Source organism: Symbiobacterium sp. (genome assembly GCF_040797425.1).
Classification (GTDB): Bacteria; Bacillota; Sulfobacillia; order Symbiobacteriales; family Symbiobacteriaceae; genus Symbiobacterium.
This window is the reverse complement of record NZ_JBFNEH010000027.1, coordinates 1-51,160: the sequence shown is the minus strand read 5'-3', so window position 1 is coordinate 51,160 and position 51,160 is coordinate 1. Positions and strand designations below refer to the sequence as shown.

Below are 51,160 nucleotides of genomic sequence, written 5' to 3'. Positions count from 1 at the left end.
GCACGGCTGCCAGCGGCCGGGCCCCCCGGGTGCCAGCCAGGGCGAACAGGAGTGACGGACTTGGAAGCAGGTGCTTCTTGCACGGCTGCCAGCGGCCGGGCCCCCCGGGTGCCAGCCAGGGCGAACAGGAGTGAGGGACTGGCAGGCAGGTGCTTCTTGCACGGCTGCCAGTGGCCGGGCCCCCCGGGCGCCAACCAGGGCGAACAGGAGTGAGGGACTGGCAGGCAGGTGCTTCGTGCACGCTGCTAGTGACCGGAACCCCCCGGGCGCCAGCCAGGGCGAACAGGAATGAGGGATTGCGAGGCAGGTGCTTACTCCCGGCTGGGGTGGTCGTCGTGCCCTCCGGAGCACCATCCAGGGCGAACACGATTGAGGGACTGGGAGGCAAGTGCTTCGCGCACGGCTGCAACGGTCGCCGAGCCGCCCGGAGCGCCGGCCAGGGAGAACAGGAATGCGGGACTGGGAAGCAGGTCTGACGGTGGCAGGACCCACTGCGCACCGGGAAGCGAACGCCAGCCTGGGCGAACAAACGACGAGATGGGGCGGGAAAGCCATGCACGCGGAGGCCCTCACCATCCGTTCCCCAGCCACGACCGAGGCCACCAGCGAAAGCGAACAGGCCCTTGGTGCGGGGAGGAGGAACTACGGCCGGCGTGCGCGATATCCCATCGCCAACGGGTGTTCCTTGCACGGGAGAGGGTCCCACCGGTCCCTACGTACAGCCTCAGTGGCAACGGGCACTGTGTGTGGGGTGGTCGGGTGGCCGCTTGCGTTCGCACTGGGCGCCGGCAGACCAGGTCTTGCGGTCGGACGGGCGGGGTTGCCGGCGAAACATCACGCCCCTGCGCCGGGGAAGGGCGCAGGGGCGTACGCATAGACCCAGTCTGATTGGGCTAGGGGCCCGTATGTCGTGGTCTGTTGGCCAGTCTTGAGCCTTACGGCACCCGGATCCGGAGGGCGCTGAACTCTCCCGCGAGCTGATAGCGTCCCAGCGCCGCGGGGACGAGCCACGTCTGCCCCGCGGCGAGCCGCTCGCTTGCCCCCGCCGACCAGGTGATGGTACCAGTGCCTTCCAGGATCATCAGCACCTCGAACGTGCCGGGGTCGGTCTCCTGGATCCACTCGCCGCTGCACCGCCCGTGGGCGGTGATGAAGTACGGTGAAGAGACGAGGGTCTCCCACCGGGTTTGTGCGTCCGACCCGAGGCGGGACGGCGCGGGTGGCGGGTTGTAGCTGGCGCAGGCGAGGGCCTGGTCCACGTGCAGTTCCCTGGGCCGACCGTCGAGGCCCAGGCGGTCATAGTCGTACAGCCGGTAGGTGGTGTCCGAGGACTGCTGGATTTCGGCCACAAGCAGCCCCGCACCCAGGGCGTGGACGGTGCCTGCGGGCACGTAGTACACGTCGCCCGGATGTACGGTGACCGAGCGCATCGCCTCCATCGTGCGGCCTTCCCGGATGGCCGCGGCGAGTTCCCCGCGCCCGACTCCCTCGGCCAGGCCGTGGACGATGCGCGCACCGGGTTCGGCGTCCAGCACCACCCACATCTCGCTCTTGCCCAGTTCACCGGGGGGCAGCCCGGGGAAGTCGTCGTTCGGATGTACCTGGATCGACAGGTCGTCCTGCGCGTCCAGCAGCTTGAACAGCAGTGGAAACTCGCCCGTCCGGGGATTCACGCCACGGGTTCCCAGCAGCGCCTCGTCGGACCACTTCGCTCCCGTTCCGCCCGAGCCGAGCCCTCCTTCGGCGAAGCGCCTGCGGAGGCTGTGGATGGTCTCGCCGCGCAGAGGACCGTTGGCGATGGGTGTGCGGCCCTGCGGGTGATCGCTCAATACCCAGGCTTCGCCCACGGGGCCCGGAGGCAGGTCCGGAAACCACCGGGTCAGGCGGCGTCCGCCCCAGACCCGCTCCTTGAACACAGGGGAGAATCGCAGTGGGTATAGCAACGACAGCTCATCCCTTCCGCATGGACTACCCCTATTTTACGATCCATCTCCCCACCAGTCCTGCCCGTTGATGGGATGGGCTGCCGGTGAGGGGAAGAGGGGCGTGAGAGGGATGGTCCGTGCGAGAGGCACGCGTGGTGGGGGTGGGGCCCTGCGGGAGAAGGTTCAGCGTCGGACGGGCGGCCCGTGCTGGGGGGCGCCGGGGGGTGGGGCACGTTCAGCGGAGACGGCGGACCCGGAAGTTATCCCGAAGCAGCGGGAAGTTCTGTGGGAACGGGTTCCCGAGCACCCAGTAGGAGACGCCGCGCAGGCCGTACTCCTTCACGGTGTCGAACTTGGCCTGCAGGCTCCGTGGGTCTTCGAACCAGACGATGTGCTCGCGGCCTTGGGCATCCCAGTATCGATAAAACGGCGACTGGGCGTCCTGGTCGAACTGGATCGCCACGCCCATGTCGATCGCCCGGTTGGTGGCGGCGACCGGGGAGAAGGTTTCGGCCCGCGTGACGCCCCGCTGGTAGGGGAGACGCCAGTCCCGGCCGTAGGTGGGAATGCCCATCAGGATCTTGTTGCGGGGGATGGCGCTCACGGCGTAGTCCAGTACCTGGCGCACCTGTCGCAGCGGCGCGATGGCCATGGGCGGACCGGTGACGTACCCCCACTCGTAGGTCATGATCACGACGAAGTCGCAGACCTCGCCGTGCACCGGGTAGTCGTGGGCCTCGTAGAGCAGCCCCGCCTGGTTGGCCGAGATCTTGGGGGCGATCGCGGTGGAGAGGCTGAAGCCCTCCGCGTGCAGCCGCGGCTGCAGCCGGCGCAGGAAGTTGTTGTACGCCTCCCGGTCGCTGGGGTAGACGTACTCGAAGTCGACGTTGAGGCCGGCGTAGCCCTGCACCCGGAGGATGATCACCAGCTCGTCGATGGCGCGCTGCACGGCCGCAGGGTTGTTGAGAAACGCCGACGCAAGGTCCGAACTGAAGGTCGATCCCCGAAAGTTGGTGAGGGTGAGCAGCGTGGCGGCTCCGCCCTGGTGAGCCGTGTCGATGAACCTCTGCGCGTTCGGGGGTACCACGTCGCCGTCCTCCGTGACGGCCGCGCTGAACATGCTGATGTACGTTACGTAAGGCGCCGCCTCGGCGGTGTACGACACGTTGCCGGTGGCCAGGTTGGCCTGGTAAGCGTTCGCCTCAATCACCGGCCGATCTCCCCTCGGGATGACCAGGGTCTGGCCGGGGTAGATCAGGTTCACGTTGGTGATCAGGTTCTCGCGGGCGATGGCCTCGACAGTCGTTCCGTACTGCTGTGCGATTCGCCACAAGGTCTCCCCCGGCCGCACCACGTGCCGGCGCTCCACCGGGATGAACAGGGCCAGACCGGGGACCAGCCGGTTGGGGTCACGCAGCCCGTTCAGGGTGGCGATTTGCTCAACGGTGACGCCGTACCGGCGAGCGATCTGCCAGAGCGTCTCACCGGGTCTTACGACGGCGATTTCCATGTGCCTCACTCCCTCGGGTCCATCCTATGCCCCGGGGGAAGGAGGGGGTGCCGCAGGGCCACCAGGACGGCTCCGGCAGGAAGTAGGCGGCGCACATAGGAGATGGGCGCGGTTTGGACGATGAAACCGAGCACCCGGAGGCCCTGATGGATGTTGCCGGATGTCTGGCGGGGAGGTTCCTCCAGTGTGTGTCCCATGATAAAATGCACGCGGGAGGTTCGTACACCTATGAACGCATTACTGAACGTGAATCCAATTCTGCTCGGTTTTCTGGCCAGTCTGGTTGCGGGTGTGGCGACGGTCCTCGGGGCGATTCCGGCCCTTGTGGCCCGCAAGGTATCGTCCCGTGTCTACGACGGTTTGCTGGGCATGGCCGCCGGCGTCATGCTGGCCGCCACTGTGTTCAGTCTGATCATCCCGGCCGTCGACAAGGCCGGCGGCGGCCTGCGCGGCGCGCTGGTGGCCGGCGCCGGACTCTTCCTCGGCGGGCTGTTCCTCGACCTGGTGGACCGCTACTCGCCCCACCAGCACTTCATCAAGGGTCCTGAAGGCGGCGCGGCTACCTCGTCGCTGCAGCGCATCTGGCTCTTTATCATCGCCATCACCATCCACAACTTCCCCGAGGGCCTGGCCGTGGGCGTCGGCGTGGGCAGCGGCGACCTGGGCAGCGGCCTGAGCCTGGCCACCGGTATCGGCCTGCAGAACATCCCCGAGGGCATGGCCGTGGCGCTGGCCCTCCTGGCCGAGCGCTACAAGTCGGGCCAGATCTTCCTGATCACGCTCCTCACCGGCCTGGTGGAGCCCGTGGGCGGGCTGCTGGGCGTGGCCGCGGTCACGCTGGCCAACCCGGTCCTGCCGTGGGCCCTGGCCTTCGCCGCGGGTGCGATGCTCTTCGTGATCAGCGACGAGATCATTCCCGAGACGCACGAGCGGGGCAACGAGCGTACGGCCACGTACATGATCCTGCTGGGCTTCGTGATCATGATGCTGCTGGACACTACCCTCGGTTAGCGCCCAGTCGCAGTCGGATCCTCCACCAGCGCCCGCGCCCGCTCAAAGATGGCGCTCCACATCGCCGGGGTCAACACCCCGGTGTTTGTGTTTTGCCGGCTCGGATGGTAGCTGCACAGCAGCACGGGCAGGCCCGGCGTGTGGTACTCGGCGCCGTGGGCGAAGGTGGGCCGCCCCAGGTCGTATCCCTGGGCGCGCCGGAGGCGTACGTAGGCGTCGAAGGCGATCCGGCCCAGCACCAGCACCACCTGCACCTGGGGAAGCAGCCTCAGTTCCGCCTCCAGGTACGGCAGGCAGGCGGCCACCTCGGCGGCGGTGGGCCTGTTCTCGGGCGGGGCACAGCGGACGACGTTGGCGATGTAGGCGCCCGTCAGCTGCAAGCCGTCGTCGCGGCTCACTGAATGGGGCTGATTGGCGAACCCGGACTCGAAGAGGGCGCCGTACAGCCAGCGGCCGGAGTCGTCGCCCGTGAACATGCGCCCCGTGCGGTTGGCGCCGTGGGCCCCGGGCGCGAGCCCCAGGATGAAGAGGCGGGCGTCGGGGTCGCCGAAGCCGGGGACGGGGCGGGCCCAGTACGCCTGGTCGCGATAGCGGCGGACGCGCGTGCACCCCACCTCGGCGCAGTAGGCGCGGAGGCGGGGGCACCGTTCGCATGTGATGATCTCGTTGGCCAGTTGCTCGAGTGGCTTCATGTCAGGGGGGTTCGGCGCAGAGCGGGCAACTCCCTGCACGCGGCTGTGCCGGCGGGCCCCCGGCGTTGCCGCTACGCCGTGTGTACACCCGCCGGTTCCCGGCTGAGCCGGTGGCGCCGGACGACCTTCCGATAGGCGGCCAGCTCCGCCGCACGCCGCTCCTCGCTCCAGCCCAGCAGGTCGCCCATCACCCGGGCAGCCTCGACGGCGGCGGCCTCTCCCTGGTCGTCGCTGAACAGGAGCAGGGCCGACCGGCGGTCCATGAAGTCGGACAGCGTCAGCGCCATCTCCTGCTCCACCGCGAGGCGCACCTCGCCCCGCAGGGCCGGCGTTTCCGGGGACAGGGGTTCGAGCCAGGCGGGGTCCTCCGCGCCGTACTGCAGCAGGGTCGCCATGCCCTTGCCGTAGAGCCAGGCGATCCGGTCGGTGGCCCGCGCCGGGACCCCGGCCGCATCGTAGCGCGCAAACATCTGATCGCGGAAGTCGGAGAACCGGACGCCGTTGAGGTCAGCCCCGGGCAGCGGCACCGAGGCGGTCTGCCGGCTGTCGGCAAGGCTCCGGCCGAGCTCGCGGGCCACGTGCGCCATCACACGGTTGGCCATCTGTCGGTAGGTCGTCAGCTTGCCTCCGGCGATGGTGATGAGCCCCGGCCGGATGCGCCAGACCTCGTCGTGGCGGGAGGTGTCGCGGGGCGCCTTCCCCTCCTGGGCGATGAGCGGGCGCACGCCGGCCCAGGTGGAGATCACGTCGCCGGCCGTGAGACCCGCCTCGGGGAAGCACTCCTGGACGAGGTGCAGCAGGTGCTGGACGGCGGCCGGGTCCGAGTCCGGCGCGTCGAGGCTGCCCGCGTACTGCACGTCCGTGGTGCCCACGTAGACGTAGTCCCAGCGGGGGATGGCAAAGCCCATCGTGCCGTCAGGCAGCCGCAGGGTGACGGCCCCTGCCAGCGGGAGGCGCCGGGCGGGGAAGAGGAGGTGGATGCCCTTGCTGAGCAGCAGGTGCTTGGGCGCCTGCAGGGAGCCGGCGGAGAGCGTCTGCTCGGCCCACGGGCCAGTGGCGTTTACCACCACCCGGGCCGAGGCGGCGAGGGTCTCGCCCGAGAGGGCGTCTGTGAGCGTGACGCCCGTCACCCGTTCGCGGTCGAACCGGAAGCCGGTGACGCGCACATGGTTCGCCACGGCCGCGCCGAACTCGGCGGCCGAGCGGGCGTTCTCCATCGTCAGGCGGGCGTCGTCGGTGATGTACTCGCCGTAGATGATGCCCCCCGTGAGGGGGTCCCGCAGCCCGGGCGCCCACTCCCGGACCGCGGCCGCATCGAGCATGCGGTGCTGTTCCGCGGGCGTCACCCCGGCCAGGCGATCGTACAGGATGAGGCCGGCCCGGTAGAACGCCGTGCTGTCGCCCCGGAACAGGGGGAAGATGAAGGGCAGCGGGTGCACCAAGTGGGGGGCGATGCGCCGGAGCACGGCCCGCTCACGGGCCGATTCCCGCACCAGCCTGACCTCGCCGTACTGGAGGTAGCGCAGTCCGCCGTGCACGAGTTTGGAGGAGCGGCTGGAGGTGCCGTGGCCGAAGTCGTCCTTCTCCACCAGGGCCACGCGGAGGCCGCGCAGGGCGGCGTCGCGGGCGATTCCCGCACCGGTGATGCCGCCGCCGATGACCAGCAGGTCGAACGTCTCCTCGGCCAGGCGCTGCAGGGCCACCGTGCGGCCCGCGGCGCTGAAGGGATACACGGTCATGCCACATCCCTCCTCGGGGGCGCAGGAAGCCGTCAGGAAACAGGAGTGATGGAAGTGCGCGTCGCGTCTATTCGAGCGGCAGCAGCGTCCCGGGGTTCATCACGCCCTCGGGGTCCAGCGCCCGCTTCAGCCGCTGGAGCAGCGGGTACGCGCTGCCCAGCTCCTCCGGCACCCAGCGGGCCCGCAGCTTGCCGATGCCGTGGTGGTGGCAGATCGTTCCGCCGCATTCCCGGGTGATGGCCATCACCCGCTCCCAGACCGACCAGTACACCCGCTCCACCTCGGCGGGGTCCCGCGGCGGCTGGGCGCCGAAGATGAAGTAGAGGTTGGTGCCCTGGATGTAGCTGTGGGAGGAGTGGCCCATGATGATGATCAGTTCGGGGACCTCTGCCTTCAGCCGGGTGGTTACCTTTTCGTAGATGTCGGCGATGCGGGTCCAGGGGGCGGCCACCTCGATGGTGTCGACGATGACGCCCATGTTGATGTACTGATCGAACTCGTGCACGTCGTTGCGCCGCTCCAGCCAGAGCTCCACCGGCCGCTCCCCCATGGGGCGGCCGCCGCCGGCGCGCACGATCGCGTCGATGGCGGTACCCTCCACGGCGGGGTAGCCGGCAGGGCCCTCGGAAAGCAGGATCAGCAGGGCTTCCTCGCCCGGCATCGTGTCCTGCAGCAGCCGGGCGGCCTCGATGAAGTCGATGAGGCGGACTACGGCGGGCTTCCAGCCGGCCTGCATGAACCGCTGGATGATCGCCAGGCCGGCCCGCATCGAGGGGACGGCATACGCCTGCATCCAGCGCTCCGCCGGCTTCGGGAAGAGCTTCAGCGTGACCTCGGTGATCACGCCGAAGGCGCCCTCGGAGCCGATCCAGAGCTGCCTGAGGTCGGGGCCGACGGCCCGGCGGGGCACGTACTGGATGCGCACCACCTCGCCGGAGGGCAGCACGGCCTCGAGCCCCGCCACCATGTCCTCGATGTTGCCGTACTTGGTGGAGAACTGCCCGGCGCTGAAGGTGGCGACCAGCCCGCCCACCTGGGCCACGTCGATCGACTGGGGGTAGTGGCCGGTGATGAAGCCCCGCTCGTTCACCCAGGCCTCGAGGTCGCCCAGCAGGACCCCGGGCTGAACCGTGACGGTCATGTTCTCGGCATCCAGCGCGAGGATCTGGTTCATCGCGCCGACGTCGAGCACGACCGCGTCGGCCGGGGGGATTGCCCCGCCGGTCACCCCGGAGCCGCCGCCGAAGGGAACAACCGGGATGCGCCGCTCGCTCAGGTACGCCAGGGCCCGCGACACCTCCGCCGTGGACCGGGGGCGGAGCACCAGGCGCGGCAGGACGGGCGCGGCACCCACCACCCGCTGGACCAGGCGCAGCGGCCAGGTGTCGACGGTGCGTTTGACGAGCTCGTCCGGGTCCGTGAAGACGCGCCCTTCACCCAGCAGGTGGGTGAGTTCACGGGCGAGGATCTGCGGATCAGCCATCGTCACGCCACTTCCTCTCTTCGTTCTGCAACGACAGGTCCCGGTGGCCGGTGTGGGCGACACGGACGGTTGCGAAGGGTGGGGGAGAAAGCGTACAGGAAGCTGTACGATTGGGCACAAGTCCACCTCTACGGTACGAGCGCGTCCCGGCGCATGATCCCAATTTCGCTGGCAGGTTTCGCCCCCTGGCGGAGGAGTTCCTCCTTTGGTATGCAACCGTGTATGACTGGATTCAGCGCGAACCGTGTCCGGTCGCGGTCTGTTACAATAAGGGCGTTGACTCGGGCGCGGTGCCTCGATAGACCAGGGTTCCCCGGCAGACAGGGGGCGCTCCGTGGAGGAGGAGGTGAGCCGGTGCTTCACCGGTACGGTTCGGTGGCGGAAGAGCTGGCCCGGCGACTGGCGGCCCACCGGGTGGGCGACCGCCTTGCGTCGGTCGGGGAGCTGGCCGCCGAGTTCGGCACGGGCCGCGGCACCGTGCAGGCGGCCCTGAAGCTCCTCACCGACGAGGGGGCTGTGGAGCTGGAGCGCCGGGGCAGCCTGGGGTCGTTCATCACGAAGCTCGACTATGCCCGGCTGATGGCGCGCGCCGGCCTGGCCACCGTCATCGGTGTGATGCCGGTGGCCTACTCCCTCCATTTCATCGGCCTCGCCACGGGCCTCACCCGCGCTTTCGCCCAGGCGGAGATCCCCCTGGTGCTGGCGCAGGTGCGGGGAGGGCGGAGCCGCATCCAGCTTCTGCGCACGGGCCGGTGCGACTTCGCCGTGGCCTCCCGCATGGCCTGGGAGGCGGAGTCCGGGGCGGGCGACCTGCAGCTGGTCTTCTCCTTCGGCCCGGGCAGCAGCGTGGGCGAGCACGTGTTGCTGGTGCGGGAAGGGTTCGACGGCATCGCCGACGGCATGCGCGTCGGCGTCGACCCCACCTCCCACGACCACATGCGGCTGACCCTGGAGGAGTGCCAGGGCAGAGCCGTGGAGATGGTGGAGATCTCCTACGCCCAGTCGCTGTCGCTGCTCCTGCGGGGTGCGATCGACGCCACGGTGTGGGACGGCGGGGCGCCGCTGGTCCCGCCCGGCCTGAAGATCCTGCCGCTCAGGCGCCGCAGCGGGCCCACGGGAGGTGACACGGAGGCGGTTCTGCTCACCCGGGGCAGCGACCAGGCCCTGGCCGCGCTGCTGCGGGCCCGCATCCGGCCCGAGGCCGTGGTGGAGGTGCAGCGGCGCGTGCTGTCCGGCGAGGAGTTGCCGGCCTTCTAGTGGTGCTCCGACGTGATGCCCGGCTCCGGCGGCAGCATGAGGCGGGGCTCTTCGGCAGGCGGCGTGGCCTGCATCGCCAGCTGAGGCTGGGCGGCCGCCAGGCGCCGGCGGTTGTTCTCCTGCTCGATGAGCTGTTCCAGCAGGGTAATGTGCAACGCCGTGTAGGCCTTCTGGCTCTGGTGGACGTAGAAGCTGAGCAGAACCAGCGAGGCGAAGAGCAGCCAGAAGAGGAAGATCTGCCAGATGGGGACCTGGCTGAGCAGTTCCTGCAGCCGGGAGCTCACGATGAGGCCGAAAAAGGGGATGGCGGAGAGCGCGAGGGGAATCATCCCGATGCCGTTCTCCTCTTTTCTTGCCCAGGCGAGCATGAGGTAGCGCTCCTCCTGGGTCAGCCCGGCGTAGTACGATGCGATCTCGCGCACGTGGTCGAGCCGCTTGACGGGCCCGGGCGGCGGGTCGGGATACTCCCGGCGCAGGGCCCGGTAGAATCGGTCCACGTCGCCGCGCAGCATCAGCTCACCCCCGCACGCTAGTATGCCCGCCGCACCGCCGCCCGCGGTTCGGTGCACAGAAGGGTCCGACCGCGGAGCTGGACCAAAGAAGTGTCGGCCCCACCGAACTTCTCATAGGATGGGCGCGTCTTCTACACGGACGCTGCACTTGGCAACAGTCAAGGTGTGAACAAGGGAGGTTGAACGTGTGCGAGTGATACGGCGGACGCTGCTCGGGGTGCTCCTCGTGGCCCTGGTGGCCGACCTGGCCCTGACGACCTGGTTCCGCGTCGGGGAGCACGAGTCTGCCCTCGTGCTCACGATGGGACGGGCCACCCGGCAGGTGGAGAAGGGCGTCCACACCAAGCTCCCCTGGCCGCTGGAGAAGGCCATCGTGGTGCCGACGAAGCAGACGCAGGAACTGCAGTTCGGCTTCCGCGAGGAGAACGGAAGGGTCCAGCTGATAGAGGACGAGGCGCTGATGATCACCGGCGACGAGAACCTGATCTGGGCGGACCTGCTGGTGGAGTGGCGCGTGCGGGACATCGAGAAGTACCTGTTTGCGACGGATGACCCCGAGCGCCTGCTCCGGAACGCGACGGCGGCCTCGCTCCGCTCCGTGATGGGCACCACCGGCCTGGACGTGGCCATCACCACCGGAAAGTTTGAAATTCAGGAAGAGGTCGAGCGGCAGCTGGTCGACCTGATGGAGACGTACGGCACCGGCATCCAGATCATCGACGTGAAGCTGCAGGACGTGGAGCCGCCGGAGCAGGTGGCGGCCGAGTTCAAGGCGGTGACCGACGCCCGGGAGGCCCAGCAGACCAAGATCAACGAGGCGGGCAAGTACGAGGCGGAGCGCATCCCGGCGGCCCGCGCCGAGGCCCAGCAGCTGCTGGAGCAGGCCGAGGCCAACAAGCAGGCCCGCATCAACCAGGCGCTTGCCGAAGTGGCCCAGTACAAGGCGATCTACGACGCGTACAAGGCGAACCCGACCGTGACCCGCCAGCGGCTGGTGCTGGAGACGCTGGAGGCCATCCTGCCCGGCGCCGACATCGTGATCGTGGACTCGTCTGAGGGCACGATCAAGTACCTGCCCATCGTGCGGGGAGGAGGTGACGGCCAGTGAACCCCAACCGCGAGCCCATCGAACTGAGGCTGAACGTCCAGCCCGGTGACGTGAAGCGACTCCTGATCTGGATCGCGGCGATCGCCCTGGTCTTCGGCGCGCTGAGCCAGATCATCTTCGTGCGGGAGGACGAGTACCTGGTCGTCCGCTCCTGGACCGGCGTGGTGCAGCGCATCCAGACCGAGGCGGGGCCCACGTTCAAGATCCCGCTGCTCCAGTCGGTGCAGACGCTGCCCAAGCAGCGCATGATCTATGACAGCAACCCGGCCGACGTGCTGACGGCCGATCAGAAACCCATCATCGTGGACTACTACACCGTGTGGCAGATCACGGATCCGCTGAAGTTTGTCCAGAACACCCAGACCACGAGCCGGGCCGAACAGCGTATCGACGCCGCCGTCTACTCCACGGTGCGCGGCGTGCTCGGCCGGCTGAAGTTCGGCGAGATCATCTCGGAGGGCGAGTCCGCCCGGGGCGACCTGAACGCGCAGGTCACCGCAATGGTCAACGACCTGGTGGCCGACTACGGCATCACGGTGCACGACGTGCGCCTGAAGCGCACCGACCTGCCGGAGCAGAACCTGGAGTCGGTGTTCAACCGCATGAAGTCGGAGCGGTCGAAGATCGCCCAGGACTACCTCTCGCAGGGCGACGAGCAGGCGGCCAACATCCGGGCACGTACGGATAAGGAGGCGACCCTCATCATCTCCGAGGCCCGCCGCCGGGCCGCCGAAATCGAGGCGGAGGGCGAGGCGGAGGCCGCCCGCATCTACAACGAGGCCTACGGCGCCGACCCGGAGTTCTACGCCTTCTACCGCACCCTCGAGTCGTACAAGACGACGCTGAACGGCAAGCCGACCATCGTCATCCCCATCGACTCGCCGTACGCGAAGCTGCTGATGGGGGAGTAACCCCCCGTTCACAGGCAAGACCTGGCGTCCCCACGGGGATCGCCAGGTCTTCTGCTACTCTGCCAGCACTTTTTCCATATGAACGTGCGGGATGCCGGCATCCAGGAACACCTCCGGGGAGGTGGTCCGGTACCCCAGCTTCCGGTAGAACGCCTCGGCGTGGGTCTGGGCGCCGAGGACGAAGCGGGTAAACCCCATGGCCCGCCCGATCTCCTCCAGCGCCTCCACCACCGCCCGCCCGTAGCCCTGGCCCCGGACCTCTGCCAGCACGGCGATGCGCTGCAGCTTGCCCGTCCGGTGGCCGTAGGGGATGAGGCGGCCCGTGGCCACGGGACGCCCGTCGGGGTCGAGGGCGAGCACGTGGGCGGCGGACTCGTCCAGGCCGTCCATCTCCTCCTCGGGCGGGACCTTCTGCTCCTCGATGAAGACCTTGCGCCGGATGGCCAAGGCGGCCTCCAGCTGCTTGGGGGTGGTGACTCGCATCGTGCGATGGGCCATGCGCGGATCCCTCCACTCGTCCTTGAGCGGGCCGCCCGGGCCGGGGCCCGGGCGACCGGCGCTACTCGGCGTCCACCTCGGGCGACTCGTTCTTCGTCTCCCCGCACCGCTCAGACCGGCCGGCTTCCTGTCCCGACCGGGAGCCGAAGAGCTGCTGCCAGGTCTCCATGGTGGCCAGCACCTCCCGGGGCTTGGAGCCCTGGTGGGGCCCCACCAGCCCCATCGCCTCCAGCTCGTCGATGATGCGGGCCGCCTTCGTGTAGTTGCACCGGAGGCGGCGCTGCAGCAGCGATACGGAGGCCTGTCCGTGCTCGATGATGATGCGGGCCGCCTCCGGCAGGGCCTCGTCCACCGCGGTGGGGGCCGGGGAGTCACCGGAGCCGTTCTTGTTGCCCTTCCGGTTTCCGTTCCCGTTCTCGACGGGCACCTCCACCGCCGTGTACTCGGGGCGCCCCTGCTGCTTCACGAACCGGACCAGCTCTTCCACGGACGTCTCGCTGATGTACGCGCCCTGGGCCCGCAGGGGCTTGGACAGGCCGGACGGGTGGTAGAGCATGTCCCCCCGCCCGAGCAGCCGCTCGGCGCCCGCGGCGTCGAGGATCACGCGGGAGTCCACCTGGGACGAGACCGCAAAGGCGATGCGGGACGGGATGTTCGCCTTGATCAGGCCGGTGATCACGTCGACCCGCGGCGACTGGGTGGCGATGACCAGGTGGATGCCGCAGGCGCGGGCCATCTGGGCCAGGCGGCAGATGGCGTCTTCCACGTCCGCCGGGGCGGCCATCATCAGGTCGGCCAGCTCGTCGATGAAGATGACGATGTAGGGCAGGGGCTTCGGAGCCTGGGCGGGGTCGGCCGCGGCCTGTTCGGCCACCTGCCGGTTGTACTGCTCGATGTTGCGCACGCCCGCGGCGGCGAAAAGCTCGTAGCGGGCCTCCATCTCGTGTACGGCGCCCTTGAGGTACCCGGCCGCCTTGCGGACGTCGGTGACGACCGGTGCGATCAGGTGCGGGATGCCGTCGTAGATCGAGAGTTCCACCATCTTCGGGTCGATCATCAGCATCTTGACCTCGTCGGGCCGGGCCTTGAAGAGCAGCGAGCAGATGATGGTGTTCATGCACACCGACTTGCCCGACCCGGTGGCGCCGGCGATCAGGAGGTGGGGCATGCGGGCCAGGTCGCCGACCACCGGGTGGCCGGAGTTGTCCTTGCCGAAGGCGACGGTGAGCTTCGACGGGCTCTGCCGGAACTCGGGCGACTCCAGCACCTCCCTGAGCGGCACGGCCAGCCGCTCCTTATTGGGCACCTCGATGCCCACCGCCGACTTCCCGGGGATGGGTGCCTCCACCCGCACGTCGACGGCCGCCAGCGCCAGAGCGATGTCGTCTGCCAGGGCGGTGAACTTGTTCACCCGCACGCCCGGCGCGGGCTGCAGCTCATAGCGCGTCACCGCAGGGCCGAAGGAGAAGTCCACCACCTTGGCCTCCACGCCGAAGCTGGCGAGGGTCCGCTCCAGCAGCAGTGCGCGCTCCAGGACCTCGTCTTCCGAGAGTCCCCGCTCACTGGCGGGCAGGGGCAGGAGGTCGATCGGGGGCAGGACGTAGTCACGGGACGGCGCCGCACCGGTGGGTTGCGCCGGGGCCGCCGGCTCGGCCGGGGCGGCCGCCCCGGCCTGCCGGGCTGGCGGATCCTCAAGCCCCAGGGAGCGCCGCTCCGCCTCCGTGAGCGCGGGGAGGGTAGCGGCCGTGGGCCCTTGGGGCGCCTGCGGCCCGGCTGTGGGCGAAGGCTCCTCGGCCGCAGCGTGGCTGGCCGGTAACGCGGACACGGGGGTGAAGCGCCCGGCCTCCGGAGAGGCCGGGGCCGGCGAAGGCGCGGGCTCAGGAGTCGGGGACGGGAACGCCGTGGCCCCGGAATCGGCCGGAACCGGCTGGGGCTCCGGCACATGTTGAACCGGCGTGGTGAGCTCCGGGGCCGCGGCAGCGGCGACCTCGTGCTCTGACCGCGCCTCTCCCGTCTCCCCGGGCGACTCGGGGTCTTCCACTGCCCCGCCGGCCCGCGCACGGCCCACCGTATGCTCCATCCCCGCCACGATGGGACGGGATCCGGGGCGGCCGAACAGGGGCGGGGGCACGGGAGGCGGCAGGCGCCCGGACCCGTACTCGTGACCTGGCCCGCGGTGTTCTGCGCTCCCGTCCTGCACCCGAGGCACTGCGTGGAGCGCCGGCGGCGCCGGTTCCTCGTCCAGGAGCGTGTTGTAGTCGAGGCGCACCGCGTTGGGCCGGGACGGGCGCTCTGCGGCGTTCCCCGCCCCCCTGCCGTGGGGTTCATCCGCTGCGACGGCGCCGGCCTCCACTGCCCTGCGGTGGCGGGACGGCCGGTAGAGGACGTTGACCAGCAGGAGCAGGCCCACCGCTCCGGCCACGGCCAGGTTGGGCCAGAGGCTTGCCTTGCCGGTCCACCAGAGTGCGAGCCAGGCGCAGAGGCCTGTGCAGCAGATCAACACGGCTCGGCGCCGGACCTGACGGGATCGCTTGCTGCGGCTCAAACACCGGCCCTCCTATCTCAATCAGAGGGCGGAGCCGATGCGGCTCCGCCCTCTGGCTCCCAGCATTTCCAAACCTGCTACATTCCGCTATATTCCACGGTGCGGATGGGTTCTCCTGCCTGCGGCGCTTCCGAAAGTGCCCTGGCCGGGGCCGTCACCGCCGCGGCGGCAGGTGGAGCAGCCGGGAGACCACCCGTTCCGCCCACGTCACGGCGAGGTAAAGCAGGGCCGAGATCAGGGCCAGGATGACCACGGAGGTCATCACCAGCTGCATCTGGAACACCTGGCCCCCGTAGATGATCAGGTACCCCAGGCCCGCCCGGGCGGAGATGAACTCGCCGACGATCACGCCCACCAGCGTGAGGCCGATGTTGACCTTCAGGGCCGCCATCAGGGTGGGAAGGGACGCGGGGATGACCACCTTCCGCAGGATCTGCCCCTTCGTGGCGCCGAAGGTGCGCATGACGAGGATCTGATTCGCCTCCACCTCACCGAAGCCCGCGTGGAGCATGACGACGGTGACGATCACCGAGATCGCCACGGCCATGCCGTAGACCGAGCGCTCGTGACCGAGCCAGATGTAGAAGATCGGCCCCAGGGCGATCTTGGGCAGGGCGTTGAGCACCACCAGGTAAGGATCCAGCACCTCGGCCAGGGCGGGCCACCACCAGAGGACCACGGCCACGCCCAGCCCCAGCGCCATCCCAACGGCAAACCCGACCAGCGTCTCCCGCAGCGTTACGCCCAGGTGCAGCCAGAGCGAGCCCGAGGCGATCATCTGGGTCAGCGTCTGCCCGACCGCCGGGGGGCGGCTGGTCCGCATGGGGTTGACCCAGTGGCGGCCCGCCGCCAGCTCCCAGAGAACCAGGACGGCGGCGAGGAGGGCGACCTGGGCGGCGGCGACGGTGGCGCGGCGGCGCCGCTGCTGCCGGCGGTAGGCGGCGACCAGTGCCTCCTGAGGGACGTGCACCACTGCTCACCTCCCCGGCTGGTCCAGCTCGGCCCAGATGCGCTGGAAATAGCCGCTGTACTCGGGGGCGCTCCGCGCCTTGAACGGCAGGGGTCGCTCGGGGCCGGCGAAGGTGATCTCGCGAACCGACTTCACCCGCCCGGGCCGCTGGGAGAGCACCATCACCCGGTCGGACATGGAGATCGCCTCCGAGATGTCGTGGGTGACGAGAAGGGCGGTCTTCCGCTCCGCCCTCAGGAGGCTCCACATCTCGTCGGCGAGCATCAGCTTCGTCTGGAAGTCAAGTGCGGAGAAGGGCTCGTCGAGGAGCAGGATGTCGGGGTCGATGGCGAGCGTCCGCACCAGGGCCGCCCGCTGGCGCATGCCGCCGGAGAGTTGGTCCGGGTAGGCGTCGGCGAAGGCTGAGAGCCCCGTCTTCGCCAGGAGTCGCGTCACCCGCTCCCGCGCCCGCCCCAGGTCCTGCCCCTGCACCTCGGGCCCGATGAGGCAGTTCTCCTGGACCGTGCGCCATTCGAAGAGATAGTCGCGCTGGAGCATATAGCCGACCCGCTGGGAGGGACCGGTGACAGGTTCCCCGTCCAGGAGCACGCGGCCGGCGGTGGGCGCAAGGATCCCGGCGATGAGCGAGAGAATCGTCGACTTGCCGGAACCGCTGGGGCCGACGATGGAGACGAACTCCCCCGGGTAGACTTCGAGGTTCACCCCGGCCAGCGCCGGTACGGCGCCCCGAGGGGTGAGGTAGGTGAGCCAGACCTCCTCCAGCGCGATGCGGGGACGGCTCATGTCAGCGCCTCACCGCCTCCTGGGCGAACTGGTTGGTGGCGATGGCGTCAAAGGGGGCACGCTGGTGGGGTTCGAGCACGCCGCCCTCAATCATCAGATCCTGGAGGGCGTCGTAGTCTGCGGGGTTCATCACCGGGGTCTGCACCCAGCCCCCCTCGTCCCGGTAGCGCTGGATCGAGGCGGCCAGGAGGTCGACGTCGGTCCCTTCGAAGAACTGGGCTACCTCCTCGGCTACGACCTTCGGGTCGGTCTCGTAGACGTACCGGATCGCCCGGTAGATGGCGTTGGTGTAGCGCTGGATGACGTCGGGGTTCTCGGCGATGAACCTGTCGGTGGCCACGAAGCCGGTGTACGGCATGGGCCCGTAATCGGCCCCGAGGTAGGAGACCAGGTAGGCGTGCCCTTCCTGAACCAGTTGGCTGACGGAAGGTTCAAAGACCTGTATGTAGTCCCCCTGACCGCTCAGGAAGGCGCCCACCATGGCGGTTGCCGCCAGGTTGTCGATGTACTCCAGGTCGTTGTCGGGGTCCAGGCCGTGCCGCCGCAGGATCGCCTCAGCCACCAGCTGGGGCATGGAGCCCGGCCGCCATCCGATGATGGACTTGCCCTTGACGTCGGTCCACGCAAACTCGCCCTCGGGCTTCTCCCGCGCCAGCAGGAACGAGCCGTCGCGCGCCGTGAGCTGGGCGAAGAGCTTCACCTTCACGGGCGAGTCCTGGTTGTAGACGAAGACGGTTGTCTCGGGCCCGACCATGGCGATGTCGGCTGTGCCCGCCAGCAGCGCGGCCACGCCGCGGTCCGAGCCCTGGGCCGTGGAGGCGACCACCTCGAGCCCTTCCTCTTCAAAGAAGCCCTTGGCCTGGGCCACGTACTGCGGGGCGTAGAAGATGGAGTGGATCACCTCGGTGAACCGGACGGTCACCTTGTCGTTCGGCTGGGTTGTCCCCCTGCCGCATCCCGCCAGCACTGTCGCCACGAGCAAGGCGGCGAGCAGCCTCACCAGCCGCAGTCTGCGCATGGGCATGTGCCGTTCCTCCCCCTATCTTGCGCCCACCGGGAAGCGGCGGGCGAGCGATTCGCCATCACGGTATGCAAATCGCCTCAGGCTGGTTAGGCACTTGGGCAGACTACTGGCACGAAGCTGAGGCGAAAGGAGTGGCGCGCACAGGCTCTCGCAGCGTCCATCATGTTTGTGATACACTCGCTCTTTGCGGGACTCTCGTCTGCGTGCTGCGGGACTGAAAGGAATCGTCGTAAGGAACCGATCAAGCGGCTGATGTAGGAGGCGATTTCAGGTGGTATTCGGTCTGTTCGGCAGGAAGCAGCCGCTCAAGGTAGTGGCGCCCATGAAGGGTGAGGTGAAGCCCATCACCGAGGTGCCGGACCCGGTGTTCGCGGAGAAGATGATGGGCGACGGCTTCTGCGTCTTCCCCGAGATCTTGTCCGCCGCACAGGTGGTGAGCCCTGTGGACGGGGAGGTGGTGAACCTCTTCCCGACGGGCCACGCCGTGGGCATCCGCACGTCCGGCGGCCTGGAGGTGCTGGTTCACATCGGCATCGACACGGTGAAACTCCAGGGCAAGGGCTTCCGCATCCTGGTAACCGAGGGGGCGAAGGTGACCGCGGGGCAGCCGCTGATGGAGGTGGACCTCACCGCGATTCAGGGCGACGTCCCCTCGCTCGCCACGACGGTGGTGTTCACGAACCTGGATGAGAAGAAGTCCTGGCGCCTGGAGCGGCAGGGGTCGGTGGAGGCGGGCGACCCGGTGGCGGTGGTGGAGTAGCGCGCCGCCCCATGGGGCCTGTTCGGGTTGGCTGGCGCTGCTCGGGCCCATCCTGCCTGTTCGGGTTGAGTGGTGCTCACGGGCGCCGGGGCCTTGCCCGGGCTGTGAGCCACGTTCCGGCATTGCCTTGCGGCGACTGGCTTCGGGTCTCGTGACCACCCGCGACCCGATGTGCACAGGGTGCTGCTCAGCACCAGTGAAGGCGAACAGGCCCGATGCGCCGCCAGGGGCAGTGTAAGGGGCGGCGGAGACAGCGTGGCCGTACAGGACGCTTCCTGTGGCCACGCTGTTCGCGTGTGTCTGGCCGGAGGCACACTCGGGTGTGCGCGACCTCGGCAAATCGTTGCCTTCGCTGAATCCCCTGCGGGGCACAACACCGTCGATATGTTGCGACGACTCGCGGCGGAGTCACGGGCACGGGACTTCGCCCGTAGGAGCGGCGTCGCAATATGATTGCCGAGATCGCGGAGGGGTGTTCTGTGAAGCGCTGGGCTACCGCTGTGTTGGCGCTGGCTGTGTTGGTCATCGGGTGCGTGGGCTACGCGGCATGGAGCCGGACGCCTCCATGGGGCAGACCCGAGCCTGCGGCAGTTGCCGGCGCCGAGGGGGACTACCTTGTGCTGGGGACGCTGGAGGAACTGGCGCAGCAGGCGGAGCTGATTGCCGTCGGAACCGTACAAGGGGTGGCCGGCACACGCAATCTGGCCCGAGACCCCTGGGATCCCGAAAAGCCTCACCCGTCCCTTGAGATCACTGGGGTCGACTACCAGTTTGCGGTCGAAGAAATCCTGAAAGGGTCGGCGCCGGACACAATTCTGGTTACGGAGGCCAGTTCTCTGGCGTCGAGGGGCGGGGAACCCGCGGAGTTCAGAGGGTTCAAGGAGATGCCGTCGGGCGGGCGTTATGTTCTGTTCCTGCGCGCAGTGACCGATGGGTCTGGGAACTGGATTGGCGTCGCGGAACCCTGGCGGTTCGCCCTGCGCGATGGGCAGGTGATCGTCGAGAGCAAGTGGGAGTATGCTTCGGAGCGGTTCCCGGTTACCGCTGAAGACGGCTTCATGGCGCAGGTGCGCACAACGGCAGGCGGGCCGTGAACCGGTGCCGGCCCCGGCCCACCCACCCCGGTAGGAATTCTTTCCTGGAGCGCCGTACCTCTCAGGTGAGGTGAGGCGCAGTGACGGCTGAAAGGTTCCTACGGGCATACAACCGCATCGACGACCACCTGCGCAGCCTGCTGGACATCGACCGCTCCCGCTTCGGCTTCGCCAGCGTGGTAGACCAGGCGGCCAAGCGCTACAGCGTGGTCCGGCGCTACGCCGACGACTTGAAGGAGTTCGGCGCACTGCGCAACGCCATCGTGCACGACAGGGAGTTCCCCGCCCGCATCATCGCCGACCCCCGCCCGGAGGTGGTCGAGGCCATCGAGCGGCTGGCCGATATCATCATCGATCCGCCGCGGGTCTACCCGCTCTTCCAGCGGGAGGTCCGGCGGCTGGGGTGGGACGACCCCATTCAGAAACCCCTGCGGTGGATCCGCAAGTACCACTACACCCAGTTCCCCGTCTTCCGGGACCGCCGGTTCGCAGGGCTGCTCACCTCCCGCTGCGTGGCCCAGTGGCTGGCCGACTCGGTGCAGAACGGTGGCATCGACTTCGGCGGGGTCACGGTGGGCGACGTCCTGCGGCACGACGAGTACGGAGGGCGGCGCGTTGCGTTCGTGGCCCGGGATGCCACCTGGTACGACGCGGTGGAACTGTTCTCGCCGGCGAGGGGGAAGCGCAGCGCGTCGCTGGAGGCCATCCTGATCACGGAAAGCGGCCGTGAGGACGAGGAGTTGCTGGGTATCATCACCCCGCGCGACCTGCTGAACCCGCCGGCGGGCGTGTCGTGAGGAGCGAGTGGCAAAGGAACAGCCCCGTCGCCTTGTTGTGGCGGCGGGGCTTCCGGCTTCCTAGCAGCACTGCATCACCAGCGCCAGGGCGTGTTCGCTGCAGGACAGCGGACAGGCGAAGACGTAGACCCGCCCGGTGTCGCCCCACATGATCCTGGCCTCCGGCTCCGAGTCCAGCTGCCAGATCAGGTGCATTCGCCGGCCGCATTCCGGGCACGAGGGCCAGTCCGAGCGCTGGACCCAGTCGGGGTACCCGCCCAGCCTGCTCTCCACGTTGGGAGCGGGTGCGACGGCCCGGGCGGCAGCGAGGTACGTCTCCCATGGGTCGGCACCCCGATCGAGGCCGGCGAGTTCCGGTTCGGCATCGTACCAGTGCGGCACGGAACGCACCGGTTCGAAGGTGATCCGGCACGGCACGGGAGCCCATCGGGTATGGTCAGGATCGTCGGCATCGGGGCGGGGGCGTTGCGACTGCCTGACTGCGTCGATGTCGTCATACAGGCGCAGGCGGTACGCGGACGCCTCGTCCGCATCGCAGGGGAGGCAGTGGAAGCAGTAGTGGAACGTGAGCAGCTTCGCCCGGCCCACTCGCGGAGCTCCCTCGCCGTCGAGCCGGACCTGGCCGACGAAGGTCAGGGGACGGTCGCACTGCCCGCACACCGGCCAGGGCTCGTCCTCCGGCCAGAAGGGCGGCCCCCCGAGGTGGCTTTCCACGGGACTCAGGCTTTCGAGGTCCGTGGGTTCCACCCGCAGCCGCAGGGCAGGCAGGGCCTTCCCCCTCAACCATTCCTGCAGTTCGGCAAGGCCGGAAGGACTGTCCTCGGGCTGCTCCCCCCTCCGACCCGGTGACAGGGGGATGCCAGAACGCGGCGGCCTGAGCCGGCGCCGGAGGAACCGGTCAAGCCGCGGGCGCATAGGCTATCCCCCACAGGAGGGGAGGGATCGCGGTGCTCTCCATGCTGGAGCCCCTAGCGGCCGCCATCGTCCGCAGCATGCTGCTGCTGGCCGGGTTCGTGGCCAACAACAGCACGTTTCCGCAGCCCCTGAACGAGGAAGAGGAGGCCAAGTACCTGTCCCGGCTGCAGAACGGCGACGAGGAGGCCCGGGCCGTGCTGATCGAGCGCAACCTCCGGCTCGTCGCCCATATTGTGAAGAAGTTCGACAACACCGGCGAGGACGTGGACGATCTCATCTCCATCGGCACCGTGGGCCTCATCAAGGCCATTGGCACCTACAAGCCCGACAAGGGCACGAGACTGGCTACATATGCGGCGCGCTGTATTGAAAACGAGATCCTCATGCACCTCCGCAGCCTCAAGCGGGTGCGGGGCGAGGTCTCGCTCTACGACCCCATCGGCGTCGATCGGGAGGGAAACGAGATCACCCTGATCGACGTGCTCGGGTCAGACCCCGACGTCGTGCCCGAGCTGGTGGGCAAGCGGCTGGACGAGTCGAAGCTGCGGGAGAAGCTGAAGAAGCTCGGGGGGAAGGAGCGCCAGGTTCTGGAACTGCGCTACGGTATATCCGGCGGCGCCCGCAAGACCCAGCGGGAGATCGCCCGGATGCTGGGCATCTCGCGGAGCTACGTGAGCCGGATTGAGAAGCGGGCGGTGATGAAACTCTGCCGTGAGCTGTTTGAAGAGGGGTACGAAAGCTAGATCCTGACCAGGCCCGGAGGTAGGTTGCGCCGGGCCTTTGTCGCGTCCTGGGGCACCCATGGGCGAGCGCTGGGGTTGGACGGGCCGGCGGGAGCGGCGGGTCAGCGCCGCGAGCGCGCCGGGGCAGCGCACCGCCTGGGGGGTCCAGGAGGCGGAAAGGGCCACGGCGGTGCGAAGGTCCGGTGGGCGTCGGGCCCCACCGTGCGCCATTGCGTGGGATTGGGAAGTTTTTGCAACCAAATACTCCTTTCGTACTAAGAAGGTTATGCTAGGATTAATCACATATATACGAGCCAGACTGGGGTGACACACCATTCGTCTGCGCAAGATCCTCGCAGCCATTGCCGGGCGGGGCTCACCCGGTACGACGCGCTGCTCCTGACCTGGTACCGGCGCGAGGGCACAGCCTTGGTGTGGGAACGGCTGGAGTTCCAGGACGGGCGGGTCGTCAGCGGCGTGGTGCGGCAGACCTGGGTCCGGGACGGCGACGGCTGGTCCGTGGGCCCGGTCGACAGCATCCTGCGGCAGCCGGAAGCGGCAGGCTCGGCCGGCGCCGCCGCCCCCTAGCCCGGATGGTTACACCTGTGGTAAAATGTTCCCCTGAGCCTGGAGGTGTAGCCGTTGCGGCGCCTGCGACCTGCCGAGTACCGCAAGTCCATATTCGAGATTGACCTGGACAAGCTGCGCCGGATGGGCAAGCGGGCGCTCCTGCTGGACCTCGACAACACCCTGGCGCGGTGGGACGATTCCGTACCGAGCCCGGCCCTGCTCGAGTGGCTGGAAGAGGTGCGGGCGCACGGCATGAAGCTGTGCATCGTCTCCAACAACGGCGGCATGCGGGTGCGTGAGTTCGCTGCCCGGGCGGGGGTTCCGTGCATCTGCCACGCCATCAAGCCCCGGGTGAAGGGGTTCGTCGACGCGATGCGCCTGCTGGGTGTGGAGCCCCGGGAGACCGTGGTGGTGGGCGACCAGCTCTTCACCGACATCCTCGGCGGCAACCGGGCCGGAGCGTACACCATCCTCGTGGTGCCCATCGACCGCTACGAGTTCATCGGCACCCGGCTGGTGCGGATCATCGAGCGACGTGTACTGAGCTACCTCCAGCGGCAGGGCGTGCAGGCCGAGAAGTAGCGCTGTGTCGGCTGGGCCGGAGAAAGGGGGGTCGGAGTTGACGCAGGGTCGGTCGGCTAACCTGGGGCCGGGGCGGATCCTGGGCGTTCTGGGCCATCCCGTCCGGCACTCCGCCTCGCCCGCCATGCACAACGCGGCGTTCGTCGCACAGGGGATGTACGCCATGTACGGCGCGTTCGACGTGCCGCCGGAGCAGCTGGCCCAGGCCGTGGCCGGCATCCGGACGCTGGGGCTGCTGGGCGTCAACGTCACCATCCCCCACAAAGAGGCCGTCATGGCCTATTTGGACGAGGTCGCCCCCACGGCCCGCCAGGTCGGCGCGGTCAACACCATCGTCAACCGGGGCGGCCGTCTGATCGGGTACAACACCGACGGGTGGGGCTTCCTCATCAGCCTGGAGGAGCGGGGCGTCCGCGTGGCCGGGCGCCACGTCGTCCTCCTGGGCGCGGGCGGCGCCGCACGGGCGGTGGCGCTGCACCTGGCGATGGCCGGTGCGGCGAAGATCACCATCATCAACCGCACCCGGGCCCGGGCCGAGTTCCTGCTGGCCGACCTGGCCCGCGCCCACCAGCCTGTGGTGGCCGCCGTGGCCGACGTGGGGTCGCAGGAGGCGCGGGAGGCCCTCTCCGAGGCCGGACTCGTGGTGAACTGCACGCCCGTGGGGATGGCGCCCGATGTCGACCACACGCCCCTGGACGACGTCTCCCTGTTGCCCCCGGGCGCAGTGGTGTACGATACGATCTACCGGCCGCTGGAGACCCGGCTGCTGCGGGAGGCGCGGGAGCGGGGGCTCCTCACCATCAACGGCCTTTCCATGCTGGTGCACCAGGGCGCGTGCTCCTGGGAGTACTGGTTCGGCCGGAGGGGGCCGGTGGAGGTCATGCGGGCGGCGGCGCTGGCCGCCCTGGAGGCGGCGTCATGAGCGGCGCGGCGACGCTGGCGCCGGCGCTGGGCGGAGCCGTCGGCGCGGGCCTCGGCGGAGTGCTCGGATACCTGGGGGCCCGGCTCTCCGTCCGCTGGCTTCCCCAGCCGGCACCGCCGTGGGCCGGGTGGGCCCTGGTCGGCGTGACCGGGCTGGCCGTGGCGCTGCTGGGCCTGACGCACCCCCTCACGCCGTACTTCTGGCACCAGCTGCTGTTCGTTGCCATCCTCCTGGTGGCCGCCTTCGTCGACCTGCAGGACCGCATCATCCCCAACGAGCTGGTCCTGTTCGGCCTGGTGGCCTGGCTCCTGGTGATGCTGCTGGCGCCCTACGGCGACAAGTCGTGGCTCTCCGCGCTGGGCGGGGGTGCGGCGGCCTTCGCCTTCTTCTACCTGCTGGCCGTCCTGGTGCCCGGCGGCATGGGGATGGGTGACGTGAAGCTCGCCCTGGTGATGGGCCTCTTCCTGGGCCTGAAGTGGGTGGCCATGGCCCTGTTCTTCGCCTTCGTGCTGGGCGGGCTGGTGGCCGGCGTGCTGCTGGCCACGGGCAAGGTCGGGCGCAAGGGGCACCTGCCGTTCGGGCCGTTCCTCGCCCTGGGCGGGCTGGTAACCCTGCTGTGGGGCAGCCAGATCTGGGCCTGGTACGCCGGTTGAGGTGCTGCGCTCTCCCTGCGCCGGGGAACCGGATGGGAAAGACGCGGACAGAGAGAAAGGGGCGTGCCCGATATGCTGCGTTACCTGACGGCGGGAGAGTCGCACGGGCGCGCCCTGGTCACCATTGTGGAAGGACTTCCTGCGGGCGTGCCGGTGGACCTGACCGCGATCGACCGGGACCTGGCCCGGCGCCAGTCCGGTTACGGACGGGGCGGCCGGATGAAGATCGAGCAGGACCGGGTGGAGGTGCTGTCGGGCATCCGCCACGGCCGGACCCTGGGCAGCCCGGTGGCGTTGCTGGTGCCGAACCGGGACTGGGCGAACTGGACGGAGGTCATGTCGCCCACGCCGGTGGAGGCGTACTCTGATGTGCGGGCGGCCCAGAAGGTGCGCACCCGCCCCCGGCCGGGCCACGCAGACCTGGCCGGGGCGCTCAAGTACGACCACGCCGACCTGCGCAACGTGCTGGAGCGGGCGTCGGCCCGGGAGACCGCCGCGCGGGTGGCGGCCGGCTCCCTGGCGAAGCAGTTCCTGGCGCCCTTCGGTATCCGGGTGGCGGGCCACGTACGCTCCATCGGGCCCGTGGAGGCAGCTGGCACCGAGGGCCTGCCGCTGGACGAACTGGTGGCCCGGGCGGAGGCAAGCCCGGTGCGGTGCGCCGACCCGGAGGCCTCGGCCCGCATGGTGGCCGAGATCGACGCCGCCAGGAGGGACGGCGATTCCCTGGGCGGCGTGGTCGAGGTGGTCGCCACCGGCCTGCCGCCGGGGCTGGGAAGCCACGTCCACTACGACCGGCGGCTCGACGGGGCCCTGGGTGCGGCGTTGCTCTCCATCCAGGCTGCCAAGGGCGTCGAGATCGGCGACGGCTTTGCCGCCGCCCGCCGCCGGGGTTCGCAGGTGCACGACGAGATCGGCTGGAGCCCCGGGCGGGGATACTTCCGCCACTCCAACCGCGCAGGCGGTCTGGAGGGGGGCATGACCAACGGCATGGACCTGGTGGTCCGGGTGGCCTTCAAGCCGATTGCCACGCTCTACAAGCCACTGCGGTCGGTGGAGATCGACACCCACGTCGAGGCGGTGGCGGGCATCGAGCGCTCGGACACGTGCGCCGTGCCCGCGGCGGCGGTGATCGCGGAGTGCGTCACGGCGTTCGAGCTGGCCCGCTTCGTGGCGGAGAAGTTCGGCGGCGACTCGCTGGATGAGGCCCTGCGGAACTACCGGGGCTACCTCGGGCGGGTCGCCCAGCGGTGAGTCCGCGGCGGGGGTGCAAGGGTGAACATCGTCCTGATCGGGCTGATGGGCTCTGGCAAGTCTGCAGTGGGCCGGCTTCTGGCCGAGAGGCTGGGCCGGCCTTTCGTCGATACGGACGCGCTGGTGGAGGCGGAAGCCGGCCGCCCCATTCCCGCCATCTTCGCGGAGGAGGGGGAAGAGGGCTTCCGCCGGCGGGAGGCCGAGGTCATCCGACGGGTGGCGGCCCGCGACGGGCAGGTGATCGCCACTGGCGGCGGCGCCGTGCTGTGGGCCGAAAGCCGTGAGGCCCTGCGGCAGGGCGGCCTGGTCGTCTGGTTGGACGCCCCGCCGGAGACGCTTTTCCGCCGGGCCCTCGCACAGGGCATCGCCCAGAGGCCCCTGCTGGCGGGGCCGGACCCGCTCGGCCGGCTGCGGGACCTGGCGGAGGCGCGGCAAGCGGCGTACGCCGCGGCGGCGCACGTGCGCGTGAGTACCGAGAACCGTTCGCTGCACGAGATCGTGGCCGAAATCATGAACATCCTGCGTGGACAACCTACCTGAAAGGAGGGCGGCGCTGGTGAAAGAGGTGTGGGTCGAACTCGGCGAGCAGCGCTACCCCATCTACATCGGGGATGGGCTGCTCAGGGAGCTGGGGCGCCTGGTGCGCAGCCGGCTGCCCGAGGCGCGCCGAGCGCTGCTGGTGACCGATGCAAACGTGGCGCCGCTGTATGGTGACCTGGTGCGCGACGTGCTCGAGGCCGCGGGGATCAAGACCAGCCGGGCGACGGTGGGCGCCGGCGAGGCTTCCAAGTCGCTTTCGCACGCGTTCAGCCTCTATACCAGCTGCGTCAAGGCAGAGCTGGAGCGGTCCAGCGCCATCGTGGCGCTGGGGGGCGGGGTGGTGGGCGACCTGGCCGGCTTTGTGGCGGCCACGTACCTGCGGGGCATCCCCTTCGTGCAGGTGCCCACCACCCTGCTCGCACAGGTGGACTCGGCCGTGGGCGGAAAGACCGGCATCGACTTGCCCCAGGGGAAGAACCTGGTGGGCGCTTTCCACCAGCCCGCGCTGGTGGTGGCGGACGTGGGCGCGCTCAGGACGCTGCCCCGGCGCGAGCTTGCCGCCGGCATGGCCGAAGTGGTGAAGTACGGCGTCATTCGCGACGAGGAGTTCCTCAAGTACGTGGAGGTCCAGGTGGGCAACGTGCTCGGGCACGCCCCGGGCGTGCTGGAGCAGATCGTGGAGCGGAGCTGCCGCATCAAGGCCGAGGTCGTCGCCGCGGACCCGCAGGAGAAGGGGCTGCGGGCGATCCTGAACTTCGGCCACACCGTCGGTCACGCCCTGGAGGCAGCCAGCGGCTACGGCGCCTGGCTCCACGGTGAGTGCGTGGCCGTGGGCATGGTGGCGGCCTCTGCCATCGCAAGACGCAGCGGCATTCTGCGGGACGGGGAACTGCAGCTCAGGCTCGAGCGTCTCCTGGAACGGCTGGGGCTGCCCACGCGGCTGCCGGCGGGCCTGGACCCGCAGAGCCTGGAGCCCTTCCTGCGGCGGGACAAGAAGGTGCGGGACGGCCACATCAACTGGGTGATGCCGCTCCGGGCCGGCGAAGTCGTGGTAACCTCCAACGTGTCGTCTGAAGCAGTTCGGTGGGGCCTGGAAGCAGTAAGGAGGTAGCGCGGATGAAGTACCTGTTGTCCTATTCGCCCGAAGTCCGGGAAGCGCTGGAACAGGGCCGAGCGGTGGTGGCGCTGGAGTCCACCATCATCAGCCACGGCATGCCGTATCCGGAGAACCTCGCGATGGCCCGCGACGTGGAGCGGATCGTCCGGGAGGAGGGCGCGGTGCCCGCCACGATTGCCCTGATCGACGGGCGCTGCAAGGTGGGGCTCTCCGACGCGGAGCTGGAGCGCCTGGCGACCTCGCCCGAGGCCGTGAAGGTGTCGCTGCGGGACATGCCGATAGTACTGGCCCGCAAGCAGCTCGGGGCCACCACCGTGGCGTCCACCGCCACGATCGCCCGGGCGGCGGGCATCGACGTGTTCGTGACCGGCGGCATCGGCGGCGTCCACCGGGGCGCGCCGGGCCGCGCGGAGCAGGTGTGGGACGTCTCCGCCGACCTGACGGTGCTGGGCCGGACGGAGATCACGGTGGTCTGCGCCGGTGCCAAGTCGGTGCTGGACATCGGGGCGACCCTGGAGGTGCTGGAGACCCTGGGGGTCACGGTGCTGGGGTACCAGACGGACCGGTTCCCCGGCTTCTACACCCGCGACGCCGGCTTCGGCGTGGACGCCCGGGTGGATACCCCCGAGGAGGCGGCGGCGATCATCCGGGCGCGGCGGCGGACGAACATCCCGGGCGGCGTGCTGGTGGTCAACCCCATTCCCGAGGCTGACGCCCTGGACCCGGCCGAGCTGGAGCGGCACATCGAGGAGGCCCTGTCGGCCATGGCGGCCGAAGGAATCACGGGCAAGGCGGTGACGCCCTACCTCCTCGCCCGCATGAAGGAGGTCACCGGCGGCCGTGCGCTGGAGGCCAACCTGGCGCTGGTCAAGCACAACGCCCGGGTGGGCGCCCAGATCGCGGTGGCCCTGAGCCGTCAGTCCTGAGACGAACGCACCGCTCAACCCCCGTTTGCGCAACGCAAACGGGGGTTTACTGTTGCGACTATTCCTGTGGGGAATGGATAAAATAGAACATCGTTCTGATCTGTGGAACAAAAGGGGCTTAACAGCGGGCCCGCCAGCAGGTAGGATGAGGGAGGACATCAGGAAGGAGGCTGGAGTCGATGACGCACGTGCCGACCATCGTCGTACTCGAAGGAGATCAGACCGGCCAGGAACTGCTGGAGGAGGCTCTGAGGGTTCTGCGCCCCGACGTGATCGGGCTCCCGCTGCACCTGGTGCGCTACGACCTGAGCCTGGAAAACCGGCGGGCCACCGCGAACCGGGTGGTCTACGAGGCTGCCGCTGCGATGCGGGAGGCCGGGTACGGCCTGAAGGCGGCCACCATCACCCCCGAGGGTCGGGGCGACGTGGGCTCGCCCAACGCCATCCTGCGCAAGGAGATCAACGGCACCGTGATCCTGCGCGTCGGCCGGGCCCTGCCGGGCGTGGAGACCATCGGGGGTATCCAGGCGCCCATCGCCGTGGTGCGCATGGCGACGGAAGACGCGTACGAGGCGAAGGAGTGGCGGGAGGGCGAGGGCGACGAGGAGCGCGCCTACCGCACGACCTATATCTCCGCCCGCAACTGCCGGGCCGCCGCCGAGTTTGCGTTCCGCCTGGCCCGCCAGATGGGCGGCGTGGTCTTCGGCGGCCCCAAGTGGACGGTTTCCCCCACCTACGAAGGCCTGCTCAAGGAGGCCATGGACGAGGCCGCCCGGCGGCACCCGGACGTGCCGTACGACCCGCAGCTGATCGATGCTGCCTACGCCCTGCTGATCGGGCGGGCGAGCCGGCCGCTGGTGGTGCCCTGCCTGAACCGGGATGGCGACATCCTCTCGGACCTGGTGCTGGCGCTCTACGGTTCCATCGCCGGTTCCGAGTCGCTGCTGATTGCCTTTGACGACGACCTTCAGCCGCAGGTGGTCATGGCCGAGGCGCCCCACGGCACCGCGCCGAGCCTGCAGGGGAAGAACGTGGCCAACCCTATGGCGATGCACCTGGCCGCCGGGGCCCTGCTGCGGCAGATGCCGAACCCGGACTACCAGCGGGTGGGCCAGGCCATCCAGGACGCCTGCCTGGAGGCGGTGGCGGCGGGGGTTCGCACCGCCGACCTGGGCGGAACCGCCCGCACCACGGAGTTCACCGACGAGGTGATCCGTCGGGTCCGGTCGACGCTGGCCCTCGCCTGCCGCTGATGCCGACGCACGCGCCCGCCTCGCCGCGAATAGGCTGGTGCAGGCGAGGTGGGCGTGCCATGTATGTCACGCACGGCGACATGTTCGTCTTCCGCCCCGACGTGCAGGGGCGGTTCGACTCCTCCGCCCGGCTGCGGGTGCACCCGGGACGGCGGCCGGACGACCGCCACTGGCGCTCGGACAGGCCGGAGCGGCGTCCGCTGTGGCATTCGGAACAGCCTGAGTCACACGGGGACGGGCGGGGCGGGCGACCGGCTCCACACGAGGGGAAGCGAGATCAGGAAGGCAGGCGCGCAGAGCGGCTGGCCGCCCTGGAGGAGCGACTGGGCGCGCTGGAGGAGCGGGTGCGCCGGCTGGAGGCGCGGCTGCCGGGAAGCCTGGCCGAACCGCCCCGGGCCGGCGCGTATGGCCGCCACGGCGGCGACTCCCGCGTGAAGGTCTCCGCGTATGCCGGCGCCGGCGCGCAGGTGAGCGTGGGCGAGGTGCGGGTGCTTGACGGCTCCTGACGGGCCGGAACCGGACAGGAAACGCCCCCTTCCGCACGAATTCCTGTAACGGAATTCGGATCGGGAGGGGGTCGTTCATACCCATGCAAAAGCGGTTCCTGTGGGGTTTCGCCGCCGGCTTCGTTGCCGCCGCCCTGCTCTTCGGCGGTGCGGTGGCCGGGGCCGCAGCGGTGGGGCAGCAGATCACGGTGTACTTCCGGCCGCTGCGGTACGTGTTGGACGGTGTGGAACGGTCGCCGAAGAAAGGGGAGGAAGGCTTCATCTACGAGGGGAGGGTGTACGTGCCGCTGCGCTTCCTCGCAGAGGCCCTGGGCCGGCCGGTGGAGTGGGAGAACGAGACCGGCACGGTCTACGTGGGCGCGCTTCCGGGCGAACTGCCCGAGGTCTGGGCGAACCTGACCACGCAGGCCGACGGCAGCTTCAGCGTCCGGTACTTCAAGGAGCGGGTCCTGAGCCTCCAGGGCGCCGAGATGCCCGAGGCGGTGCTGGTCTCGCTTGTGGCCCCCGGAGGCAACGCGGAGGAGAAGCGGGGCGTAACCGGCCAGGTCTGGACCGACTACGACCTGCCGCCCGGGGTGACCCGCATGACGGGCAGGCTCTTCGTGCCCATGCACTACTTCGGGCAGGAGGGCGAGCGCCGGGTGGGCCGGATGGTCGTGCTGAACGAACTGAACCGGGTGATCTACACCAGTCCGGACCTGACCACCAAGTCGGACGCGGTGCCGTTTGAGATCCCGCTGGAAGGGGTCCAGCGCGTTCGCATCGCCATTACCCTGCATCCCTACGAGGGCAAGGCGCTGGGCGACAGCCTCATGATGGCACAGATGGGCATCTCACAACTCGAGTTCAAATAGTATAGGAGGGCGAGGGACGAACCCCTCGCCCGCTTTTCATCACCATTCCTTTCCGGCGCCGAAGGCCTTCTCGTGCTCCTCTTCGGGGATGTCGAGCCCGGGCACGGTCTGGACTTCCGACTCGTCCGGGCAGCGGAGCCGTCTGGGCGTGACGTCGTGCGCGTTCACCTTCAGCCACTTCCGCCGCACCACCTTGGCCCGGACCTTGATCACCGACTTCTCCAGCAGCTTGGAGAAGGTGCCGTCGTGGTTGCGGTCGGTGAGCTTGTCGAACTCGCCCGCGACAATCGCGTCCTCGATCTCGCACATGTCGCCGTCGCGGCTGCCGGGGATGTCGATGAACAGGTGGAACGGGATCTCCACGGTGCAGTGGCGCACGTCGCCGCAGACCCGGTTGAGGCCGCCTTTGTGGTCCCAGCTCTTGGCGGTCTTATACGTGATGTTTTTGATGAGCCGGCCGTTGATGATCACCTTGTCGCAGACGGCGGCGCAGTCATCGATCTCGATGAGCTTGTGGATCTCGTCGATCTTGAAGGCGGGAGGCGTGAGCGGGATCTCGGAAACCACCAGCACCTGCGCGGTGTTGGAGTTGACCACCACGGGGGTCTGAATCACGAAGTCGTGGTCCTTCAAGCCGTCGCGACCTCCTTTGGGCGTACCGGTACACTGCATCCTATGCCCGTCTGCAGTTCAAGGTCACATAATGTGTGCTCCGGTCAACTGCCACTAGCTACCTTGGCACCCTGGTGGCAGACTGGATGATCCGTTGGGATAGTATTTGGAGAATTAGCGTATTCGAGGAGGAATTTCCAGCGCGGGATAGTGAAGTACCTAACCAAACATGGTATAGACCACGACTCTAGGGTAGGAGTGGGACCAGTTTACGGGGCCGTTTTCCGGCCCCGTTGCACCACAGTTCAGGCAGCGGCCGGGCAGAGCCAGGGAAAGGAGGGGATGGCGGCATCCGCCCGGCACCCGAAACGCAGATCTGACCAAACTCGGTTCGGAGGTGTATGGCGTTGTCGTATGGCATCGGAACTGCCCTGCTTCTGGCGCTCATCGCGTATGTGGCCGTTGTCATGAACCTGGGCGCCAGCTGCTTCTGGCACGAGTCGCTGATTGTGGGTGCAGTCACTGGTCTGATCGTGGGAGATGTAAAGCTGGGCCTGACGATTGGTGCGACCCTCACCCTGATGTCGCTGGGGATGTGGACTTATGGTGGTGCAACAATCCCTGACTTCATGACCGGCGCGATCCTGGGCACGGCCTTCGGCGCCCTGCCTGGTGTCGGCCTGGAGGGCGGTCTGGCCATTGCCGTGCCGGCTGCGCTCCTCATGACGCAGCTGGATGTGCTCGGCCGTGCCACCACGACGCTGTTCATCCACGGTGCCGACCGCGCCGTCGCCCGGGGCGACGTGAAGGCCGTCACCTGGTGGCACCTGCTCGGCCAGCTGCCGTGGGGCCTCACCCGCTTCATCCCGGTCTTCCTGGCCGTCTGGCTGGGCGCCGGCCCCGTGCAGGCCGCCATCAACGGCATGCCTGAGAAGCTCATGCAGGCCATCAAGGTGACCGGCGCGATCCTGCCGGCCCTGGGCTTCGCCCTGCTGCTGACCATGATGCCGCTGAAGAAGTACTGGCCGTTCGCACTCATCGGCTACGTCCTCTTCGCCTACCTGAACGTGCCGATGATCGGCATCGCCCTGGCCGCTGTGGCCATCGGCGTCCTCTACATCAACCTGAAGGAGGTGCGCGCGAATGGCTAACGAGCAGGTTGAGAAGAGCGAGATCCTGCCGGAGTACGGCCCTGTGACCAAGGCGGACCTGCGGAAGGCCGCCTGGCGGCACAACCTGACCCTGCAGTGGTCCTGGAACTACGAGCGCATGCAGGCGCTGGGCTACATGTGGTCGATCCTGCCGATTCTGCAGCGGGTGTCCAAGACCAAGGAAGAGCTCATCGCCAACATGCAGCGCCACATGGTGTTCTACAACACCAACCCGGCGGTCGGCTCCCCCATCATCTTCGGGGCCACCTGCGCCCTCGAGGAGAAGGGGCAGGGCGAGGTGGGCGACAGCCTGAAGGTCGCCCTGATGGGCCCGTTCGCCGGCATCGGCGACACGATTCAGGCGATCCTGCTCCGGCCGATGGTGGCCGTCCTGGCCGCCTCGCTGGCGATGGAAGGCAGCATGGCCGGCCCGCTGATCATGTTCATCTTCGGCCTGTGCTGGTTCGCCCTGAAGTTCCCGCAGTTCTACTGGGGCTATAACCAGGGCGTGAACCTGGTCACCACCGTGGCCGGCGGCGCGCTGGACAAGATCACCGAAGGCGCGACGATCATGGGCCTGATCGTGGTGGGCGGCTTCGTCCCGTCCATCATGGCGAAGGTGACGACCCCGATCAAGTTCGTGAAGCAGGTCACCGTGGAAGGCGAGATGGCCGAGAAGGTTATCGAGCTGCAGCCCGCCCTCGACGCGATCCTGCCCTACATGATCCCGCTGCTCATCGTCGCCTTCGCTTACTGGCTGCTGAAGGGCCGGAAGCAGTCGCCGATCAAGGTCCTGCTGTGGCTCACCGTTCTGGCGTTCGTGTGCAGCTACCTCGGCATCCTGTAACGCAGTGAAGCGGAGGGGCGGGGGCGGTTGCCCCCGCCCCGCGCTGGAAAGGGGGGAGAGGTGGGTGATCGGTATCGTCCTCATCAGCCACGGTCCGCTGGCCACGGGGCTCCTGCAGGCAGCGGAGATGATCGCAGGGCCGCAGCCGGCCGTCGCCGTCCTGGAACTGGAGCCTGCGCAGGAGATGGACGAGTTCCGGGAGAAGATGGAGCGCGCGGTGGCCAGCGTGGACCAGGGTCAGGGGGTCCTGATCCTCGCCGACCTGTTCGGCGGCAGTCCGGCCAACACGTCCGCGTACCTCCTGCGGCCCGGCGTCGACGTGGTCTGCGGAGCCAACCTGCCCATGCTGCTTGAGGTGCTGGCCATGCGGGAGATCCAGGACCTGGCGCAGCTGGCGGCGACGGCCGTCGAGGCCGGGGCATCCGGTGCGGTGCGCCTGGCCGCCATGCTCGGCCGGGAGTGACGAGATCCATACTGGGGAGGAGAGATACGTATGCCCGTGGTCCATATGCGGATCGACAACCGCCTGATCCATGGTCAGGTCACGGTCACCTGGGCGAGCCATCTGGCTGCAGATCACATGATCGTGTGCAACGACAAGGTGGCCCAGGATCCCATCCAGAAGATGATGCTGCCCGCCGCCGCACGGGGTGTGAAGACCTCGGTGCTGTCGGTGGCCGACACGCTGGCCTACTGCGCCTCGCCCGAGGCGGAGAAGGAGCGCATTTTCATCATCGCCAAGTTCCCGTCTGACGCCAAGGCGCTCCTGGACGGCGGCCTGAAGCCCCAGGAGATCAACGTGGGCAACCAGGCGCCAATCCCCGGCACCAAGTTCGTGATGGTCACCCGGACCTGCGCCGTCACCCCGGAGGACGCCGCGATCTACCGGGAGATCGTGAGCCGGGGCTATCAGCTCACCGGGCGCATGATGCCCAGCGACCCGAAGAACAACTTCATTGACCTTCTCGCGAAGAAGGGGCTGTAAAGGGGAGGTCGGGCTCATGCGAGCCGGGCACCACTGCGATCTCATCACGCCGCCCATCCCGTGCGGCTTGGGGGGATACGCGGCCCGCACCGGGCCGGCCGAGGGGGTTCACGACCCCCTTTTCGTTCGTTCCCTGGTTCTGGAGGCTGAAGGTCAGCGCTTGGGGATTATCACCTGCGACATCCTGCACCTGGAACGGCCGCTGGTGGAGGACGTGCGGGCCCGCGTGGCCGCCCTCACCGGCATTCCGCCGGAGCGGGTGATGCTGCTCGCCTCTCACACGCACTCCGGGCCTTCGCCCTCGCCGGCCAGCGGCATCCCGGCGCCGCCCGAGTACATGGCGTGGCTGCCGCTCCAACTGGCCGGCAGCCTGCTGCAGGCGACGCGCCGCCTGGCGCCGGTGGAGCCGGCGTGGGCGGTGGAGCCGGTGGCGGGGTTGGGCAAGAACCGCACGGATCCTGACCTGCCCTTCGACCCGACGCTGCGGTTGCTCGCCTTTTTGGAGGAGGGGCGGCCGAAGGCGGTGCTGCTCAACTACGGCTGCCACCCGACGGTGATGGGGCCGGAGAACCTGCTGATCACCGCCGACTGGCCCGGGGCCGCCGTGGCGGCGCTGCAGCGGGCCCTGGGCGGCGGCGCGTGGGTCGGCTTCGCCCAGGGGTGCGCCGGCGACGTGAGCGCCCGCTTCACCCGGCGGGAGCAGTCCTTCGCCGAGGTGGAGCGGCATGGGCGGCTGCTGGCCGGTGCGGCGCTCTCTGCGCTGGGGCGGCTGGTACCGAGCGGCCCGGTTCGCCGCCTGGGGGTGCGCAGCCGCGTGGTGCGGCTGGAGCCCCGGCCTGTTCCCCCGCCGGCGGAGGCCGCCCGCCAGGTGGAAGCGGCCCGGGCGCGCCTGGCGGAACTGGAGGCCGCAGGGGCACCACACGCCGAGATTCGGGTGGCGCAGACGGCGCTTCAGGGCGCCGAGATCACGCTGCGCTACGCCACCCAGGGGGTGCCCGCCGCGCTGGACTGCGAGGTGCAGGCGCTGGCCATCGGCGACGTGGCCCTGGTGAGCATGGCGGGCGAGCCCTTCTCTGCCCTGGGGCGTGCGATTCAGGCCCGCTCACCCTTCGCGGCGACGCTGGTGGCGGGCTATGGCAACGGCTATTGCGGCTACCTGCCGGACCGGGATGCCTTCAACCGGGGCGGGTACGAGGCGCTCTCCGCACCCAGCGCACCCGGCTCCGGCGAGCGGCTGGTCGAGGTGGCCCTGGAGCTGCTGGATGAACTGCATGCGGAGGTGACGGGCGGATGATGCTCTTCACGTGCCCGCGCATCCATGCTGAGCGCGGCCTGGTGGACGGCTACGTGCTGGTGGATGGCGGCCGGATCGCCGCGGTCGGGGCGGGGCCGGTCCCGGCCAGCCTCGAGGGCGTGGAGCGTGTGGACCTGCCGGATTGCCACCTGATCCCGGGCATGATCGACCTCCACATCCACGGGGCGGGCGGCTGGCCCGTCGAGCCCGCCGGGGTGGAGGGGCTGCAGGCCCTGGGGCGCTACCTCGCCGCCTTCGGCGTGACGGGCTTCCTGCCGAGCGCCTCAGCCTATCCGCTGGCGGACCTGGAGTCCCTGGCCGGGCGCGTGCGCGCGGCGACGGGGGTGGCGTACGATGGCGCCGCCATCCTGGGCCTGCACCTGGAGGGACCGTACCTGAGCCCCAGGCGGCCCGGCGCGATGCACCTCGAGAACCTGCGGACGCCGTCGGTGAGCGAGGCGGAGCGGCTTCTGGCCGCGGGCGGCGGCACGGTGCGGCGCATCTCGCTGGCACCGGAGCTTCCCGGCGCCCTGGACCTGATCCGCTACCTCGCCCGGAACGGGGTCACGGTGGCCGGTGCCCATACGGATGCGACGTACGAGGAGACGTTGGCGGGGATCGACGCCGGCGTGCGCCTGGCCACGCATACGTATAACGCGATGCGCGGCCTGCACCACCGGGAGCCCGGCGCGCTGGGGGCCTACCTGACCGACGAGCGGGTGACCTGCGAGTTCATCGGCGACCTGCTGCACGTCCATCCGGCCTGCGTGAAGCTGCTGCTCAGGGCGGTGGGGTACGAGCGGCTGTGCCTGATCTCCGACGCCATCCCCGCGGCGGGGCTGAGCCCGGGTCACTATCGGCTCTGGGGCCGGGACCTCTACATCGACGAGGAGGGCTTCTCGCGGCTTGCGGACGGCACCATCGCGGGTTCCACCAAGCTGATGCTCCACGGCCTGAGGAACCTGGTAGAGAAGCTGGGGGTGCCGTGGGAGCAGGTGGTGCGGATGGCGGCCCTCAACCCGGCGCGCGTGATCGGGATCTCGGACCGTAAGGGCAGCCTGGCCCCGGGCAAGGACGCCGACCTGGTGGCCGTGGGCCCGGACTGGCAGGTGCGCTGGACGGTGGTGGAGGGCCGGGTGGTGCGCCGTCCCGGCGACCCGCCGCCAGCACTGAACCCCGAATATGTTGCGGCACGTGCGTAGAAAGGGGAAGCGGCATGACGATCAGCGCAGAAGTGTTCTACAAGGCGGCGGACGAGGCGATCGCGCGGCTGAAGGCGACCCAGCTGCCGCAGATCAAGAAGGCCGGGGAGATCCTGGCCGAGGCCATCCTGAAGGGCGGGGTCATCCAGGTGTTCGGCACCGGGCACTCCAAGGCCTTCGCCATGGAGATGGCGGGGCGGGCCGGCGGGCTGGTTCCCGCCCACGCCATCGAGGAAGACATCCTCTTCCTCAACGGGGTCTACCCGGTGGAGGAACGGAAGAACCCGTACCTGGAGCGGGAACCGAAGATTGCCCACCAGATCCTGGCCCAGTACGACATCCGGCCCGAAGATGCGTTCATCATCGTCTCCAACTCGGGGCGCAACGGGTCCACCGTGGAGATGGCGGCGGAGGTGAAGCGGCGCGGCCACAAGCTGGTCGTCGTCACCTCGATGGCCCACACCACAGCGGTGACCTCCCGCCATCCCAGCGGCAAGAAGCTCTACGAGTTCGCCGACGTGGTCATTGACAACTGCGGGCCCATGGGCGACGCCCTGCTGGAGGTGGAGGGGCAGCCGATCAAGGTCTGCGCGATCTCCTCGATCACGGGTGCGCTGATCGCCCAGGGCATCACGGCGGAGATCGTCGGCCACCTCGTCGCTGCCGGCCAGACGCCGCCGGTCTACATCAGCGCCAACGTGGACGGTGCGGACGAGCACAACGAGGCGCTGAAGGCGCGCTACGGGGATCGGATCTAGGGCGGCCTCGGGCCGTCGTGCAGCCCCCACCCGCCTGTCGGTGCGGGTGGGGGCTTGCGCGCGCCGGCCCGGCGGGCGAGCGACGGCACGCTTGCCACGGGGGTGCCCATAGTCTATACTGAAAGCAACCGAATAGGGCAACAGCGACAGGTGCTCCCGGCCTGCGGGCCGGGAGGTAAAAGGGAAGCCGGTGGAAGTCCGGCACGGTCCCGCCACTGTGACGGGGAGTTGCCCCCCATCGTGTGCCACTGGCCGAGAGGCTGGGAAGGCGGGGGGCAGCGGTGATCCGAAGTCAGGAAACCTGCCTGCCGCTGCTACGTCGCCAGCCTTCGGGTGAAAGGGGGAGACGTGTCGCGTGGTTCTGCCACCGTTATGTCGCGGGATGCCCCCTGGCTGAAGCCAGGGGTCTTTCGTTTCCGTGGGTGTTCCGGTTCGCCACAGCAGAAACAGTGCGGAGGTAAAACCTAGTCATGAAGCGTACAGTCGGATCGCTCTTGATCCTGACCCTGTTCATCACCGCCCTCCTGGCCGGGTGCGGCGGACAGGGAGCCCAGCAGCAGGGTGCCGAACGGCAGGGGGCTGAGCAGGGCTCCGGGCAGCAGGCCGCAGGGACCGGCTCCGGGCAGGAAGCGGCGGAGCTTGGTTCCGGACAGCAGGCCGCCGGAATCGGCGCCGGCGAGGAGACCGTCTACCCCGTCACCCTGGTCGACGGCGATGGGCGGGAGGTCACGATCCAGGCGGAGCCCCAGCGCATCCTCTCCCTGGGGCCATCCATCACGGAACTGGTCTTCGCCATCGGCCGGGGCGACCGGCTGGTGGGCCGCACCGACTGGTGCGACTATCCGGATGCGGCGCTGGATGTCCCGTCCGTGGGCAGCCTCTTCCCGCCCGACTATGAGCGCATCCTCTCCACCGAGCCGGACCTGGTGCTGATGCTGGGCGGCTCGCTGGAGGTCCGGGAGCGGCTGGAGCAGGAGTACGGCCTCACCACCTTCGTCGTCGACCCGGCCACCTTCGAGGAGCTGTACGAGGAAGCGGTTGCCCTGGGTACCGCGCTGAACGCCCGGGCCGCCGCGGAGGCGATGGTGGCCGAGATCAAGGCCGAGGCGGATGCGATCTCGACCAAGGTACTTCCCATTTCCTACCGGCCGCGGGTCTTCTACCAGGTCTCCCCTGACCCGCTCTACACGGCCGGCCCCGGCTCCTTCATCGACGACATGATCCGCATCGCCGGCGGCATCAACGCCGCGGCAGATGCGGAGAGCCCCTGGGCGCCGTACTCCGTGGAGCAGCTGGTCGCGGCGAACCCCGACATCATCGTCACCAGCTCGCCCGCGATGGCCGAGGAGGCCCTCGCACGCAAGGGCTGGGAGTCCATCACGGCGGTGCGGGAGGGGCGGGTGATCGGCCTGCCGGACGAGGACATCGTCGTGCGGCCCGGGCCCCGGCTCATTGAAGGGCTGCGCTGGTTCGCCGAGACGCTCCATCCCGGCCTGTTCGGAGAATGATGGGCCGGGAAGCGAGGGGCCGGCGGGCCCTGGCGCTGGCCGCGGCCGCTCTGGCGGTGGCCGTGGTGGTGGCGGGGGCGGTGGGCTCGGTGCGCATCCCGCCTGCCGACGTGGTGAAAATCCTGCTGAACCGGCTGGGGGCCGGCTTTGCGCCGGACTGGCCCCGGACGTGGGAGGCGATTCTCTGGGACGTGCGGCTGCCCCGAGTGGCCATGGGCGCCCTGGTGGGCATGGGTCTGAGCGTGGCAGGGGCGGCATACCAGGGCCTCTTCCGGAATCCCCTGGCGGACCCGTCGGTGGTCGGCGCCTCGGCGGGGGCGTCGCTGGGGGCGGCGGCGGCCATCGCCTTTCTGGACGGCGTGCCGCTGCTGCCCGGGCGCTGGGCCCTGGGGCCGGTGCCGCTCTGTGCCTTCTGCGGCGGGATCGCCGCGGTACTGCTGGTGTTCCGCCTCGCCTCGGCGGGCCGGCAGACCTCCACGGTGAGCCTCCTGCTCGCCGGCATGGTGGTGAGTTCCGTCGCCTCGTCGCTGGTCTCGCTGATCATGTACCTCACCAGCTCGCAGGCCCGCGACGCCATCGTCTTCTGGCTCATGGGCGGACTCTCGGGGGCCAACTGGTGGAAGGTGGGGTGGCTCCTGCCCTATCTCGCCGCCGGCCTGGGCCTGCTGCTCCTGCAGGGTCGGGAGCTGAACGCCTTCCTGCTGGGCGAGGAGGCGGCCCTTTCGATGGGCGTCGACGTGGAGCGGCTGAAGCGCCGGGTTCTGGGCGCAGGGTCGCTGCTTACCGCCGCGGCGGTGGCCTTCTGCGGGATCATCAGCTTCGTGGGCCTCATCGTGCCGCACCTGGTGCGGCTCATCGTGGGGCCGGACCACCGGTGGCTGATGCCCGTCTCGGCGGTGACCGGGGCGGTGGTGCTGGTGGCCGCCGACACGCTGGCGCGGTCGCTGCCCTGGTTCAGCGAGCTGCCGGTGGGGCTGGTGATGTCGCTCACGGGCGGGCCCTTCTTCCTGTTCCTCCTGCGGCGAGAACTCCTGCCCCGGGGGTGAGGAGGTGGACGTGACGATGCTGCGAGTGGAGTCGCTCACTGTGGGCTACGGCGGGACTCCCGTGCTGCGGGGGCTGGACCTCGCCGTCGCGCGCGGGGAGTTCCTGGCGGTGGTGGGTCCCAACGGCAGCGGCAAGTCCACCCTGGTGCGCACCGTCATCGGGGCGCTGGCGCCGGAGTCCGGCCGGGTTCTCCTCGACGGGTGCGACCTCCGCCGGCTGCGGCCGCGGGAGGTGGCCCGCAAGGTGGCGGTGGTGGCCCAGGAGACGGCGGTGGGCTTTGACTTCACCGTCGCGGAGGTGGTGGCGCTGGGGCGGACGCCCCACATTCGCCCGCTGCGGGGCGAGGGGCCGCGCGACCGGGAGGCGGTGGACGAGGCCCTGCGTCTCACCGGCACGGCGCCGCTGGCCGGGCGTCGGATCACGGCGCTCTCGGGCGGCGAGCGGCAGCGGGTGATGGTGGCCAGAGCCCTGGCGCAGGAGCCGCAGCTGCTGATCCTCGACGAGCCCACGGCGCACCTGGACATCGCCCAACAGGTGGACCTGCTCGGCCTGGTGAGGCGGCTCAACCGCACCCGGGGCCTGACGGTGCTGGCGATCCTGCACGATCTGAATCTGGCGGCGCTCTACGCCGACCGGGTGGTGATGCTGAAGGACGGGCGCGGCTGGGCCGACGGCCCGCCGGGGGAGGTGCTCACCGAGGCGAACATCCAGGCCGTCTACGGCAGCCGGGTGAGGGTCGTGCGCCATCCCGTCACCGGGGTACCGCAGGTGCTGCTGCTGGCGCGGGAGGTGCCTGACCCGCTGAGTGCGGCGGGGGTTGGCAGCGACTGAGCCGGGTCCGGCAGCGGCGCCCGGTGCGGAAGACCGGGGGTCAGGGACGCGAACGGGCCGGGCACGCAGGGTGCCCGGCCCTCATTGCTCCTCGCGCCTGCCGTGCTCTGTGAAAGTCTGCTCGTTCCCGGTGAGGTGGTTCGGCGCTCCCGTCAGACTGCTGGTGATGCGTTGTTTCAGGGCGTAGAGTCCCCCTGCCGCCAGCGGGCTGGGGTGAAGGATGGGGATCCGTCGCACCGCCGGACCGGCGCTGGCGGGTCGGAAGACCAGCCTGCTCGTGGCCAGGTAGTTCCAGAGCGCACAGGCGGTCCCGGAGACGACCTTGGCCAGAATGGACGGGATGCCGTGGCTGCTCAGGAAGGCCAGCACCGTGCTGTCGATCGAGAGGCCGACCGTGCAGACCGCCAGAAACCGCAGGAGAGAACCCGGCCGGTGGAACGTCCACCGGCTGTTCCAGTAGTAGCCGTGCAGCAGTGCCACCGCGAAGGCCACGGTGTTGGCCAGCACCAGCCCGCGCGTGCCGCGCATCCGGGGAGCCAGCAGGGCAAAGGTCGCAAAGTTGAGCAGGGTGTTGCCTGTGCCCACCACGGCGTACCGGATCAGTTGGACGATGCGGGGGGGAAGGCGGTGCATCGGTGAGTCCTCCGTTTCTGTGCCAAAGCGTGCGCTGAGCACTCAGGCGTCTCCAGGCAGGCGGCTGCTGCCGAGGGCCTTCGGCGCAAGGCGCGGCGAAGCATCTGCCTGCGCCCATGATACCACCCTTTGGATCACCGGTCGCGGCCAGAACGCGGTTCTGGCTGCAGGAGGGACGGGGGGAGCGGCGCTTCGTCCCTGCGGGCTATATCACCATGGCCCGGTCCGACGCCGAATCGGACCGGGGGGACTTCGAGATGACCGATCGGACATCCCAGGGGGCGTGGACCCCATCGGAGGAGGGGATCGGCGAACTGCGGGAAGAGGGCTCCCACCCGATGTGGCGAGAGCCCCCGTTCCGGAAGCGTGTCAGCAGCAAGGAACTACGGCTTCTGCCTGACATGGAAAAAGAGGAACTCCCCGGTCTCTGCGTCCCAGTACTCGCTGACGATGGCGTTCTCAATCTTGCCCCTACGGGTTTCCACCCCGTTTGGGAAGTAGGTTGTAACCGCCCAGATCTGCCTATCCGGATGAAACTGAGGGTTTGCCTCCTGCAGTTCGTCTACGATCTGTGCATAGGAGACGCGCTTTTCTTCCAGGCGCACGGCGCCCTCTCTTAAGGCCGACGCAGGTGTGTGCTGGGGCAGTTCGGAAAGCTTCTTGAAGGACGAATCGGCCTTGTCGAGGTTGCCGGGCAGTACGGGCTCACCAAGCGTGATCTCCGTACCGGATTCCTTCGAAGCCCGGGCGGCTCGATCCAGGCTGGTCAGCTTGTGGTATGTCGATGGCGTCTGGGCGTTCAACATGCCCCCTCCGACTACAACAACGGATACAGCAAGAACTACAGCGAAAACGTACTTGCGCATGTGAGTTCACCTCGCCTTTGCCTGCGCCTGAACGTGGAGGTGTTCTTTTCGCGGTCGAGACCGGGTCTGTCCCAGTTGGCGGGCGGGAGGTTGCAACCGCTCAGGGAACACGACATTATTGTGGCGAGTTGGGGTTTACACACAACCATGTAGTCGATTATGGTATCTCTGTGGCGTTACACCCCCATGCACCTCACGCTTGTCTTTGGGTTACCGTGGCGCCTTCGTCGGACTTCCCAGCACACAGGTGTGCTGGCTACGTCGGGGTAGAGTGCGATGATCGTCCGCAACCTTTCGCTTGGCATTGTCCTCGGCGACCGCATTCGCCGGGCTGATACCTTCCATCTGCGCCTTCTTGGCCTCATGTTCCGCCCGCACTTGGAGCCCGGCCAGGGGCTCTGGCTGGAGCCCTGCTCTCAGGTGCACACCCACTTCATGCGCTTCCCCCTGGACCTGCTCTTCCTGGACCCGGAAGGGCGGGTCCTGCGCGTTCTCCCGCACTTCCCGCCGTGGCGGATCAGCCCGCGGGTAGCGGGGGCCCGGGCGGTGCTGGAGCTGCCGGCCGGGGCGGCAGGGGAGACCCGTCCCGGCGACCGGTTGACGACCTCGGGGTAGGAGGAGATTTGGGGCCCGGTAGGGAATACTGTTGCCGGACAATCCCTTTCTGGAACCGCCGGGGACGGGGCACACAGCGGGCAGGGGCCCGGGTGGCGGGCCCGTCCCCGTTTTGCCTTGCCGGCGGCGGAGTACCGGCGCCAGCCGGCTGGAAAGACTACGCATGGCGGAAGCGAGGTGTGGTGGTGGACGAATCCCTCAAGCGAACCCCCCTGTACGAGTATCACCTGAAGCTCGGCGCGCGCATGGTCCCCTTCGGCGGCTGGGAGATGCCGGTGCAGTACAGCAGCGTGATCGAGGAGCACCGGACCGTGCGGCAGGCGGCCGGCCTCTTTGACGTCTCACACATGGGCGAGTTCGAGGTATCGGGTCCCCAGGCGCTGGACCTGATCCAGCTGGTGACCACCAACAACGCGGCAAAGCTGGCGGTGGGCCAGGTCCAGTACTCGCTGATGTGCTACGAGAACGGCAACGTGGTGGACGACATCCTGGTCTACCGGCTGGGCGAGAACCGCTACTGGCTGGTGGTGAACGCCGGCAACACGCAGAAGGACTGGGAGTGGATCAATGTCGCCCGGCAGCGGGCGGGGCTCCACAACGTGGAGCTCAGCAACCGGTCGGACGAGATCGCCCTGTTGGCCCTGCAGGGGCCGAAGGCCGAGGAGATCCTGCAGCCGCTGGCCCAGGGCGTGGCGCTCGCGCAGATGGAGCCCTTCACCCTGAAGACGGGCGTCACGGTGGCCGGCGTGCAAACGCTGGTGATCTCCCGCACCGGCTACACGGGCGAGGACGGGTTCGAAATCTATGTGAAGGCTGAGGATGCGGCCGCCCTCTGGGAGACCCTCCTGGAGGCGGGCGAGGAGGAGGGGCTCCTGCCGTGCGGCCTCGGCGCCCGGGACACCCTCCGGTTCGAGGCGAAACTGCCCCTCTACGGCCACGAGATCAGCGATCAGCACAACCCGCTGGAGGCCGGCCTCGGCTTCGCCGTAAAGCTGAAGAAGGGCGTCGACTTCATCGGGCGGGAGGCCCTGGCGAAGCTGAAGGAACAGGGCCTGGCACGCAAGCTGGTGGGCATCGAGATGATCGACCGGGGCATCCCGCGGCAGGGGTATCCCGTGGCCGTGGGCGGCGAGATCGTCGGCGAGGTGACCACCGGCAGCTTCTCGCCTACCCTGGAGAAGAACATCGGCCTCGCCTACGTCCCCGTCGCGTACAGCAACGTGGGCACCGAGGTGGAGGTTATCATCCGCGGCCGGCCGCTGAAGGCGCGGGTCGTAGAGACCCCCTTCTACCGCTCCCCGCACAAGCGCTAGGCCGCACGTGGGAGAATAACGCGCTAAGGAGGAAGTGCCGGGATGGCGAACGAGAGGGTTCCTGCGAATCTGAAGTACACCAGGGAGCACGAGTGGATCAGGGTTGAGGGCAACATCGGCGTCGTGGGCATCACCTGGTTCGCCCAGGACCAGCTGGGCGACGTGGTCTTCGTCGAGCTGCCCGAGGTGGGCCGCGAGCTCAAGCAGAACGAGCAGTTCGGCGTGGTGGAGAGCGTGAAGACCGTCTCCGACCTGTACATCCCGGTCAGCGGCAAGGTCGTCGAGGTCAACAAGGCCCTGGACGGTTCGCCTGAGCTGATCAACCAGGATCCGTATGGCGAGGGCTGGATTCTGAAGATCGAGATCGCCGACCCGGCGGAACTGGACAACCTGCTGGACGCGGCGGCGTACGAGGAGTTCACCAAGGAGGGCTAAATGCGCTACATTCCGATCACGCAGGCCGAGAAGGAGGCCATGCTGCGGGATATTGGCGTAAGCTCCACGGAGGAGCTCTTCGCGGCCAACATCCCGGCAGAGGTGCGGCTGAAGCGGCCGCTCAACCTGCCTCCGGCGCTGACCGAGATGGAGCTCATGGCCCACCTGCGGGAACTGGCGGCCGAGAACGCGAACACCGCCGAGTACGCGTGCTTCCTCGGCGGCGGGGCTTATGACCACTATGTGCCCGCTGCGGTGGACGCCGTCCTGCGCCGGGGCGAGTTCCTCACGGCCTACACGCCCTACCAGCCTGAGATCTCCCAGGGCGTGCTGCAGGCCATCTACGAGTACCAGTCCCTGATGTGCGAACTGACCGGCATGGATCTCTCCAACGCCTCCATGTACGACGGCGCCTCGGCCCTGGCCGAGGCGGCTGGCATGGTGGTGAGCCAGACCGGCCGGTCGAAGCTGCTGGTAGCCCGCTCCGTCCACCCGCACTATCGCCGGGTGGTGGCCACCTACATGCACGGTCTCGGCGTGGAGCTGATCGAGGTGCCGCTGGAGGGTGTGACCCTCGACCTGAACCGGCTCGAGGCCCTCATGACGGACGAGGTGGGCGGACTGCTGCTGCAGACGCCCAACTTCCTGGGCTACCTGGAGCAGGTGCGGCAGATTGAGGCGCTGGTCCATGCCAGGAACGGCCTCTTCGTAGTGGCCGTCGACCCCATCTCCCTGGGGGTCCTGGAGGCCCCGGGCAACTACGGTGCGGACATCGTGGTGGCCGAGGGGCAGGGGCTGGGCGTTCCGCTTTCCTTCGGCGGGCCCTACCTGGGCATCATGGCCACGCGCGAGCGCTTCGCCCGCAAGATGCCCGGGCGCATCGCCGGCGCTACCGTGGACACGCGCGGTCAGCGGGGCTTCGTGCTTACCCTGCAGGCCCGGGAGCAGCACATCCGCCGGGAAAAGGCGACGTCCAACATCTGCACCAACCAGGCGCTGATCGCCCTGGCCGCCACGGTCTACCTGGCGCTGGTGGGCAAGGAAGGACTCCGGGAGGTCGCCAACCTGTCGCTGCAGAAGGCGCACTACGCGGCGCGGGAGATCGCGTCCCTGCCCGGGTGGCGCCTGGCAGGCAACGCCCCCTTCTTCAAGGAGTTCGCGGTGCTGGCGCCCGCCCCGGCGGCGGAGGTCAGCCGGAAGCTCCTGGAGCACAAGATCCTGGGCGGCGTCGACGTCGGTGCGGCGTACCCGGAACTGCTCGAGGGCGACGCCGGCGCGGACGGTGGCCGTGCAGCCGCGGCGCTCACGTTCGCGGTGACCGAGAAGCGGACGCGGGTAGAGATTGACCGCCTCGTGGCTGCGCTCAGGGAGGTGAAGTAGCATGGGCCTTGTGCCGCTGCTCTTTGAACAGTCGGCCCCCGGCAAGCGGGCGGTCACCTTCCCGGCCCCCGACGTGCCGGCGGTGGAACTCACCGAGGCGATTCCGGCCGACCTGCTGCGGAAGGAGCCGGCGAACCTCCCGGAGCTCTCCGAGGTGGAGGTCATCCGCCACTTCACGCAGCTGAGCCGGATGAACCACGGGGTCGACGTGGACTTCTACCCCCTGGGCTCCTGCACCATGAAGTACAACCCGAAGGTGAACGAGGAGGCGGCCCGCATCCCGGGATTCGCCCTCACGCACCCGCTGCAGCCGGAGGAGACGGTGCAGGGCAACCTGAAGCTCCTCCACACCCTGGAGGGGTGGCTCTGCGAAGTCACCGGCATGGACCGGATGACCTTCCAGCCGGCGGCCGGCGCGCACGGTGAGCTCACCGGCATCCTTCTGATTCGGGCCTATCACGAGTCGCGCGGCGACACCGGGCGGAGCGAGGTGATCGTGCCCGATTCGGCCCACGGCACGAACCCGGCCACTGCGGCGATGGCGGGCTACCGGGTGGTGCCGGTGAAGTCGCTGCCCGACGGCTCCATCGACCTGGAAGCGCTGCGGCAGACGGTCGGCCCCAGGACGGCCGCCCTGATGATGACCAACCCGTCCACGCTGGGGCTGTTCGACCCGCACGTGAAGGAGATCACCGAGATCGTCCATCAGGCGGGCGGGCTCTGCTACTACGACGGCGCCAACCTGAACGCCATCATGGGCTATGCCCGGCCCGGCGACATGGGGTTCGACGTTGTGCACCTGAACCTGCACAAGACCTTCTCGACGCCGCACGGCGGTGGCGGCCCGGGCAGCGGGCCGGTGGGCGTGAAGTCCCACCTGGTGCCCTTCCTGCCGGTGCCGGTGGTGGAGAAGCGGGGCGACCGGTATGTCCTCGACTGGGACCGGCCGCAGTCCATCGGCAAGATCCACGGTTTCTGGGGCAACTTCGGCGTGATCGTGCGGGCCTACGCGTACGTCCTGACCCACGGCCCGGCGCTGAAGGAAGTGTCGGAGTACGCGGTGCTCAACGCCAACTACGTGATGGCACACCTGAAGAAGTACTACGACGTGTTCGTGGACCGCTACTGCATGCACGAGTGCGTGCTGGCGGCCCGTACCCTGAAGCACGAGACCGGCGTGAAGACGCTGGATGTGGCCAAGCGGCTGCTGGACGAGGGTATCCACCCGCCCACGATCTACTTCCCGCTGATCGTGGAGGAAGCCCTGATGATCGAGCCCACGGAGACCGAGAGCAAGGCTACCCTGGACCGGTTCATCCAGGCGATGATCCGCATCCACGACGAGGCCCGGACCAATCCGGAGCTGGTCAAGTCGGCCCCGCACAACACCCCCGTGGGGCGGCTCGACGAGGCGCTGGCGGCCCGCCGGCCGAACCTGCGCTACCGGGCGCAGCAGGGCTAGGCGCCGACGGCCGGGCGGCCGCACCGGTGCCGTTCGGCGCAGCAAGGCTGAGGGAATTGGGGTGGGGGTGCCGCAGGGCACACCCCACCCTGATCATTACTGAGAAGCGAGAGTCACGATGGTATGGCAGTGAGAGAGACGCACTGGCGCCTGCTGGACACCGGGCACCGCCCGGGTCCGGAGAACATGGCCATCGACGAGGCGATCGCCCGGGCCCATGGCCGGGGTGAGGTGCCCCCGACCCTGCGTTTTTATGGCTGGTCGCCCCCGGCGGTCTCCATCGGCTACTTCCAGTCCATGACGAAGGAGGTCGACCTGGAGGCGGTCCGGGCCGGCGGCTACGGCTACGTGCGCCGTCCCACCGGCGGTCGGCTGATCTTCCACCACATGGAGATCACGTATTCCGTGGTGATCCGCGAGGACCTGCTGCCCGGCGGCGTGATCGAGACTTACCGGGAGATCTCGCAAGGGCTCCTGGCTGGCCTGCGGGAGCTGGGCGTGGCGGCTGAACTGGCCGGGGGCGAGCAGGACCCCCGCCGGGCGGACCCGGGCGGGTTCCACACCGCCTGCTTCGACTCGTCGTCGGCCTACGAGCTGCAGGTGGGCGGCCGCAAGGTGGCCGGCTCGGCCCAGACCCGCCGGGACGGGGTGATCCTCCAGCACGGGTCCATCCTGCTGGACGTGGACGTGGAGCTGCTCTTCCGGTTGATGCGCCTGCCCGAGGGCGCGCCGGCGGAGCGGCTGATGGAGCGGTTCCGGAGCAAGTCCACCACGCTGCGCGCCGCCCTGGGCCGGCAGGTGGGCTACGCCGAGGTCCGGGACGCCCTCACGGTCGGCTTCGCGCGGGCCCTGGGTCTCACCCTCACGCCGGGAAGTCTCACGCCGGCGGAGGAAAAAGACGCACAGGAGCTTGTCGAAACGAAGTACGGATGTGATAATTGGAACCTGAAAAAATAGCGGCAGGGGGCGGCACGTGACATGGAAGCGTTGAAGCGGTATGACCCGGAGGTCTACGCGGCCATCCAGCAGGAGCTGGAACGGCAGCAGAGCCACATCGAGCTCATCGCCTCGGAGAACTTCGTGCCGACGGCGGTGCTGGAGGCCGCGGGCAGCGTGCTCACCAACAAGTACGCCGAGGGCTACCCGGGAAGGCGCTACTACGGCGGCTGTGAGTATGTGGACGTGGTGGAGAACATCGCGCGGGAGCGGCTGAAGGCCGCGTTCGGAGCGGAGCACGCAAACGTGCAGCCCCACTCGGGGGCCAACGCCAACACGGCGGTCTACTTCGCATTCCTGCAGCCCGGCGACACGGTGCTGGGCATGGACCTCTCCCAGGGGGGACACCTGACCCACGGCTCCCCGGTAAACTTCAGCGGGAAGACGTACAACTTCATCCCCTACGGCCTGGACCCGGAGACCGAGCGGGTGAACATGGACACCGTGGCGGAGCTGGCCCGCCGGCACCGGCCGAAGCTGATCGTCGCCGGGTACTCGGCCTACCCGCGGGTGCTGGACTTCAAGCGGTTCCGGGAGATTGCCGACGAGGTCGGCGCCATCCTCATGGTCGACATGGCCCACTTCGCGGGTCTCGCGGCCACGGGCTACTACCCGAACCCGGTGGAGCATGCGCACGTCGTCACCACCACGACTCACAAGACCCTGCGCGGCCCCCGCGGCGGGGCGATCCTGTGCAAGAAGGAGTTCGCCAAGGAGATCGACAAGGCGGTCTTCCCGGGCATCCAGGGCGGCCCCCTGATGCACATCATCGCGGCCAAGGCCGTGGCCTTCAAGCAACTCTCCGACCCGGCCTATAAGGAGTACTGCGGCCAGGTGGTGAAGAACGCCAAGGTGCTGGCGGAAGCGCTGGTCGAGCGGGGCTACCGCCTCGTCACCGGCGGCTCGGTCAACCACCTGATGGTGGTGGACCTGCGGCCCAAGGGCATCACGGGCCGGGACGCCGAGAAGCTGCTGGACCGGGTCTCGATCACCGTCAACAAGAACGCCATTCCCAACGACCCGGAGAAGCCGATGGTGACCAGCGGCATCCGCATCGGGACCCCGGCCATAACCACCCGGGGGATGAAGGAGGCCGAGATGCGCCAGATCGCCGACCTGATCGACCGGGCGATCACCCACCGGGACGACGAGGCGGAACTGGATCGGATCAAGGCGGAGGTGCACGCCCTCACCGCTCGCTTCCCGCTCGTGATCGAGTAAGTCGGCAGAGTGCGCTAGGCGGGCGACGCTAGCAGAGTCAGCAGGTGGTTTGCTACCGGCCACGCAGGTGCAGTCAACAGGTGGTCCACCACCGGCCATGCAGGCGGAGTCAACTGGTGTTTGACCACCGGCCATGCAGGCGGAATCAACAGGTCGTACCCCCCCCGGACGCACGCGGCGCGGGCTGGGGATGTTCCCTGCCGGCGCGTTCCGTGTGCAGGTCGTGGGCATGCGGGCTGTGGTTGCATCTGCCGTGCGGTGCCTCCGCCCGCCGGCGTGGTTCGGGTCGGCTGGTGCCGATCCTGCGGGCGCAGTAAAGGCTCCCTGCCCGGTGCGGGATGCGTCGTCCCGCCCGCGGTCTGCGCAAGCGGCGTTCGGCTGGACTGTGCAGCTTAGGGCGCAGCACCGTTGATAACCAAACGGTTCATGGTTGGCGATGCCAGTGGCGGACAGGGATGGGGGTTGCCGCCCCACGAGGCCTGTTCGCCGTTGCTGGTGTTGGGCGACGGGTGCGGCTCGGTGACGCGGCGGAGCGCGGCGACTGGCCGGGGGAGGGCAACCGGCTCACCCGAAA

Annotated in this window: 51 protein-coding genes and 1 riboswitch; of the genes, 36 read left to right on the top strand and 15 right to left on the bottom strand. The window is 69.0% G+C overall.

What is annotated here, in order from left to right; translation table 11 throughout:
- Positions 1-935: 935 nt before the first annotated feature.
- On the bottom strand, positions 936-1,943 hold the full coding sequence (locus AB2385_RS10060; protein ID WP_367654846.1) for a type I phosphomannose isomerase catalytic subunit: 1,008 nt from the start codon (positions 1,941-1,943) through the stop codon (positions 936-938).
- A gap of 217 nt (positions 1,944-2,160) precedes the next feature.
- On the bottom strand, positions 2,161-3,435 hold the full coding sequence (locus AB2385_RS10055) for a LysM peptidoglycan-binding domain-containing protein (RefSeq protein ID WP_367654845.1): 1,275 nt from the start codon (positions 3,433-3,435) through the stop codon (positions 2,161-2,163).
- Between the two features lie 228 nt (positions 3,436-3,663).
- Between AB2385_RS10055 and AB2385_RS10050 the strand changes: the two genes are divergently transcribed.
- A complete protein-coding gene (locus AB2385_RS10050) occupies positions 3,664-4,446 on the top strand; it encodes a ZIP family metal transporter (protein WP_367654844.1) in 783 nt (260 codons plus the stop codon).
- Here the strand turns inward: AB2385_RS10050 and AB2385_RS10045 are convergent.
- The 3 genes from AB2385_RS10045 to AB2385_RS10035 all read right to left on the bottom strand — a co-directional run bounded on the left by AB2385_RS10045 (position 4,443) and on the right by AB2385_RS10035 (position 8,360).
- Positions 4,443-5,138 (bottom strand): uracil-DNA glycosylase, encoded by a 696-nt coding sequence (locus AB2385_RS10045; protein WP_367654843.1) that lies wholly within the window; start codon positions 5,136-5,138, stop codon positions 4,443-4,445. The genes AB2385_RS10050 and AB2385_RS10045 overlap by 4 nt on opposite strands.
- Positions 5,139-5,209: 71 nt before the next feature.
- Complete coding sequence (locus tag AB2385_RS10040; protein ID WP_367654842.1) at positions 5,210-6,877, bottom strand: glycerol-3-phosphate dehydrogenase/oxidase; 1,668 nt, start codon at positions 6,875-6,877, stop codon at positions 5,210-5,212.
- A 67-nt stretch (positions 6,878-6,944) separates the two neighbouring features.
- Positions 6,945-8,360, bottom strand: coding sequence for an FAD-binding oxidoreductase (locus AB2385_RS10035; RefSeq protein WP_367654841.1), 1,416 nt, complete (start codon positions 8,358-8,360; stop codon positions 6,945-6,947).
- 354 nt (positions 8,361-8,714) lie between these two features.
- Here AB2385_RS10035 and yhfZ point away from each other — a divergent pair, with 354 nt between their 5' ends.
- Positions 8,715-9,617 (top strand): GntR family transcriptional regulator YhfZ, encoded by a 903-nt coding sequence (yhfZ, locus tag AB2385_RS10030; protein ID WP_367654840.1) that lies wholly within the window; start codon positions 8,715-8,717, stop codon positions 9,615-9,617.
- On the opposite strand, the gene AB2385_RS10025 is transcribed toward yhfZ, so the two are convergent.
- Positions 9,614-10,129 (bottom strand): hypothetical protein, encoded by a 516-nt coding sequence (locus AB2385_RS10025; protein WP_367654839.1) that lies wholly within the window; start codon positions 10,127-10,129, stop codon positions 9,614-9,616. The two genes, yhfZ and AB2385_RS10025, sit on opposite strands and share 4 nt — an antisense overlap.
- Positions 10,130-10,316: 187 nt before the next feature.
- Between AB2385_RS10025 and hflK the strand changes: the two genes are divergently transcribed.
- A complete protein-coding gene (gene hflK, locus AB2385_RS10020) occupies positions 10,317-11,237 on the top strand; it encodes an FtsH protease activity modulator HflK (RefSeq protein WP_367654838.1) in 921 nt (306 codons plus the stop codon).
- Positions 11,234-12,148 carry a protease modulator HflC gene (hflC, locus tag AB2385_RS10015; RefSeq protein ID WP_367654837.1) on the top strand — a complete coding sequence of 305 codons (915 nt, stop codon included), beginning with the start codon at positions 11,234-11,236 and terminating at the stop codon, positions 12,146-12,148. The genes hflK and hflC overlap by 4 nt, the downstream gene beginning before the upstream one ends.
- 54 nt (positions 12,149-12,202) lie before the next feature.
- Here the strand turns inward: hflC and AB2385_RS10010 are convergent, their stop codons facing one another.
- From AB2385_RS10010 to AB2385_RS09990, 5 genes are all read right to left on the bottom strand, one after another.
- Positions 12,203-12,646, bottom strand: a complete 444-nt coding sequence (locus AB2385_RS10010; protein WP_367654836.1) for a GNAT family N-acetyltransferase — start codon at positions 12,644-12,646, stop codon at positions 12,203-12,205.
- A gap of 61 nt (positions 12,647-12,707) precedes the next feature.
- Complete coding sequence (locus tag AB2385_RS10005) at positions 12,708-15,191, bottom strand: DNA translocase FtsK (RefSeq protein WP_367654835.1); 2,484 nt, start codon at positions 15,189-15,191, stop codon at positions 12,708-12,710.
- Between the two features lie 154 nt (positions 15,192-15,345).
- The gene (locus AB2385_RS10000) at positions 15,346-16,161 is read right to left on the bottom strand and encodes an ABC transporter permease (RefSeq protein ID WP_367654834.1); all 816 of its coding nucleotides are present in this window, start codon (positions 16,159-16,161) and stop codon (positions 15,346-15,348) included.
- 6 nt (positions 16,162-16,167) lie between these two features.
- A complete protein-coding gene (locus AB2385_RS09995) occupies positions 16,168-16,944 on the bottom strand; it encodes an ABC transporter ATP-binding protein (RefSeq protein ID WP_367654833.1) in 777 nt (258 codons plus the stop codon).
- Between the two features lies 1 nt (position 16,945).
- On the bottom strand, positions 16,946-17,968 hold the full coding sequence (locus AB2385_RS09990) for an ABC transporter substrate-binding protein (protein ID WP_367654832.1): 1,023 nt from the start codon (positions 17,966-17,968) through the stop codon (positions 16,946-16,948).
- A 271-nt stretch (positions 17,969-18,239) separates the two neighbouring features.
- Between AB2385_RS09990 and AB2385_RS09985 the strand changes: the two genes are divergently transcribed.
- The 3 genes from AB2385_RS09985 to AB2385_RS09975 all read left to right on the top strand — a co-directional run bounded on the left by AB2385_RS09985 (position 18,240) and on the right by AB2385_RS09975 (position 20,619).
- Complete coding sequence (locus AB2385_RS09985) at positions 18,240-18,728, top strand: PTS glucose transporter subunit IIA (RefSeq protein WP_367654831.1); 489 nt, start codon at positions 18,240-18,242, stop codon at positions 18,726-18,728.
- A 449-nt stretch (positions 18,729-19,177) separates the two neighbouring features.
- Positions 19,178-19,822, top strand: coding sequence for a hypothetical protein (locus AB2385_RS09980; protein ID WP_367654830.1), 645 nt, complete (start codon positions 19,178-19,180; stop codon positions 19,820-19,822).
- Between the two features lie 80 nt (positions 19,823-19,902).
- Complete coding sequence (locus AB2385_RS09975) at positions 19,903-20,619, top strand: CBS domain-containing protein (protein WP_367654829.1); 717 nt, start codon at positions 19,903-19,905, stop codon at positions 20,617-20,619.
- A gap of 60 nt (positions 20,620-20,679) precedes the next feature.
- Here the strand turns inward: AB2385_RS09975 and AB2385_RS09970 are convergent, their stop codons facing one another.
- Positions 20,680-21,534, bottom strand: a complete 855-nt coding sequence (locus AB2385_RS09970; protein WP_367654828.1) for a DUF1963 domain-containing protein — start codon at positions 21,532-21,534, stop codon at positions 20,680-20,682.
- A 41-nt stretch (positions 21,535-21,575) separates the two neighbouring features.
- On the opposite strand from AB2385_RS09970, the gene sigK reads away from it, so the two are divergent.
- The 12 genes from sigK to AB2385_RS09910 all read left to right on the top strand — a co-directional run bounded on the left by sigK (position 21,576) and on the right by AB2385_RS09910 (position 31,430).
- Positions 21,576-22,277, top strand: a complete 702-nt coding sequence (gene sigK / locus AB2385_RS09965; RefSeq protein ID WP_367654847.1) for an RNA polymerase sporulation sigma factor SigK — start codon at positions 21,576-21,578, stop codon at positions 22,275-22,277.
- Positions 22,278-22,685: 408 nt separating this feature from the next.
- Positions 22,686-22,844 carry a hypothetical protein gene (locus AB2385_RS09960; RefSeq protein ID WP_367654827.1) on the top strand — a complete coding sequence of 53 codons (159 nt, stop codon included), beginning with the start codon at positions 22,686-22,688 and terminating at the stop codon, positions 22,842-22,844.
- A gap of 54 nt (positions 22,845-22,898) precedes the next feature.
- Positions 22,899-23,408 carry a YqeG family HAD IIIA-type phosphatase gene (locus AB2385_RS09955; protein ID WP_367654826.1) on the top strand — a complete coding sequence of 170 codons (510 nt, stop codon included), beginning with the start codon at positions 22,899-22,901 and terminating at the stop codon, positions 23,406-23,408.
- Positions 23,409-23,445: 37 nt separating this feature from the next.
- Entirely contained in the window at positions 23,446-24,330 is an 885-nt protein-coding gene (locus tag AB2385_RS09950) for a shikimate dehydrogenase (protein ID WP_367654825.1), read from the top strand.
- Positions 24,327-24,983 (top strand): A24 family peptidase, encoded by a 657-nt coding sequence (locus AB2385_RS09945; RefSeq protein ID WP_367654824.1) that lies wholly within the window; start codon positions 24,327-24,329, stop codon positions 24,981-24,983. Before AB2385_RS09950 ends, AB2385_RS09945 begins: the two co-directional genes overlap by 4 nt.
- A gap of 72 nt (positions 24,984-25,055) precedes the next feature.
- Positions 25,056-26,234: a chorismate synthase gene (aroC, locus tag AB2385_RS09940; protein ID WP_367654823.1), complete on the top strand. Its 1,179-nt coding sequence runs from the start codon at positions 25,056-25,058 to the stop codon at positions 26,232-26,234.
- 21 nt (positions 26,235-26,255) lie between these two features.
- Complete coding sequence (locus AB2385_RS09935; protein ID WP_367654822.1) at positions 26,256-26,774, top strand: shikimate kinase; 519 nt, start codon at positions 26,256-26,258, stop codon at positions 26,772-26,774.
- A 16-nt stretch (positions 26,775-26,790) separates the two neighbouring features.
- Positions 26,791-27,885, top strand: coding sequence for a 3-dehydroquinate synthase (gene aroB, locus AB2385_RS09930; RefSeq protein ID WP_367654821.1), 1,095 nt, complete (start codon positions 26,791-26,793; stop codon positions 27,883-27,885).
- A 5-nt stretch (positions 27,886-27,890) separates the two neighbouring features.
- A complete protein-coding gene (locus AB2385_RS09925; RefSeq protein ID WP_367654820.1) occupies positions 27,891-28,817 on the top strand; it encodes a pseudouridine-5'-phosphate glycosidase in 927 nt (308 codons plus the stop codon).
- A gap of 179 nt (positions 28,818-28,996) precedes the next feature.
- Complete coding sequence (locus AB2385_RS09920) at positions 28,997-30,070, top strand: isocitrate/isopropylmalate family dehydrogenase (protein ID WP_367654819.1); 1,074 nt, start codon at positions 28,997-28,999, stop codon at positions 30,068-30,070.
- A 59-nt stretch (positions 30,071-30,129) separates the two neighbouring features.
- Positions 30,130-30,576 (top strand): hypothetical protein, encoded by a 447-nt coding sequence (locus tag AB2385_RS09915; protein WP_367654817.1) that lies wholly within the window; start codon positions 30,130-30,132, stop codon positions 30,574-30,576.
- A gap of 83 nt (positions 30,577-30,659) precedes the next feature.
- Positions 30,660-31,430: a stalk domain-containing protein gene (locus AB2385_RS09910; RefSeq protein ID WP_367654816.1), complete on the top strand. Its 771-nt coding sequence runs from the start codon at positions 30,660-30,662 to the stop codon at positions 31,428-31,430.
- Positions 31,431-31,469: 39 nt separating this feature from the next.
- Here AB2385_RS09910 and AB2385_RS09905 read toward each other — a convergent pair whose 3' ends face one another.
- Positions 31,470-32,063: a DUF3794 domain-containing protein gene (locus tag AB2385_RS09905; protein ID WP_367654815.1), complete on the bottom strand. Its 594-nt coding sequence runs from the start codon at positions 32,061-32,063 to the stop codon at positions 31,470-31,472.
- A 386-nt stretch (positions 32,064-32,449) separates the two neighbouring features.
- Here AB2385_RS09905 and AB2385_RS09900 point away from each other — a divergent pair, with 386 nt between their 5' ends.
- The 10 genes from AB2385_RS09900 (at position 32,450) to AB2385_RS09855 (ending at position 41,665) form a co-directional block, all read left to right on the top strand.
- Positions 32,450-33,193 carry a PTS mannose/fructose/sorbose/N-acetylgalactosamine transporter subunit IIC gene (locus AB2385_RS09900; protein ID WP_367654814.1) on the top strand — a complete coding sequence of 248 codons (744 nt, stop codon included), beginning with the start codon at positions 32,450-32,452 and terminating at the stop codon, positions 33,191-33,193.
- Entirely contained in the window at positions 33,186-34,040 is an 855-nt protein-coding gene (locus AB2385_RS09895; RefSeq protein WP_367654813.1) for a PTS system mannose/fructose/sorbose family transporter subunit IID, read from the top strand. The genes AB2385_RS09900 and AB2385_RS09895 overlap by 8 nt, the downstream gene beginning before the upstream one ends.
- Positions 34,041-34,104: 64 nt before the next feature.
- Positions 34,105-34,503 (top strand): PTS sugar transporter subunit IIA, encoded by a 399-nt coding sequence (locus AB2385_RS09890; protein ID WP_367654812.1) that lies wholly within the window; start codon positions 34,105-34,107, stop codon positions 34,501-34,503.
- Positions 34,504-34,533: 30 nt separating this feature from the next.
- On the top strand, positions 34,534-35,025 hold the full coding sequence (locus tag AB2385_RS09885; RefSeq protein WP_367654811.1) for a PTS system mannose/fructose/N-acetylgalactosamine-transporter subunit IIB: 492 nt from the start codon (positions 34,534-34,536) through the stop codon (positions 35,023-35,025).
- 16 nt (positions 35,026-35,041) lie between these two features.
- Positions 35,042-36,319, top strand: coding sequence for a hypothetical protein (locus AB2385_RS09880; protein ID WP_367654810.1), 1,278 nt, complete (start codon positions 35,042-35,044; stop codon positions 36,317-36,319).
- The gene (gene nagA / locus AB2385_RS09875; RefSeq protein WP_367654809.1) at positions 36,316-37,521 is read left to right on the top strand and encodes an N-acetylglucosamine-6-phosphate deacetylase; all 1,206 of its coding nucleotides are present in this window, start codon (positions 36,316-36,318) and stop codon (positions 37,519-37,521) included. The genes AB2385_RS09880 and nagA overlap by 4 nt, the downstream gene beginning before the upstream one ends.
- 14 nt (positions 37,522-37,535) lie before the next feature.
- Positions 37,536-38,279, top strand: coding sequence for a sugar isomerase domain-containing protein (locus tag AB2385_RS09870; RefSeq protein WP_367654808.1), 744 nt, complete (start codon positions 37,536-37,538; stop codon positions 38,277-38,279).
- Positions 38,280-38,410: 131 nt separating this feature from the next.
- Positions 38,411-38,603, top strand: a riboswitch (cobalamin riboswitch).
- Positions 38,604-38,749: 146 nt separating this feature from the next.
- Positions 38,750-39,787, top strand: a complete 1,038-nt coding sequence (locus AB2385_RS09865) for an ABC transporter substrate-binding protein (RefSeq protein WP_367654807.1) — start codon at positions 38,750-38,752, stop codon at positions 39,785-39,787.
- Positions 39,784-40,833 (top strand): FecCD family ABC transporter permease, encoded by a 1,050-nt coding sequence (locus AB2385_RS09860; RefSeq protein WP_367654806.1) that lies wholly within the window; start codon positions 39,784-39,786, stop codon positions 40,831-40,833. The genes AB2385_RS09865 and AB2385_RS09860 overlap by 4 nt, the downstream gene beginning before the upstream one ends.
- A 16-nt stretch (positions 40,834-40,849) precedes the next feature.
- The gene (locus tag AB2385_RS09855) at positions 40,850-41,665 is read left to right on the top strand and encodes a heme ABC transporter ATP-binding protein (protein WP_367654805.1); all 816 of its coding nucleotides are present in this window, start codon (positions 40,850-40,852) and stop codon (positions 41,663-41,665) included.
- Positions 41,666-41,746: 81 nt separating this feature from the next.
- On the opposite strand, the gene AB2385_RS09850 is transcribed toward AB2385_RS09855, so the two are convergent.
- Both AB2385_RS09850 and AB2385_RS09845 read right to left on the bottom strand, forming a co-directional pair.
- Entirely contained in the window at positions 41,747-42,298 is a 552-nt protein-coding gene (locus tag AB2385_RS09850) for a GtrA family protein (protein WP_367654804.1), read from the bottom strand.
- A 383-nt stretch (positions 42,299-42,681) separates the two neighbouring features.
- A complete protein-coding gene (locus AB2385_RS09845) occupies positions 42,682-43,164 on the bottom strand; it encodes a hypothetical protein (protein ID WP_367654803.1) in 483 nt (160 codons plus the stop codon).
- Positions 43,165-43,440: 276 nt separating this feature from the next.
- Between AB2385_RS09845 and AB2385_RS09840 the strand changes: the two genes are divergently transcribed.
- The 7 genes from AB2385_RS09840 (at position 43,441) to glyA (ending at position 50,586) form a co-directional block, all read left to right on the top strand.
- Complete coding sequence (locus AB2385_RS09840; protein WP_367654802.1) at positions 43,441-43,779, top strand: DUF192 domain-containing protein; 339 nt, start codon at positions 43,441-43,443, stop codon at positions 43,777-43,779.
- A 185-nt stretch (positions 43,780-43,964) separates the two neighbouring features.
- Entirely contained in the window at positions 43,965-45,092 is a 1,128-nt protein-coding gene (gcvT, locus tag AB2385_RS09835) for a glycine cleavage system aminomethyltransferase GcvT (RefSeq protein ID WP_367654801.1), read from the top strand.
- A gap of 42 nt (positions 45,093-45,134) precedes the next feature.
- Positions 45,135-45,527 (top strand): glycine cleavage system protein GcvH, encoded by a 393-nt coding sequence (gene gcvH, locus AB2385_RS09830; RefSeq protein ID WP_367654800.1) that lies wholly within the window; start codon positions 45,135-45,137, stop codon positions 45,525-45,527.
- A complete protein-coding gene (gcvPA, locus tag AB2385_RS09825; protein ID WP_367654799.1) occupies positions 45,528-46,907 on the top strand; it encodes an aminomethyl-transferring glycine dehydrogenase subunit GcvPA in 1,380 nt (459 codons plus the stop codon).
- Between the two features lies 1 nt (position 46,908).
- Positions 46,909-48,369, top strand: a complete 1,461-nt coding sequence (gene gcvPB, locus AB2385_RS09820) for an aminomethyl-transferring glycine dehydrogenase subunit GcvPB (protein WP_367654798.1) — start codon at positions 46,909-46,911, stop codon at positions 48,367-48,369.
- A 123-nt stretch (positions 48,370-48,492) separates the two neighbouring features.
- The gene (locus AB2385_RS09815; RefSeq protein WP_367654797.1) at positions 48,493-49,326 is read left to right on the top strand and encodes a biotin/lipoate A/B protein ligase family protein; all 834 of its coding nucleotides are present in this window, start codon (positions 48,493-48,495) and stop codon (positions 49,324-49,326) included.
- 21 nt (positions 49,327-49,347) lie between these two features.
- Complete coding sequence (gene glyA, locus AB2385_RS09810; protein ID WP_367654796.1) at positions 49,348-50,586, top strand: serine hydroxymethyltransferase; 1,239 nt, start codon at positions 49,348-49,350, stop codon at positions 50,584-50,586.
- The last annotated feature ends 574 nt before the right edge of the window (positions 50,587-51,160 follow it).

Excerpts from the sequence above, each read along its gene's own strand:
- AB2385_RS10055 (WP_367654845.1), bottom strand. The coding sequence starts at position 3,435 with ATGGAAATCGCCGTCGTAAGACCCGGTGAGACGCTCTGGCAGATCGCT.
- AB2385_RS10050 (WP_367654844.1), top strand. The coding sequence starts at position 3,664 with ATGAACGCATTACTGAACGTGAATCCAATTCTGCTCGGTTTTCTGGCC.
- AB2385_RS10045 (WP_367654843.1), bottom strand. The coding sequence starts at position 5,138 with ATGAAGCCACTCGAGCAACTGGCCAACGAGATCATCACATGCGAACGG.
- AB2385_RS10040 (WP_367654842.1), bottom strand. The coding sequence starts at position 6,877 with ATGACCGTGTATCCCTTCAGCGCCGCGGGCCGCACGGTGGCCCTGCAG.
- AB2385_RS10035 (WP_367654841.1), bottom strand. The coding sequence starts at position 8,360 with ATGGCTGATCCGCAGATCCTCGCCCGTGAACTCACCCACCTGCTGGGT.
- AB2385_RS10025 (WP_367654839.1), bottom strand. The coding sequence starts at position 10,129 with ATGCTGCGCGGCGACGTGGACCGATTCTACCGGGCCCTGCGCCGGGAG.
- AB2385_RS10010 (WP_367654836.1), bottom strand. The coding sequence starts at position 12,646 with ATGGCCCATCGCACGATGCGAGTCACCACCCCCAAGCAGCTGGAGGCC.
- AB2385_RS09995 (WP_367654833.1), bottom strand. The coding sequence starts at position 16,944 with ATGAGCCGTCCCCGCATCGCGCTGGAGGAGGTCTGGCTCACCTACCTC.
- AB2385_RS09990 (WP_367654832.1), bottom strand. The coding sequence starts at position 17,968 with ATGCCCATGCGCAGACTGCGGCTGGTGAGGCTGCTCGCCGCCTTGCTC.
- AB2385_RS09980 (WP_367654830.1), top strand. The coding sequence starts at position 19,178 with ATGATTGCCGAGATCGCGGAGGGGTGTTCTGTGAAGCGCTGGGCTACC.
- AB2385_RS09970 (WP_367654828.1), bottom strand. The coding sequence starts at position 21,534 with ATGCGCCCGCGGCTTGACCGGTTCCTCCGGCGCCGGCTCAGGCCGCCG.
- sigK (WP_367654847.1), top strand. The coding sequence starts at position 21,576 with ATGCTGGAGCCCCTAGCGGCCGCCATCGTCCGCAGCATGCTGCTGCTG.
- AB2385_RS09945 (WP_367654824.1), top strand. The coding sequence starts at position 24,327 with ATGAGCGGCGCGGCGACGCTGGCGCCGGCGCTGGGCGGAGCCGTCGGC.
- aroC (WP_367654823.1), top strand. The coding sequence starts at position 25,056 with ATGCTGCGTTACCTGACGGCGGGAGAGTCGCACGGGCGCGCCCTGGTC.
- AB2385_RS09925 (WP_367654820.1), top strand. The coding sequence starts at position 27,891 with ATGAAGTACCTGTTGTCCTATTCGCCCGAAGTCCGGGAAGCGCTGGAA.
- AB2385_RS09920 (WP_367654819.1), top strand. The coding sequence starts at position 28,997 with ATGACGCACGTGCCGACCATCGTCGTACTCGAAGGAGATCAGACCGGC.
- AB2385_RS09915 (WP_367654817.1), top strand. The coding sequence starts at position 30,130 with ATGTATGTCACGCACGGCGACATGTTCGTCTTCCGCCCCGACGTGCAG.
- AB2385_RS09910 (WP_367654816.1), top strand. The coding sequence starts at position 30,660 with ATGCAAAAGCGGTTCCTGTGGGGTTTCGCCGCCGGCTTCGTTGCCGCC.
- AB2385_RS09895 (WP_367654813.1), top strand. The coding sequence starts at position 33,186 with ATGGCTAACGAGCAGGTTGAGAAGAGCGAGATCCTGCCGGAGTACGGC.
- AB2385_RS09885 (WP_367654811.1), top strand. The coding sequence starts at position 34,534 with ATGCCCGTGGTCCATATGCGGATCGACAACCGCCTGATCCATGGTCAG.
- AB2385_RS09880 (WP_367654810.1), top strand. The coding sequence starts at position 35,042 with ATGCGAGCCGGGCACCACTGCGATCTCATCACGCCGCCCATCCCGTGC.
- nagA (WP_367654809.1), top strand. The coding sequence starts at position 36,316 with ATGATGCTCTTCACGTGCCCGCGCATCCATGCTGAGCGCGGCCTGGTG.
- AB2385_RS09870 (WP_367654808.1), top strand. The coding sequence starts at position 37,536 with ATGACGATCAGCGCAGAAGTGTTCTACAAGGCGGCGGACGAGGCGATC.
- AB2385_RS09865 (WP_367654807.1), top strand. The coding sequence starts at position 38,750 with ATGAAGCGTACAGTCGGATCGCTCTTGATCCTGACCCTGTTCATCACC.
- AB2385_RS09860 (WP_367654806.1), top strand. The coding sequence starts at position 39,784 with ATGATGGGCCGGGAAGCGAGGGGCCGGCGGGCCCTGGCGCTGGCCGCG.
- AB2385_RS09855 (WP_367654805.1), top strand. The coding sequence starts at position 40,850 with ATGCTGCGAGTGGAGTCGCTCACTGTGGGCTACGGCGGGACTCCCGTG.
- AB2385_RS09850 (WP_367654804.1), bottom strand. The coding sequence starts at position 42,298 with ATGCACCGCCTTCCCCCCCGCATCGTCCAACTGATCCGGTACGCCGTG.
- AB2385_RS09845 (WP_367654803.1), bottom strand. The coding sequence starts at position 43,164 with ATGCGCAAGTACGTTTTCGCTGTAGTTCTTGCTGTATCCGTTGTTGTA.
- AB2385_RS09840 (WP_367654802.1), top strand. The coding sequence starts at position 43,441 with ATGATCGTCCGCAACCTTTCGCTTGGCATTGTCCTCGGCGACCGCATT.
- gcvH (WP_367654800.1), top strand. The coding sequence starts at position 45,135 with ATGGCGAACGAGAGGGTTCCTGCGAATCTGAAGTACACCAGGGAGCAC.
- gcvPA (WP_367654799.1), top strand. The coding sequence starts at position 45,528 with ATGCGCTACATTCCGATCACGCAGGCCGAGAAGGAGGCCATGCTGCGG.
- gcvPB (WP_367654798.1), top strand. The coding sequence starts at position 46,909 with ATGGGCCTTGTGCCGCTGCTCTTTGAACAGTCGGCCCCCGGCAAGCGG.
- AB2385_RS09815 (WP_367654797.1), top strand. The coding sequence starts at position 48,493 with ATGGCAGTGAGAGAGACGCACTGGCGCCTGCTGGACACCGGGCACCGC.
- glyA (WP_367654796.1), top strand. The coding sequence starts at position 49,348 with ATGGAAGCGTTGAAGCGGTATGACCCGGAGGTCTACGCGGCCATCCAG.